49 protein-coding genes, 2 rRNA genes and 1 pseudogene (2 of these 52 running past the window's edge) are annotated in these 57,671 nt (G+C 61.2%); 28 read left to right on the top strand and 24 right to left on the bottom strand.

Going from position 1 to position 57,671, the window contains the following annotated elements:
- Window positions 1–902: the 3' portion of a glycosyl transferase family protein gene (locus REH34_RS24730; protein WP_311969487.1), read on the top strand. Its footprint begins 94 nt before the window's first position; 902 of the gene's 996 nt are visible here — the last part of the coding sequence; its start codon lies beyond the left edge, outside the window; its stop codon occupies window positions 900–902.
- 167 nt (window positions 903–1,069) lie between these two features.
- On the top strand, window positions 1,070–2,077 hold the full coding sequence (locus REH34_RS24725) for a glutathione S-transferase family protein (protein WP_311969486.1): 1,008 nt from the start codon (window positions 1,070–1,072) through the stop codon (window positions 2,075–2,077).
- A 138-nt stretch (window positions 2,078–2,215) separates the two neighbouring features.
- On the opposite strand, the gene cysG is transcribed toward REH34_RS24725, so the two are convergent.
- The 6 genes from cysG to REH34_RS24695 form a co-directional block, all read right to left on the bottom strand.
- Window positions 2,216–3,610, bottom strand: coding sequence for a siroheme synthase CysG (gene cysG, locus REH34_RS24720; protein ID WP_311969485.1), 1,395 nt, complete (start codon window positions 3,608–3,610; stop codon window positions 2,216–2,218).
- A complete protein-coding gene (serS, locus tag REH34_RS24715) occupies window positions 3,611–4,891 on the bottom strand; it encodes a serine--tRNA ligase (RefSeq protein ID WP_311969484.1) in 1,281 nt (426 codons plus the stop codon).
- 27 nt (window positions 4,892–4,918) lie between these two features.
- Window positions 4,919–5,293 carry a fluoride efflux transporter CrcB gene (gene crcB / locus REH34_RS24710; protein ID WP_311969483.1) on the bottom strand — a complete coding sequence of 125 codons (375 nt, stop codon included), beginning with the start codon at window positions 5,291–5,293 and terminating at the stop codon, window positions 4,919–4,921.
- A complete protein-coding gene (locus tag REH34_RS24705; RefSeq protein ID WP_311969482.1) occupies window positions 5,290–6,615 on the bottom strand; it encodes a replication-associated recombination protein A in 1,326 nt (441 codons plus the stop codon). Before REH34_RS24705 ends, crcB begins: the two co-directional genes overlap by 4 nt.
- Before the next feature lie 11 nt (window positions 6,616–6,626).
- Window positions 6,627–7,250, bottom strand: coding sequence for an outer membrane lipoprotein chaperone LolA (lolA, locus tag REH34_RS24700; RefSeq protein WP_226506021.1), 624 nt, complete (start codon window positions 7,248–7,250; stop codon window positions 6,627–6,629).
- A 73-nt stretch (window positions 7,251–7,323) separates the two neighbouring features.
- Entirely contained in the window at window positions 7,324–9,789 is a 2,466-nt protein-coding gene (locus REH34_RS24695; RefSeq protein ID WP_409373173.1) for a DNA translocase FtsK, read from the bottom strand.
- Window positions 9,790–10,225: 436 nt separating this feature from the next.
- On the opposite strand from REH34_RS24695, the gene aat reads away from it, so the two are divergent.
- From aat to infA, 3 genes are all read left to right on the top strand, one after another.
- Window positions 10,226–10,906 (top strand): leucyl/phenylalanyl-tRNA--protein transferase, encoded by a 681-nt coding sequence (aat, locus tag REH34_RS24690; protein ID WP_311969481.1) that lies wholly within the window; start codon window positions 10,226–10,228, stop codon window positions 10,904–10,906.
- 72 nt (window positions 10,907–10,978) lie between these two features.
- Complete coding sequence (locus REH34_RS24685) at window positions 10,979–11,686, top strand: arginyltransferase (RefSeq protein WP_311969480.1); 708 nt, start codon at window positions 10,979–10,981, stop codon at window positions 11,684–11,686.
- A 112-nt stretch (window positions 11,687–11,798) separates the two neighbouring features.
- Window positions 11,799–12,017, top strand: a complete 219-nt coding sequence (gene infA, locus REH34_RS24680) for a translation initiation factor IF-1 (protein ID WP_002553999.1) — start codon at window positions 11,799–11,801, stop codon at window positions 12,015–12,017.
- 147 nt (window positions 12,018–12,164) lie between these two features.
- On the opposite strand, the gene clpA is transcribed toward infA, so the two are convergent.
- Both clpA and clpS read right to left on the bottom strand, forming a co-directional pair.
- Complete coding sequence (gene clpA / locus REH34_RS24675; RefSeq protein ID WP_226506017.1) at window positions 12,165–14,435, bottom strand: ATP-dependent Clp protease ATP-binding subunit ClpA; 2,271 nt, start codon at window positions 14,433–14,435, stop codon at window positions 12,165–12,167.
- A gap of 30 nt (window positions 14,436–14,465) precedes the next feature.
- Complete coding sequence (gene clpS, locus REH34_RS24670; RefSeq protein WP_226506016.1) at window positions 14,466–14,828, bottom strand: ATP-dependent Clp protease adapter ClpS; 363 nt, start codon at window positions 14,826–14,828, stop codon at window positions 14,466–14,468.
- Window positions 14,829–15,054: 226 nt separating this feature from the next.
- Here clpS and cspD point away from each other — a divergent pair, with 226 nt between their 5' ends.
- The 9 genes from cspD (at window position 15,055) to aceA (ending at window position 25,915) form a co-directional block, all read left to right on the top strand.
- On the top strand, window positions 15,055–15,312 hold the full coding sequence (gene cspD / locus REH34_RS24665; protein ID WP_226506015.1) for a cold shock domain-containing protein CspD: 258 nt from the start codon (window positions 15,055–15,057) through the stop codon (window positions 15,310–15,312).
- Window positions 15,313–15,741: 429 nt separating this feature from the next.
- Window positions 15,742–17,973 (top strand): NADP-dependent isocitrate dehydrogenase, encoded by a 2,232-nt coding sequence (locus tag REH34_RS24660; protein ID WP_311969479.1) that lies wholly within the window; start codon window positions 15,742–15,744, stop codon window positions 17,971–17,973.
- Between the two features lie 165 nt (window positions 17,974–18,138).
- Window positions 18,139–19,293, top strand: a complete 1,155-nt coding sequence (gene mnmA, locus REH34_RS24655) for a tRNA 2-thiouridine(34) synthase MnmA (protein WP_311969478.1) — start codon at window positions 18,139–18,141, stop codon at window positions 19,291–19,293.
- Window positions 19,290–19,910 carry a high frequency lysogenization protein HflD gene (gene hflD / locus REH34_RS24650; RefSeq protein ID WP_226506012.1) on the top strand — a complete coding sequence of 207 codons (621 nt, stop codon included), beginning with the start codon at window positions 19,290–19,292 and terminating at the stop codon, window positions 19,908–19,910. Before mnmA ends, hflD begins: the two co-directional genes overlap by 4 nt.
- Window positions 19,911–20,041: 131 nt before the next feature.
- Window positions 20,042–21,412: an adenylosuccinate lyase gene (gene purB / locus REH34_RS24645; protein ID WP_226506011.1), complete on the top strand. Its 1,371-nt coding sequence runs from the start codon at window positions 20,042–20,044 to the stop codon at window positions 21,410–21,412.
- An 84-nt stretch (window positions 21,413–21,496) separates the two neighbouring features.
- Window positions 21,497–22,663, top strand: coding sequence for a cupin domain-containing protein (locus REH34_RS24640; RefSeq protein ID WP_226506010.1), 1,167 nt, complete (start codon window positions 21,497–21,499; stop codon window positions 22,661–22,663).
- Window positions 22,656–23,078: a GNAT family N-acetyltransferase gene (locus REH34_RS24635; RefSeq protein WP_311969477.1), complete on the top strand. Its 423-nt coding sequence runs from the start codon at window positions 22,656–22,658 to the stop codon at window positions 23,076–23,078. The genes REH34_RS24640 and REH34_RS24635 overlap by 8 nt, the downstream gene beginning before the upstream one ends.
- A 467-nt stretch (window positions 23,079–23,545) precedes the next feature.
- Complete coding sequence (locus REH34_RS24630; RefSeq protein ID WP_311969476.1) at window positions 23,546–24,301, top strand: secretin N-terminal domain-containing protein; 756 nt, start codon at window positions 23,546–23,548, stop codon at window positions 24,299–24,301.
- Window positions 24,302–24,589: 288 nt separating this feature from the next.
- Window positions 24,590–25,915 carry an isocitrate lyase gene (aceA, locus tag REH34_RS24625; RefSeq protein ID WP_226506006.1) on the top strand — a complete coding sequence of 442 codons (1,326 nt, stop codon included), beginning with the start codon at window positions 24,590–24,592 and terminating at the stop codon, window positions 25,913–25,915.
- A 35-nt stretch (window positions 25,916–25,950) separates the two neighbouring features.
- Here the strand turns inward: aceA and REH34_RS24620 are convergent, their stop codons facing one another.
- The 3 genes from REH34_RS24620 to REH34_RS24610 form a co-directional block, all read right to left on the bottom strand.
- Window positions 25,951–27,084, bottom strand: a complete 1,134-nt coding sequence (locus REH34_RS24620) for a DUF1120 domain-containing protein (RefSeq protein WP_311969475.1) — start codon at window positions 27,082–27,084, stop codon at window positions 25,951–25,953.
- A 16-nt stretch (window positions 27,085–27,100) separates the two neighbouring features.
- Window positions 27,101–29,461: a fimbria/pilus outer membrane usher protein gene (locus tag REH34_RS24615; protein WP_311969474.1), complete on the bottom strand. Its 2,361-nt coding sequence runs from the start codon at window positions 29,459–29,461 to the stop codon at window positions 27,101–27,103.
- A 107-nt stretch (window positions 29,462–29,568) separates the two neighbouring features.
- The gene (locus tag REH34_RS24610) at window positions 29,569–30,309 is read right to left on the bottom strand and encodes a fimbria/pilus chaperone family protein (protein ID WP_409373172.1); all 741 of its coding nucleotides are present in this window, start codon (window positions 30,307–30,309) and stop codon (window positions 29,569–29,571) included.
- Window positions 30,310–31,436: 1,127 nt separating this feature from the next.
- Between REH34_RS24610 and REH34_RS24605 the strand changes: the two genes are divergently transcribed.
- The 13 genes from REH34_RS24605 (at window position 31,437) to nuoN (ending at window position 46,385) form a co-directional block, all read left to right on the top strand.
- Window positions 31,437–31,850, top strand: a complete 414-nt coding sequence (locus REH34_RS24605; protein ID WP_226506002.1) for an NADH-quinone oxidoreductase subunit A — start codon at window positions 31,437–31,439, stop codon at window positions 31,848–31,850.
- 9 nt (window positions 31,851–31,859) lie between these two features.
- Window positions 31,860–32,534, top strand: a complete 675-nt coding sequence (locus REH34_RS24600; protein WP_226506001.1) for an NADH-quinone oxidoreductase subunit B family protein — start codon at window positions 31,860–31,862, stop codon at window positions 32,532–32,534.
- Between the two features lie 81 nt (window positions 32,535–32,615).
- A complete protein-coding gene (gene nuoC, locus REH34_RS24595) occupies window positions 32,616–34,400 on the top strand; it encodes an NADH-quinone oxidoreductase subunit C/D (RefSeq protein WP_226506000.1) in 1,785 nt (594 codons plus the stop codon).
- A gap of 2 nt (window positions 34,401–34,402) precedes the next feature.
- Window positions 34,403–34,900, top strand: coding sequence for an NADH-quinone oxidoreductase subunit NuoE (nuoE, locus tag REH34_RS24590; RefSeq protein WP_226505999.1), 498 nt, complete (start codon window positions 34,403–34,405; stop codon window positions 34,898–34,900).
- Entirely contained in the window at window positions 34,897–36,255 is a 1,359-nt protein-coding gene (nuoF, locus tag REH34_RS24585; protein ID WP_226505998.1) for an NADH-quinone oxidoreductase subunit NuoF, read from the top strand. The genes nuoE and nuoF overlap by 4 nt, the downstream gene beginning before the upstream one ends.
- Window positions 36,256–36,386: 131 nt before the next feature.
- Window positions 36,387–39,104 (top strand): NADH-quinone oxidoreductase subunit NuoG, encoded by a 2,718-nt coding sequence (nuoG, locus tag REH34_RS24580; protein ID WP_311969472.1) that lies wholly within the window; start codon window positions 36,387–36,389, stop codon window positions 39,102–39,104.
- Window positions 39,101–40,108, top strand: a complete 1,008-nt coding sequence (gene nuoH / locus REH34_RS24575; protein WP_226505996.1) for an NADH-quinone oxidoreductase subunit NuoH — start codon at window positions 39,101–39,103, stop codon at window positions 40,106–40,108. The genes nuoG and nuoH overlap by 4 nt, the downstream gene beginning before the upstream one ends.
- A gap of 11 nt (window positions 40,109–40,119) precedes the next feature.
- Window positions 40,120–40,668: an NADH-quinone oxidoreductase subunit NuoI gene (nuoI, locus tag REH34_RS24570; protein ID WP_003174725.1), complete on the top strand. Its 549-nt coding sequence runs from the start codon at window positions 40,120–40,122 to the stop codon at window positions 40,666–40,668.
- A 9-nt stretch (window positions 40,669–40,677) separates the two neighbouring features.
- Entirely contained in the window at window positions 40,678–41,178 is a 501-nt protein-coding gene (gene nuoJ, locus REH34_RS24565) for an NADH-quinone oxidoreductase subunit J (RefSeq protein ID WP_226505995.1), read from the top strand.
- 4 nt (window positions 41,179–41,182) lie between these two features.
- Complete coding sequence (gene nuoK / locus REH34_RS24560) at window positions 41,183–41,491, top strand: NADH-quinone oxidoreductase subunit NuoK (RefSeq protein WP_226505994.1); 309 nt, start codon at window positions 41,183–41,185, stop codon at window positions 41,489–41,491.
- Window positions 41,488–43,338 (top strand): NADH-quinone oxidoreductase subunit L, encoded by a 1,851-nt coding sequence (nuoL, locus tag REH34_RS24555; RefSeq protein WP_311969471.1) that lies wholly within the window; start codon window positions 41,488–41,490, stop codon window positions 43,336–43,338. The genes nuoK and nuoL overlap by 4 nt, the downstream gene beginning before the upstream one ends.
- Window positions 43,339–43,378: 40 nt before the next feature.
- Window positions 43,379–44,908 (top strand): NADH-quinone oxidoreductase subunit M, encoded by a 1,530-nt coding sequence (gene nuoM, locus REH34_RS24550; RefSeq protein WP_226505992.1) that lies wholly within the window; start codon window positions 43,379–43,381, stop codon window positions 44,906–44,908.
- A 7-nt stretch (window positions 44,909–44,915) separates the two neighbouring features.
- Window positions 44,916–46,385, top strand: a complete 1,470-nt coding sequence (gene nuoN, locus REH34_RS24545; RefSeq protein WP_226505991.1) for an NADH-quinone oxidoreductase subunit NuoN — start codon at window positions 44,916–44,918, stop codon at window positions 46,383–46,385.
- 71 nt (window positions 46,386–46,456) lie between these two features.
- Here nuoN and wrbA read toward each other — a convergent pair whose 3' ends face one another.
- The 11 genes and pseudogenes from wrbA to REH34_RS24495 all read right to left on the bottom strand — a co-directional run bounded on the left by wrbA (window position 46,457) and on the right by REH34_RS24495 (window position 56,232).
- A complete protein-coding gene (gene wrbA, locus REH34_RS24540) occupies window positions 46,457–47,056 on the bottom strand; it encodes an NAD(P)H:quinone oxidoreductase (protein WP_226505990.1) in 600 nt (199 codons plus the stop codon).
- Window positions 47,057–47,213: 157 nt separating this feature from the next.
- Window positions 47,214–47,870 (bottom strand): ChrR family anti-sigma-E factor, encoded by a 657-nt coding sequence (locus tag REH34_RS24535; RefSeq protein WP_226505989.1) that lies wholly within the window; start codon window positions 47,868–47,870, stop codon window positions 47,214–47,216.
- Window positions 47,867–48,352 carry a sigma-70 family RNA polymerase sigma factor gene (locus tag REH34_RS24530; RefSeq protein WP_311972152.1) on the bottom strand — a complete coding sequence of 162 codons (486 nt, stop codon included), beginning with the start codon at window positions 48,350–48,352 and terminating at the stop codon, window positions 47,867–47,869. The genes REH34_RS24535 and REH34_RS24530 overlap by 4 nt, the downstream gene beginning before the upstream one ends.
- Before the next feature lie 252 nt (window positions 48,353–48,604).
- Entirely contained in the window at window positions 48,605–50,497 is a 1,893-nt protein-coding gene (gene mrdA / locus REH34_RS24525) for a penicillin-binding protein 2 (protein ID WP_226505988.1), read from the bottom strand.
- Between the two features lie 103 nt (window positions 50,498–50,600).
- Entirely contained in the window at window positions 50,601–51,674 is a 1,074-nt protein-coding gene (locus tag REH34_RS24520) for an AI-2E family transporter (RefSeq protein ID WP_311969470.1), read from the bottom strand.
- Between the two features lie 128 nt (window positions 51,675–51,802).
- Window positions 51,803–52,558: a methyl-accepting chemotaxis protein gene (locus REH34_RS30360; RefSeq protein WP_409373349.1), complete on the bottom strand. Its 756-nt coding sequence runs from the start codon at window positions 52,556–52,558 to the stop codon at window positions 51,803–51,805.
- A gap of 102 nt (window positions 52,559–52,660) precedes the next feature.
- A pseudogene (locus tag REH34_RS30355) lies at window positions 52,661–53,485 on the bottom strand (cache domain-containing protein); the annotation flags it as partial.
- A gap of 128 nt (window positions 53,486–53,613) precedes the next feature.
- The gene (locus tag REH34_RS24510; RefSeq protein WP_311969468.1) at window positions 53,614–54,945 is read right to left on the bottom strand and encodes a sensor histidine kinase; all 1,332 of its coding nucleotides are present in this window, start codon (window positions 54,943–54,945) and stop codon (window positions 53,614–53,616) included.
- A complete protein-coding gene (locus tag REH34_RS24505; RefSeq protein ID WP_311969467.1) occupies window positions 54,942–55,610 on the bottom strand; it encodes a response regulator transcription factor in 669 nt (222 codons plus the stop codon). Before REH34_RS24505 ends, REH34_RS24510 begins: the two co-directional genes overlap by 4 nt.
- Window positions 55,610–55,924, bottom strand: a complete 315-nt coding sequence (locus REH34_RS24500; RefSeq protein ID WP_311969466.1) for a PepSY domain-containing protein — start codon at window positions 55,922–55,924, stop codon at window positions 55,610–55,612. The genes REH34_RS24505 and REH34_RS24500 overlap by 1 nt, the downstream gene beginning before the upstream one ends.
- Window positions 55,924–56,232, bottom strand: a complete 309-nt coding sequence (locus REH34_RS24495) for a PepSY domain-containing protein (RefSeq protein WP_226505982.1) — start codon at window positions 56,230–56,232, stop codon at window positions 55,924–55,926. Before REH34_RS24495 ends, REH34_RS24500 begins: the two co-directional genes overlap by 1 nt.
- A 190-nt stretch (window positions 56,233–56,422) precedes the next feature.
- Here REH34_RS24495 and queD point away from each other — a divergent pair, with 190 nt between their 5' ends.
- Window positions 56,423–56,779, top strand: coding sequence for a 6-carboxytetrahydropterin synthase QueD (gene queD / locus REH34_RS24490; protein ID WP_226505981.1), 357 nt, complete (start codon window positions 56,423–56,425; stop codon window positions 56,777–56,779).
- Window positions 56,780–56,954: 175 nt separating this feature from the next.
- On the opposite strand, the gene rrf is transcribed toward queD, so the two are convergent.
- Both rrf and REH34_RS24480 read right to left on the bottom strand, forming a co-directional pair.
- Window positions 56,955–57,070 (bottom strand): 5S ribosomal RNA (rrf, locus tag REH34_RS24485).
- Window positions 57,071–57,231: 161 nt separating this feature from the next.
- A 23S ribosomal RNA gene (locus tag REH34_RS24480) occupies window positions 57,232–57,671 on the bottom strand (it continues 2,452 nt past the right edge of the window).

Raw genomic sequence — 57,671 nt, 5'->3', positions numbered from 1 at the left:
GCAGCCTGACCCGCGAGGAAGCCCGGCAAGCCATGGGCATGCTGCTCGATGAAAAGGTCGAAGAAGCGCAGCTCGGCGCCTTCTTGATGCTGTTACGGCACAAGGAAGAGAGCCCGGAGGAGCTCGCGGGCTTCACTGAAGCCCTGCGTGAACGCCTGCACGCGCCGGCGCTGCAAGTGGACATCGACTGGCCCACCTATGCCGGCAAGAAGCGTCATCTGCCCTGGTACCTGCTGGCAGCCAAATGCCTGGCCAATAACGGCATACGGATTTTCATGCACGGCGGCGGCGCCCACACGGCTGGGCGCTTGTACACCGAGCAACTGCTGGGGCTGCTGGACATCCCGCTTTGCCGTGACTGGCAGGCCACCGGTGCCGCGCTGGACGCCAAGGGCTTGGCGTTCATGCCGTTGGTAGACTGGGCACCGCAACTACAGCGCATGATCGACCTGCGCAACACCTTGGGGCTGCGCTCGCCGATTCACTCGCTGGCGCGGATTCTCAACCCGCTGAGTGCAAGCTGCGGGTTGCAGAGCATTTTTCACCCTGGGTATCAGGTGGTGCACCGCGATGCCAGCGGGCTGCTGGGCGACAGGGCCATCGTGATCAAGGGCGATGGTGGCGAGATCGAAGTGAATCCCGATAGCCCAAGCCACTTGTATGGCACTGACGGCGGGCAAAGCTGGGATGAAGAGTGGCCGATGCTGTCGGCGCAACGACATGTCAAGCCCGCGACGCTGGAGCCACAACATTTGCTGGCGTTCTGGCGGGGTGAAAGCCAGGACAGCTATGGCCAGATGGCGTTGATTTCGACCATGGCATTGGCGCTGCGGGGGCTGGGTGAAGACCGTGATAGCGCATTCGCCAAAGCTCAAACCTTCTGGGCTAATCGTTCTCTTTAGCGAGGCGACTGGCCCGATGGCCCATCGATCAATCGGGGGCGAGCCCCTCACTAAAGGATTCGCATCGAAGATACCGATAATGGCAGGTCATCATTTGCGCCTTTCTATCGAACCATTACCTTTAGACTGGTCTCCAACGCGAACATACCAAGTTGAAGGAGACGGTGATGGGCTTGCTGATCGAGGGGCGCTGGCACGACCAGTGGTACGAAAGCAGCAAGGACGGCGCTTTTCAGCGCGAGGCCGCACAGCGGCGCAACTGGGTGACCCGCGACGGGCGTCCGGGTCCCACCGGTGAAGGCGGCTTTGCGGCCGAAGCCGGTCGCTATCACCTATATGTCTCGCTGGCCTGCCCTTGGGCTCACCGAACGCTGATCATGCGGACACTCAAAGGCCTCGATTCGCTGGTCGATGTCTCGGTGGTCAGCTGGTTCATGGGCGAAAACGGCTGGACCTTCGATACCGACAACGGTTCTACAGGCGATGCCCTGGATAGCCTGACGTTCATGTATCAGCGTTACACCTCGGAGACTCCAGGCTACACCGGCCGCGTCACGGTGCCGGTGCTATGGGACAAGCAGCTCAAACGCATCGTCAGTAACGAATCGGCGGAGATCATCCGCATGTTCAATAGCGCATTCGATGACCTGACGGGCAATCGCCTGGATTTTTACCCCGAGCCGCATCGACCAACCATCGATGCCCTTAACGAGCGTATCTACCCCGCCGTGAACAACGGCGTCTATCGTGCCGGCTTCGCGACGTCCCAGGGGGCATATGAAAAGGCTTTCGACGAGCTGTTTGCCGAGCTGGACCAGCTGGAAACGCTGTTGGGCGAAAGGCGCTACCTGGTTGGCGAATACCTGACGGAAGCGGATATCCGCCTGTTCACCACAATGATTCGCTTCGATGCCGTCTACTATGGGCACTTCAAATGCAATTTGCGGCGAATTGCCGATTACCCGAATCTGTCGAATTGGCTGAGGGAGCTGTATCAATGGTCTGGGATTGCGCAGACGGTGGATATCTACCATATCCAGCATCATTACTACGGCAGCCACAAGACCATCAACCCCACCGGGATCGTGCCCAAGGGGCCGCTACAGGATTTCACCGTGGAGCATGATCGCCAGCGATTGACGGGCCGCGGTGTGTGGCACAAGGCCGGGGTTTGAATCTGGAGATTTGGCGGCCTGGGATGGCCGCTTTGCGGGCAGGCCTCGCTCCCACAGATCCACGATTTCAGATCACTGTAGGAGCAAGGCTGCGCGTTCGGCGGCGAAGACAGTAGATCAAACGCCACAGATACTCGCCTAGACGCTAGCCTGCGCGCCCTCAAACCACTTCAGCTTGTCCCGCAACATCACCACCTCACCCACGATCACCAATGTCGGCGCATGAACTTCATGCTCCGCCACCAGGCGCGGCAAGTCCGCCAAGGTCCCGGTGAACACCCGCTGACTGACCGTCGTGCCCTGCTGAATCAACGCCGCCGGGGTATCGGCACTGCGCCCGTGCTTGATCATCTGCTCGCAAATGATAGGCAAGCCGATCAGGCCCATGTAGAACACCACCGTTTGCGCGGGCGCGACCAGATCCGGCCAAGGCAGGTCGCTGGTATTGTTCTTCAAGTGGCCGGTCACGAAGCGCACCGACTGGGCATAATCGCGGTGGGTCAGCGGAATCCCGGCATAGGCCGAGCAACCACTGGCCGCCGTGATACCCGGCACCACCTGAAAGGGAATGCCATGGGCCGCCAGTTCTTCGATCTCCTCACCGCCGCGCCCGAAAATGAAGGGGTCCCCGCCCTTCAAGCGCAGCACGCGCTTACCTTGTTTGGCCAGGTCCACCAACTGTTTGTTGATCTGCTCCTGTGGCAAGGCATGATCGGCGCGGCGCTTGCCGACATAGATCCGCTCGGCGTCGCGGCGACACAGGTCTAGAATCGCCGGAGCGACCAACCGATCGTAAAGCACCACATCAGCCTGTTGCATCAAGCGCAGTGCCTTGAAGGTCAGCAGGTCCGGATCACCCGGGCCTGCACCCACCAGATACACTTCCCCCGGCGCATGGGGCGGTGCACCGTTGACCTTGGCCTCCAACAGGCGTTCGGCCTCGGCGCCTTGCCCAGCCAGCTGGCGATCGGCAATCGGGCCCTGGAAGACCTCCTCCCAGAACGCCCGACGCTGGGTCACATCCGGATAGAGCTGCTTGACCCGGCTGCGAAAGCGCGCGGCCAGGCCGGCCAGTTCACCGTAGGTGGAAGGAATCCAGGTCTCCAGCTTGGCGCGGATCAGCCGCGCCAGGACCGGCGCATCGCCGCCACTGGACACCGCGACCACCAAGGGCGAACGATCGACGATGGCCGGGAAGATCACACTGCAAAGCGCTGGCGCGTCGACCACATTGACCGGCACGCAGCGGCGCTTGGCATCGGCTGACACTTGAGCGTTAAGCGCCTGATCGTCAGTCGCGGCGATAACCAGCTGGCAACCGTCAAGATCCGCCTCGGCATAACCACGGCGCCGTACCTCGCCACCGCTACCGTCGACCATTGCCTGCAATTGATGTTCGACCTCTGGCGCGACCACACGGATCAGCGCCCCCGCATCCACCAGCAACCGCGATTTGCGCAAGGCGATCTCGCCGCCGCCGACCACCAGTACATGGCTGCCTTGCAGCTTGTGAAACAGCGGCAGAAACTCCATTTAGCCGATGACCTCAAGGCCTGCCATATAAGGCTTGAGCACTTGCGGAATGCGGATGGTGCCGTCGGCCTGCTGATAGTTTTCCAGCACCGCGACCAACGTGCGCCCTACTGCCAGCCCCGAACCGTTGAGAGTGTGCACCAGTTCCGGCTTGCCCGTTTCGGGATTGCGCCAGCGCGCCTGCATGCGCCGCGCCTGGAAGTCACCGGTGTTGGAGCACGAGGAAATCTCGCGGTACTTGTCCTGGCTCGGTACCCAGACTTCGAGGTCATAGGTTTTCACCGCACTGAAGCCCATGTCGCCGGTGCACAGCGCCAGTACGCGATACGGCAGTTCCAGCGCCTGCAGGATACGCTCGGCGTTGGCGGTCAGGCTTTCGAGGGCTTCCATGGATTTCGACGGTTCGACCACCTGGACCATCTCGACCTTGTCGAACTGGTGCTGGCGGATCAGGCCGCGCGTGTCACGCCCCGAAGCACCCGCTTCGCTGCGAAAACACGGCGTGTGCGCGACGAGCTTGAGCGGTAGCTGGCTGGCATCGAGAATCTCGCCGGCCACAATGTTGGTCAGCGACACTTCAGCCGTCGGGATCAGGTACAGATCGGCTTCGCCTTCGCGGCTGATCTTGAACAGGTCCTCTTCGAACTTCGGCAGTTGGCCCGTGCCCTGCAACGCAGGCGCCTGCACCAGATACGGGGTATAAGCCTCTTCGTAGCCGTGTTCGGCGACGTGCAGGTTGATCATGAACTGCGCCAGCGCGCGATGCAGACGCGCGATCGGCCCGCGCAACAGGGCGAAACGGGCACCGGACAGCTTGGCGGCGGTTTCGAAATCCAGCCAGCCGAATTTCTCGCCCAGAGCGACGTGATCCTGAATCGGGAAGTCGAACACGGTCGGCGAACCCCAGCGACGCACTTCGACGTTGCCATCTTCGTCGGCACCCACAGGTACGGACTCGTGCGGCAAGTTGGGCAGACCCAGCAAGATATCGTCCAGCTCGACCTGCAGGCCATCGAGTTCAAGCTTGGCGCTGGTCAGCTCGCTGCCCATGCGCTCGACATCGGCCATCAGCGGCGCGATGTCTTCACCGCGGGCCTTGGCCTGGCCGATGGACTTGGAACGGGCATTACGCTCGGCCTGCAATTGTTCGGTGCGGGTCTGCACCACCTTGCGCTGGTTTTCCAGGGCTTCGAGGCGGGCCACATCCAGGGTGTAGCCACGGGAAGCCAGGCGGTCCGCTACGTCCTGAAGTTGGCTACGTAACAGTTTGGAATCGAGCATGTCGTTCTCTCGTTTATCAGTATTGGTTCAGATTTTGGTCAGGGCCAGGCCAGCCCAGGTCGCAAACAGGCCGCCGAATACGCTGATGGCGCAGTAGCCGATGGCGGTCAGGGCCTGGCCGCCCTCGAGCAGGCGTACGGTGTCCAGGGAAAATGACGAAAACGTGGTCAGCCCGCCGATGAAGCCGACGATCAAGCCCGAGCGCACTTCCACCGGGATCTCCGGGCGAATCAGGAACAGGCCATACAGGTAGCCGATCAACAGGCACCCGACGATATTGACCGCCAGCGTACCGGCATAGAAGTAACGCGGCCAGTGTGCACTGACAATCGTGCCGGTGGCGAAGCGCAACAGTGTGCCAACGATACCGCCAAAAGTAACCGCTATGATCGTTGGAATCACTCTTTTCTTCGCCTCCGAGGGCTGTTCTGGTCGAGTTGGGCCAGATGCCGTAGTTTTTCCCCGATCTTGAGCTCAAGACCGCGGGGCACTGGCTGGTAATAGGGACGCGGCTGCAAGGCGTCGGGGAAGTAGTCTTCGCCGGCCGCATAGGCGTCAGGTTCATCATGCGCGTAACGATATTCCTCGCCATAGCCGAGTTGTTTCATCAGCTTGGTCGGTGCGTTGCGCAGGTGCAGTGGCACTTCCAGCGAACCGAATTCGGCCGCCTCGCGCATGGCGGTCTTGAAGCCCATGTACACCGCGTTGCTCTTCGGCGCGCTGGCCAGGTAGATGATCGCCTGAGCCACGGCCAACTCGCCTTCCGGGCTGCCGAGGCGCTCCTGCACATCCCACGCCGCCAAGCACAGCGGCAAGGCACGCGGGTCGGCGTTGCCGATGTCTTCGCTGGCCATGCGCACCACGCGCCGAGCGATGTACAACGGGTCGCAGCCGCCGTCGATCATGCGTGCGAACCAGTACAGCGCGCCGTCCGGATTGGAGCCGCGCACAGATTTGTGCAGCGCCGAGATCTGGTCGTAAAACGCCTCGCCACCCTTGTCGAAGCGTCGCCGTGTGTCGCCCAGCAGACTTTGCAACAGCTCGACGCCGATTTCGCTGTCGTCATCGGCAAGGTCCGAGGCGTTTTCGAGCAGATTGAGCAGGCGCCGGCCATCACCGTCGGCCGCCGCCATGAGGATACGAAAGGCCTCGTCGCCCAGGGTGAAATGATGCTTGCCCAGGCCGCGCTCCTCGGTGAGCGCGCGGTCGACCAGCTTGCGCATGGCGGCTTCGTCGAGACTTTTGAGCACATACACCCGCGCCCGCGAGAGCAAGGCGTTATTGAGCTCGAACGAGGGGTTTTCGGTGGTGGCGCCGATAAAGATGAGCGTGCCGTCCTCGACATAAGGCAGGAAGGCGTCTTGTTGCGACTTGTTGAAACGGTGTACTTCGTCGACGAACAGGATAGTGCGCTTGCCGTATTGACCGGCCTGCTGCTTGGCCACCTCGACGGCCTGGCGGATTTCCTTGACCCCGGCCAGCACTGCCGAGACGGTTTCGAAATGTGCATCCGAAACCTTGGCCAGTAGCCGCGCCAAGGTGGTTTTACCGACCCCCGGCGGGCCCCAGAAGATCATCGAATGCAGAGCGCCCTGCTCCAGCGCCTCGCGCAGGGGCTTGCCGCGCGCCAACACGTGTTCCTGCCCGACGTACTCGTCGAGGTTGCTGGCGCGCAGGCGTGCGGCCAGTGGCTGGGCGATGGGATCGCTGCGAAACAGGTCCATGGGCGAACCACTTACTCCTGAATGACGTCGGTACCCTTGGGCGGGACAAAGGTGAACTTGCTTGCATCCACCTTCTCGTTGGCCTTGACCCCGGTGAAGAGGATGTTGGTGCGCTGACCGACGCTGTCGATCAGCTGCATGTCGTTGATCAAGCCGCTACGAAAGGACAGCCGCAGGGAGTCGAACAGGGTGTCCTTGGTCTTCGGCTTGAGGGTGAAATCAATAATGTTGCCGGACTCCTTGGAGGTGATATCGAAGCTCTGGTTGATCTTGGAGATATCGCCGGAGAGCAGCAAGGCCGGGGTCTGGGTCAGGCGCTGATCGAGGGTCTTGATGGTGACCTGCTGCAGGTCAGGGTCATACAGAGAGACCTTCTTGCCATCGGAGACCATCGTTTGCTCGTTAGGAGCATTGGTGTGCCAATAGAACAGGCCCGGACGCTGCAGCACCATCTGCCCGGCAGTCTCTTGCAACTGCGTGCCGCCGCCGTCCAGCGTCAACTGCGAGAAGTTTGCTTGCAGGGTCTGGGACGTTTCGAGCAACTTCGTCAAGCTTGCCACGTCCTTGTCACCGGCATGGGCCGGCAAGGTGGACAGGGCCAGTGCAGAAACCAACAGCATGCGAATCAGGCGCATGGGAATCCTCGTTAGACATGACACTAAAAAAATCAAAGCCGACGCGCCGCCTGGCACATCGGCGACTACCTAATCAATCGCGCATCGGCCCTGGGGCAATGACTTCGCGCGAGCCGTTGGTGTTCATCGGCGTGACCACCCCGGCGTTTTCCATGGTTTCAATCATGCGCGCGGCGCGGTTGTAACCGATCTTGAGCTTGCGCTGCACGGCGGAGATAGAAGCGCGACGGCTCTCAAGCACGAAGTTCACGGCCTCGTCATAGAGCGCGTCATTCTCTTCGTCGCCATCGCCCCCGCCACTGCTGCCACCGTCGAAACCGCTGCCGGGCTCTTCGACGCCAGCGAGGATGTCCTCGTTGTAGTCCGGGACGCCGCGCAGTTTCCAGGCCTCGACGACACGGTGTACCTCTTCGTCGGAGACAAACGCGCCGTGGACGCGGATCGGCAGGCTGGTGCCGGGCGGCATGTAGAGCATGTCACCGTGGCCCAGCAGTTGTTCGGCGCCGCCTTGGTCGATGATGGTCCGCGAGTCGATCTTGCTCGACACCTGGAACGCCATGCGCGTCGGAATGTTGGCCTTGATCAAACCGGTGATCACGTCCACCGACGGCCGCTGAGTGGCGAGGATCAGGTGGATACCGGCGGCCCGGGCCTTTTGCGCGATACGGGCGATGAGTTCTTCGACCTTTTTGCCGACGATCATCATCATGTCGGCGAATTCGTCGACCACCACCACGATGGTCGGGAGGGTTTTCAGCAGCGGTGCCACATCTTCCATGCTTTCGCGCTTGTACAACGGATCGGACAGCGGTGTGCCTTCTTCCTCGGCATCCTTGACCTTGCGGTTGAAGCCCGCGAGGTTGCGCACGCCCATGGCCGCCATCAGCTTGTAGCGGCGTTCCATCTCGGCAACGCTCCAGCGCAATGCGTTGGCCGCGTCCTTCATGTCCGTGACCACTGGACACAGCAGGTGCGGAATGCCCTCGTAGATCGACAGTTCGAGCATTTTCGGGTCGATCATGATCAGCTTGGCGTCTTCCGGGCCGGATTTGAACAGGATCGACAGGATCATGGCGTTGACCCCCACCGACTTACCGGAACCGGTGGTACCCGCCACCAACAGGTGCGGCATCTTGGCCAGGTCGACGATCACCGGCTTGCCGCCGATATCGTGACCCAGGGCCATGGTGACAGGGGATTTGGCTTCGTCGTATTCCGGCGAAGACAATACTTCCGAAAACCGCACGATCTGCCGGTCTTCATTGGGGATCTCGATACCGACGGTAGTCTTGCCGGGGATCACCTCGACCACACGCACGCTCATCACTGCCAGCGAGCGCGCCAGGTCCTTGGCCAGGTTGGCGATACGGCTGACCTTGACGCCAGCAGCCGGCTGGATTTCGTAACGGGTGATGACCGGACCCGGATGGATCGAATCAACCGTGACCTCGACCCCGAATTCCTTGAGCTTGAGCTCCAGCAGCTGGCCGACGCCTGCGAGCGACTCGGCGGAATAGTTGACCTTCTTCTTCTCGGCCGGGTCGAGGATCGAAATCGGCGGCAAGGTACCGGCGACAGCGCTGTCGACGAACAGCGGCACCTGCTTTTCCTTCTGCACGCGCTTGCTTTGCTCCGCGGGCCGGGCCATCGCCTCGGATGGCATGATCACCGGCGCGTTGTGGTTGTTCTCGCTGAGCGGGCGAATCGGCACGGCCGGGCGCACCACGCGTTCGGCAACGATCGGCTCTTGCACTTCGACCGGCGCGGACTTGAAGCGCGGGGCCTTGGGCACGGCGACAGGGCGCGATTCCATGCGTGGTTCAGCATTGCGCGGTGCGACGCTGGGAGCGGGAGCGTCGACTTCGCGCAGCTTGGCCACCAGTTGCTTGCGCTCGCTGCGTGCCGCCCACCAGCGGCTGGCGGCGCCGCTGAACAGTTCGAACAGGTCCAGGGTGATCTTGCCGGTGACGTCCATCACCTTGAACCACGACAGGTCGGTGAACACCGTCAGGCCGAACAGGAACAGCGCGATGAACAACAGCGTGCTGCCCTGGATATTCAGGGCGTTGCGGGCCAGGTCACCGAGGCTTTCACCCAACGCGCCGCCGGCTGACCCCGCCAGGCTTGGCGCCATATGGAAATGGATATGCGCCAGCGCCGCGCCGGACAGCACCAGGAACACCAGGCCGATCAACCGCCAGGAAAACAGCCAGCCGCTCCACTGCCACGGCTGGTGGCGCTCGCGGAATATCTGCCAGGTCTTGACCGCCAGCAGCAGGGGGAAAATGTAGGCAAAGTAGCCCAGCACCATGAACAGGATGTCGGCGGCGTAGGCGCCAGCGCGGCCGGCGGCATTGGCCACCTGCGAGACATTGCTGGTGTGGGTCCAGCCTGGATCGTCCTTGTCGTAGGTAAGCAAGGCCATCCACAGGTACAGGCACAACGCGCCCATGGCGATCAATGCACCCTCCTTGAGCCGGTAGTGGATCTGCTGGCGCCAGAGGGGAACGGGATTGGGAGTAGCGGTGGATTTCTTCAAAACGCGTCTTTTCCTGCGCGATGGGCGCGCCCAACGATAGATGACTTGACGAAACCGGCTGAGCCAGCCGGTCGAAAAAAGGTGACGCCTGCTCAGTGTACTGCCTGCAAAGGCCATATTGTACGGGTTTGGCGTCCCGTTGCCACGCCAATGGAGGGCGGGCGACGGTCGTCGGCGATGACTGTGCCGACGAATTCAATTTGAGCATGCATTCCCTTACATGACAAAGGCTTATGCAAGGGTTTCATGAAAGGGCATCAGACCAGACCTTTCCTACAAATTCCCGGGCAAATGCCCCACACCATAAACGGCGCAGCCGTAGGACCCTGTCACCCCCATGGAAGTTCTCGACGCCCACCAACCTTGCTAGGATACTGGTCGCCACTCATCGGTGCAGACACCGGCACCGCCCTCCCCTCTTCACGTTGTAGACGGCATGCTGACCTGGCTCAAACGCGACGAACTGATCTTCCCACCCCTGGACAAAGCCCTGCGCGAACCCAACGGCCTGCTCGCGGCCGGCGGCGACCTGAGCGCCGACAGGCTGATCCAGGCCTACCGGCATGGCTGTTTTCCCTGGTATCAGGATGGCCAGCCCATTCTCTGGTGGTCGCCCGATCCGCGCACGGTGCTCTTCCCTGCCGAACTCCACGTATCACGCAGCCTGCGCAAGCTGATGCGCCAAGGCCGCTACCAGGTCACCTTCGATCGGGATTTCGCCGCCGTCATTCACGCCTGCGCCGGCCCCCGCGCCTATGCCGACGGCACCTGGATCACCGACAACATGCAGGCGGCCTATCTGGAGCTGCACCGTCGCGGCTTCGCCCATTCCGTGGAGGTCTGGGACCAGGGCAGCCTGGTAGGCGGCCTGTACGGCCTCGCCATGGGCCAGCTGTTTTTTGGCGAGTCGATGTTCAGCCGGGCCGACAACGCCTCCAAGATAGGCTTTGCCAGCCTCGTAGAGCGCCTGCAGGCCGGAGGCGTGGTACTGATCGACTGCCAGATGCCGACCGATCACCTGATGAGCCTGGGCGCCCGCTCCATAGCGCGCCAGGAATTCGCGGCGTTTCTGAGCCGACATCTTGACCAGCCTGATACCACCGATTGGCAGTCTTGAGGCCAGCTTTGCTAGGCGAGTTGTTCGACGCTGGCTTACACTTGTGAAAAGGTTTTACTCCGAGGGTTGATCATGACCGAGCTGGCGCGCTTGAAGTTCTATGCCACTCAGCCCCACTCCTGCAGCTACCTGCCCGATGAACAGGCCACCACGCTGTTCCTCGACCCCAGCCAGCCGATGGACGTCAACGTGTACGCCGACCTCTCGGAGATGGGTTTCCGGCGCAGCGGCGATCACCTGTACCGCCCTCATTGCCAACGCTGCAACGCCTGCGTGCCGGCACGCATCCCGGCGGTGGGCTTTGTGCCCAATCGTCAGCAAAAACGCATTCTCAAACGCAATGCCGATATCGAGGTGTTCAGCACCACGCCGCGCTATACCGAGGAATATTTCGACCTCTACCAACGCTACATCGAACAACGCCACGCCGATGGCGACATGTACCCGCCCAGCCGCGATCAGTTCTCCACCTTCCTGGTGCGCGATCTGCCCTTCTTGCGCTTTTACGAATTCCGCCTTGAGGGTCGCCTGCTGGCGATTGCGGTGACCGACTTGCTACCTAACGGCCTGTCGGCGGTGTACACCTTCTACGATCCCGACGAAGAGCGCCGCAGCCTAGGTCGATACGCCATCCTCTGGCAGATCGGCGAAGCATTGCGTCAGGAACTGGACGCCGTGTACTTGGGTTACTGGATCAAGAACTGCAAAAAGATGAACTACAAGACCCAGTATCGCCCTATCGAATTGCTGATCAATCAGCGCTGGGTTGCGCTCAACTAGCCATTTAAAATAAGCCCCTTTGCTTGCCGACCCTTTTTCGGGCACAATGCACGCCGCTTTTGCCTGGCGCAGTTGCACCGGGCCATTAACTGGACACCGAGGGCTTTACTGCATGTCGAAAGAAGACAGCTTCGAAATGGAAGGCACTGTCGTCGACACCCTGCCCAACACCATGTTTCGCGTGGAGTTGGAAAATGGGCACGTCGTAACTGCGCACATCTCCGGAAAGATGCGCAAGAACTACATCCGAATCCTCACTGGCGACAAGGTTCGCGTCGAACTGACGCCTTATGACCTGAGCAAGGGGCGTATCACTTACCGCGCTCGCTAAGTGACCCCAACGAAAACGCCCGGCTGATGCCGGGCGTTTTTGTGTGGGCGCTGTTTGGAATTTACGACTATTCCCTGTGGAAGCAGGCTCTACCCGCGAAGCTTTTCAGGGCTTCGCGGGCAGGGCCCGCGACCTTGGGGATGCCGGTCAGGCCAGTTCGGCAGTGGTCTCGTAGTCGAACGTGATTTCGCCGTCCTTCACGTCGATATGCACCACCCCGCCGTGATCGGCCAATTCGCCAAACAGGATTTCCTCGGCCAGCGGACGCTTGATCTTGTCCTGGATCAAACGCGCCATCGGCCGCGCACCCATCTGTACGTCGTAGCCTCCGGACGCCAACCAGCCACGGGCGGCTTCCGTCACCTCCAGCAGTACACGCTTGTCTTCCAGTTGCGCCTGCAGCTCCGTAAGGAACTTGTCCACCACGCTCTTGATGACTTCGTGGCTGAGGCGACCGAACTGGATGATCGTGTCCAGGCGGTTGCGGAACTCCGGCGTGAAGCTCTTCTTGATCACTTCCATGGCATCGCTGGAGTGGTCCTGATGGGTAAACCCGATCGAGGCCCGAGCTGCGGTTTCAGCACCGGCGTTGGTGGTCATGATCAGAATCACGTTGCGGAAATCCGCCTTGCGGCCGTTGTTGTCGGTCAGGGTCCCGTGATCCATCACCTGCAACAGCAGGTTGAAGACTTCCGGATGGGCCTTCTCGATCTCATCGAGCAGCAATACGCAGTGAGGTTGCTTGGTGATGGCTTCGGTGAGCAGACCGCCCTGATCGAAACCGACATAGCCCGGCGGCGCACCGATCAGACGCGACACGGTGTGACGCTCCATGTACTCGGACATGTCGAACCGCACCAGCTCGATACCCATGGCCTTGGCCAACTGACGAGCAGCTTCGGTCTTGCCGACACCGGTGGGGCCTGCGAACAGGAACGAACCCACTGGCTTGTCGGGCGACTTGAGGCCGGCACGGGACAACTTGATGGCCGTCGACAGCGAATCGATCGCCGCGTCCTGACCAAACACCGTGAGCTTGAGATCGCGTTCCAGATTGCGCAGCAGCTCCTTGTCGGAACTGGTGACGTGCTTTGGCGGAATCCGCGCAATTTTCGCGACGATGTCTTCCACTTGCGGCACTTCGATGCGCTTGACCCGATTTTCGACAGGCTGCAGACGCTGATAGGCGCCCGCTTCATCGATTACATCGATGGCCTTGTCTGGCATGTGCCGATCGTTGATATAGCGAGACGCCAGTTCAGCGGCGGCGCGCAACGCTTCGTCGCTGTACTCGATACTGTGGTGAGCCTCGAAACGCCCTTTGAGGCCGCGCAGAATGCCGATGGTGTCTTCCACCGAAGGCTCGCTGACATCGACTTTCTGGAAACGCCGCGCCAAGGCGCGGTCTTTTTCGAAAATCCCGCGAAATTCCTGGAAGGTGGTCGAGCCGATGCAACGAATATCACCGGACGACAGCAACGGCTTGAGCAGGTTGGACGCATCCATGACCCCACCCGACGCTGCGCCCGCACCGATGATGGTGTGGATTTCGTCGATGAACAGGATCGCCTGGGGACGTTTTTTCAGCTCGCCAAGCAGCGCCTTGAAGCGCTTCTCGAAATCGCCGCGGTACTTGGTGCCGGCCAGCAGTGCCCCGAGGTCCAGGGAATAGACCACGCTGTTGGCAAGCAGATCAGGGACCTGATTGTCGACGATGCGCTTGGCCAGTCCCTCGGCGATGGCGGTCTTGCCGACACCGGCCTCACCGACCAGCAGCGGGTTGTTCTTGCGCCGACGAGCGAGAATCTGCGCAACGCGCTCGACTTCATTCTCGCGTCCGACCAACGGATCGATACGACCCTGGCGAGCAAGTTCGTTGAGGTTGCTGGCGTAGGCATCCAGCGGATTGCTGGATGCGGAAGACTCACCACCCTCTTCGTCTTGCATCTCTTGCTCCGAATCACTGTTGTCGCCGTGGCCCGGAACCTTGGAGATACCATGGGCAATGTAGTTGACCACATCGATACGGGCCACGCTTTGCTGCTTGAGCAGAAAGACGGCCTGGCTTTCCTGTTCGCTGAAAATCGCCACCAGCACGTTGGCGCCGGTGACTTCACGCTTGCCCGAGCTCTGCACGTGGAATACCGCGCGCTGCAATACGCGCTGGAATCCCAGGGTCGGCTGCGTTTCGCGGTCTTCGTCGTGAACGGGAATCAGAGGAGTAGTGGAATCGATGAACTCCTGCAGATCATGCTTGAGTTTGTCGAGGTTCGCGCCACAGGCGCGCAATACAGTGGAGGCTGCCTCGTTATCCAACAACGCCAGCAGGAGATGCTCGACGGTCATGAACTCATGACGCTTCGAGCGCGCCTCCTTGAAGGCTAGATTGAGGGTGACTTCGAGCTCGCGGTTTAACATAGCTTCACCTCATACCCAAGTGGTCGGCGATTAACCGTCCTTCTCGATTTCACAGAGTAGCGGATGCTGGCTTTCCCTGGCGTACTGATTCACCTGCGTTGCCTTGGTTTCGGCGATGTCGCGGGTGAAAAGACCACAGACGGCACGTCCCTCTGTATGGACCGCCAGCATGACCTTGGTTGCCAACTCACGATTCAGGTTGAAAAACACCTCTAGCACTTCGACCACGAAATCCATCGGAGTGTAATCATCATTGAACAAAACCACCTTGTACATCGGTGGGGCCTGCAGTGCAGGCTTGGAATCCTGTACAGCCACGCCCGAAGCGTCGTCCTCCTGCGTGGACGGGCGGTCCTGATTGAAGGTTAGTCGAATCTGGTTGACTGAATGCATGGAATGAAGGTTCATCATCGTTGTGCGAATAGGGTTGTGGGGTTGACGTTGTGTCCGATCGGATACTCGGCTGTCGCATGACCTTGACTATCGGCAAAACGGTGTTACAACCAATAGAACCCACATTGGGGAATAAAGGTCCGCACAGTCAATTAAAATTTTTTCGACGGTGCGGTGAACGGGGATGATACTCCAGACCTGGGGTCCTTTGCAGAGGGATATGAGCATGGCAAGTGGTAAAGTCAAGTGGTTCAACAATGCCAAGGGCTACGGCTTCATCAATGAAGACGGCAAGACGGAAGACCTCTTCGCCCATTATTCGGCCATCACGATGGATGGCTACAAGACACTCAAGGCAGGGCAGCCGGTAAAATTTGAGATCATTCAGGGGCCTAAAGGCTTGCACGCGGTGGCAATCGCCAGTGTGACGCAAGACGTGGCTGCTCCAGTGACTGCTTTGGCTCAACCTGCCGTTTCCGCTTGATCCGCTAGCTTTCCGGACCAACGGTCGACCGCTCGTCGGCAGCTCAATTGTGATGATTGAGCTGCCGACGAGCTTTCGTTCGCCCCTCGATAAGTGCTCGGGCAGTGACAATAGCGGCGGTAAAAGTTTAGACGAAAGGACTGCAAGCAAGCTTCGCATTTCTGCCACTGACCAGTGGTATAATGCCGCAGTGACCAGCGAGTCACCAAGGTCGTGGGCCATCGAAGCTGCCTTCACAAGCAAGCCTCCAGGCCCCACCAGGCCGGGCTGTCAAACTCAGCTCGACCGCTTGACGCTCAACTGATGCAAAAAACATCAACGCGATGAATCCTCGACTTTCGGCTCATTGTTGCCCGTGGACCGAAAGCGCCTACCCTGCGCATCTCGAGGTTCTGTGCATGCTCAGCAAAGAAGAGAGTTAATCCGAATATGCCCACCCGTTCGAAGATCATCTACACCTTCACCGACGAAGCTCCCGCACTCGCCACCTATTCCCTGCTGCCGATCATCGAGGCCTACACTGCGTTCGCTGACATCGCCGTCGAGACCCGGGATATTTCCCTTGCCGGCCGCATCCTCTCCAACTTCCCGGAAAAACTGACCGCCGAACAGCGCGTTGGTGACCATCTCGCCGAACTGGGCGAACTGGCCAACACCCCGGAAGCCAACATCATCAAGCTGCCGAACATCAGCGCTTCGGTCCCCCAACTCAAGGGCGCGATCAAAGAGCTGCAGGATCAGGGCTTCGACATCCCCGACTATCCCGAGGTGCCGGCCACCGACGCCGACAAGGAAGCCAAGCTGCGCTACGACAAGATCAAGGGCAGCGCCGTGAACCCGGTACTGCGCGAAGGCAACTCCGATCGTCGTGCGCCGCTGTCGGTCAAGAACTACGCGCGCAAGCACCCGCACAAGATGGGCGCCTGGAGCAGCGATTCGAAGTCCCATGTCGCACACATGAGCGAAGGTGACTTCTACGGCAGCGAAAAATCGGTCCTGATCAAGGAAGCCGGTAGCGTCAAGATCGAACTGGTCGCTCAGGACGGCACGACCACCGTGCTGAAGGAAAAGACCGCGGTCAAGGCCGGCGAAATCATCGACAGCTCGACGATCAGCAAAAAGGCATTGCGTGCATTCGTCGCCGCCGAGATCGAAGACGCCAAGAAGCTTGGCGTGCTGCTGTCGATCCATCTGAAGGCGACCATGATGAAGGTCTCCGACCCGATTCTGTTCGGTCAGATCGTCGCGGAATACTACAAGGACGCCCTCGCCAAGCACGAAGCCGTGCTCAAGCAGATCGGCTTCAACCTGAATAACGGCATCGGTGACCTGTACTCGCGCATCAAGGCGCTGCCGCAAGCCCAGCAGGACGAGATCGAAGCCGACATCAAGGCCGTCTACGCTACACGCCCTGCCCTGGCCATGGTCAACTCAGACAAAGGCATCACCAACCTGCACGTGCCGAGCGACGTTATCGTCGACGCCTCGATGCCGGCCATGATTCGTGATTCCGGCAAGATGTGGAACACCGAAGGCCAGCTGCAGGACACCAAGGCACTGATCCCGGATCGTTGCTACGCGACTATCTATCAAGCCGTCCTCGAAGACTGCAAAAAGCACGGCGCCTTCGACCCCACCACCATGGGCACCGTACCGAACGTCGGCCTGATGGCGCAAAAAGCTGAAGAGTACGGCTCTCACGACAAGACCTTCCAGGTCGAATCCACCGGCACCGTTCGCGTGACCGACACCTCCGGCACCGTGCTGATGGAACAAAAGGTCGAAGCGGGCGACATCTGGCGCATGTGCCAGGTCAAGGACGCGCCGATCCAGGACTGGGTCAAGCTGGCCGTCAACCGCGCTCGCGCCTCCAACACCCCGGCGGTGTTCTGGCTCGACCCGGCTCGCGCTCACGATGCGCAGGTCATCAAGAAAGTCGAAACCTACCTCAAGGACCACGACACTTCCGGCCTGGACATCCGCATCCTCGCGCCGGTCGATGCCATGGCCCTGTCGCTGGAGCGCATCCGTGCCGGCAAGGACACCATTTCGGTGACCGGCAACGTGCTGCGCGACTACCTGACCGACCTGTTCCCGATCATGGAACTGGGCACTTCGGCCAAAATGCTGTCGATCGTACCGCTGATGAACGGCGGTGGTCTGTTCGAAACCGGCGCGGGCGGCTCGGCACCCAAGCACGTACAGCAACTGGTCGAAGAAAACTTCCTGCGCTGGGATTCGCTGGGTGAGTTCCTCGCCCTGGCAGCCTCCCTGGAACACTTGGGCACGACCTACAACAACAGCAAGGCGCTGGTATTGGCCAAGACTCTGGACCAGGCGACTGGCCAGTTCCTCGACAACAACAAGTCGCCATCGCGCAAGGTCGGCAACATCGACAATCGCGGCAGCCACTTCTACCTGGCGCTGTACTGGGCACAAGCCCTGGCAGCCCAGACCGACGACGCCGAACTGCAAAAGCAATTCAGCGTCGTGGCCAAGACCCTGTCCGACAACGAGGCGAAAATCGTCACCGAATTGAACAGCGTGCAAGGCAAACCAGTGGACATTCAAGGCTACTACCGCACCAACCCCGAGCTGACTCGCCAGGCCATGCGCCCGAGCGCTACGCTCAACGCCGCGATCGATTCGCTGGCGTCGTAATGCTTTAAAGCAATATCCAGAACCCCGGCCAGCGTGCCGGGGTTTTGTGTTCTGGCTGTCCCTCTTCTCGGCCAGTAGCAACAGCACAAATCCCCCACATTTTTGGCCATGCGGCCCTCACCCTGCTAGAATCGCCCCCTTTTCGCAGACACACAGCTCATACCTATGCGCGACTCAGCCCCAGCAACCCAGCGCGTGATCGTCGGCATGTCCGGCGGCGTCGACTCTTCCGTTTCTGCCGTTCTGCTCATGGAGCAGGGCTATCAGGTCGAGGGCCTGTTCATGAAGAACTGGGAAGAAGACGACGGCACCGAATACTGCACCGCCCGCGAAGACCTCGCCGACGCGCAGGCCGTGTGCGATCGTATCGGCATCAAGCTGCACACGGCCAACTTCGCTGCCGAGTATTGGGACCACGTCTTCGAACACTTCCTGGAAGAGTACAAGGCCGGCCGCACCCCCAATCCGGACATCCTCTGCAACCGCGAAATCAAGTTCAAGGCGTTTCTCGACTACGCCCTGACCTTGGGTGCCGACCTGATCGCCACCGGCCATTACGTGCGCCGCCGCGACCTCGACGGCCGCACCGAGCTGCTCAAGGGCCTGGACCCGAACAAGGACCAGAGCTATTTCCTGCATGCCGTCGGCGGCGAGCAGATTGCCCGCACCCTATTCCCGGTCGGCGAGCTGGAAAAGCCTGAAGTACGGGCCATTGCCGAGAAGCACGGGCTGGCCACCGCGAAGAAAAAGGACTCCACCGGCATCTGCTTTATCGGCGAGCGCCGCTTTACCGACTTCCTCAAGCAGTACCTGCCCGCGCAACCGGGTGAAATAAAGACCACCCGCGGCGAAGTGATCGGCCGCCATGCAGGCCTGATGTACCACACCATCGGCCAGCGTCAGGGCCTGGGCATCGGCGGCCTTAAAGATGCCGGCGACGATCCGTGGTACGTGCTGGTCAAGGACCTGGAGCACAACGAACTGATCGTCGGTCAGGGCAATGAACACCCGTGGCTGTTCTCGCGTGCCCTGCTGGCGTCGGAAATCTTCTGGGTCAACCCGATCGACCTGGCCCAGCCGCGGCGCCTGACCGCCAAGGTCCGCTATCGCCAGGGTGACCAGGCCTGCACGCTGGAACAGACCAGCCAAGGCTATCGCGCGGTGTTCGACGAACCGCAACGCGCCGTCACCCCAGGTCAGTCCGTGGTGTTCTACGACGGTGAAGTGTGCCTGGGCGGGGGCGTGATCGAAGTGGCAGAACCTTGGTATGCCCGCGACAGCCATGTCCGAGAAAATCAGACCGGGGAAGCCCGTTCATGACCCAGGCCCAGGAACAACTCACTGCCTTGGGCGCCGTGTTCCAGGCCGCCGTGCTGGTCGATCGTATCGCCAAGACCGGTCAGATCGGCGAAGGCGACCTGCGCTGCATGCTCGGTAGCCTGATGGTGATCGACCCCAAGGACACCCTGGATGTGTTCGGCGGCAACGACCTGTACCTGCGCGACGGCTATCGCGCGCTGGCCAGCGCTCTGGAGCGCGACCCCAACAGCCTGCAGCGCGAACCGCTGCGCTATGCCCTGTCGATGCTCGGCCTGGAACGCCAACTGGGCAAACGCGACGACATGCTGGCCGTCATCGGCAAACGCCTGCCACAGATTCAGAATCAGGTAGAGCATTTCGGCCTGGTCCACGAGAATGTCATCGCTGCCAGTGGCGCGCTGTATCAGGACACGCTCAGCACCCTGCGCCAGCGCATTCAGGTGCAGGGCGATATGCGCCACTTGCAGCAGCCGAGTAACGCCTCGAAAATCCGCGCCTTGCTGCTGGCCGGCATCCGCTGTGCACGCCTGTGGCGACAGCTCGGCGGCCACCGCTGGCAACTGGTGATCAGCCGGCGCAAGCTGTTGCGCGAGCTGTACCCGATGTTGCGTGGTTGAAGGCTCGCCGCTCCGGCAGAGACTCCACTAGTCAGCAAACACGCGCAGGCGGCATAGCACAGCCGACCTCCTATGCTTTTTTCATGTATAATTCGCGCCCCATTTCGTGCCCGACTGTCCGAGAACGCCCCATGCTGCTTTCATCGCTCACTGCGGTTTCCCCTGTAGACGGCCGCTACGCTGGCAAGACTCAAGCACTGCGCCCAATTTTCAGCGAATACGGCCTTATCCGTTTTCGCGCCCTGGTCGAAGTCCGCTGGCTCCAGCGCCTCGCCGCTCACCCGCAAATCGCTGAAGTGCCGGCGTTCTCCGCCGAAGCCAACGCCTTGCTCGACGCCCTGGCCAGCGACTTCGCCCTCGAACACGCCGAGCGCGTCAAGGAGATCGAACGCACCACCAACCACGACGTCAAGGCCATCGAGTACCTGCTGAAGGAACAAGCGGCCAAGCTGCCGGAACTGGCCAAGGTCAGCGAATTCATCCACTTCGCCTGCACCAGCGAGGACATCAACAACCTGTCCCACGCCCTGATGCTGCGCGAAGGCCGCGACACCGTGCTGCTGCCGCTGATGCGTCAGATCGCCGAATCGATCCGCGAGCTCGCCCATCGCTTCGCCGACGTGCCGATGCTGTCGCGCACTCACGGCCAGCCTGCTTCGCCGACCACCTTGGGTAAAGAGCTGGCCAACGTCGTCTACCGCCTCGAGCGGCAGATCGCGCAAGTCGCCGCCGTGCCGCTGCTGGGCAAGATCAACGGCGCCGTGGGCAATTACAATGCCCACCTCTCGGCTTATCCTGCCATCGACTGGGAAGCCAACGCCCGCGCCTTCATCGAAGACGAGCTGGGTCTGGGCTTCAACCCGTACACCACGCAGATCGAACCGCACGACTATATCGCCGAGCTGTTCGATGCCATTGCTCGCTACAACACCATCCTGATCGATTTCGATCGTGATATCTGGGGCTACATCTCCCTGGGCTATTTCAAGCAGCGCACCATCGCGGGCGAAATCGGCTCGTCGACCATGCCGCACAAGGTCAACCCGATCGACTTCGAAAACTCCGAAGGCAACCTTGGCATCGCCAACGCGCTGTTCCAGCACCTGGCCAGCAAACTGCCGGTTTCCCGCTGGCAGCGCGACCTGACCGACTCCACCGTGCTGCGCAACCTCGGTGTCGGCTTCGCCCACAGCGTGATTGCCTACGAAGCCAGCCTCAAGGGCATCAGCAAGCTGGAAATCAACGAAGTCAAGATCGCCGCCGACCTGGACGCCTGCTGGGAAGTCCTGGCCGAGCCGATCCAGACGGTCATGCGCCGCTTCGACATCGAAAACCCGTACGAGAAGCTCAAAGAGCTGACCCGCGGCAAGGGCATCGGTCCCGAGGCGCTGCAAACTTTCATCGACGGGCTCGACATGCCCGCCGACGCCAAGGCCGAGCTAAAAAAACTCACCCCGGCCAATTACATCGGTAACGCTGCAGCCCAGGCCAAGCGCGTCTGACACCCGAGCCCCTGGTCGACACGCCCGGCAGTGCCGGGCGTTTTTATTGGCGCCATAAAAAAGCTTATTTTCAATAGGTTACACATGAAATCCGATATTCCACTGCAACTCCTGGGCGGCCTCACGGCACAAGAATTCCTGCGTGACTACTGGCAGAAAAAACCGCTGCTGATCCGTCAGGCCTTCACCGACTTCGAAAACCCGATCAGCCCTGACGAACTGGCAGGCTTGAGCCTGGAAGAAGAAGTCGAATCGCGTATCGTCATCGAAAACGGCGAGCGCCCCTGGGAAATGCGTCGCGGGCCCTTTGCCGAAGATACCTATGGCGACCTGCCGGAAACGGAATGGACGCTGCTGGTGCAAGCAGTCGATCAATTCGTGCCGGAAGTCGCGGCATTGCTCGAGCCATTCCGCTTCCTGCCGAGCTGGCGCATCGATGACGTGATGATCAGCTATGCCACCCCAGGCGGCGGCGTCGGCCCGCACTTCGACAACTATGACGTGTTCCTGCTGCAGGGCCACGGCAAGCGCAACTGGAAAATCGGCCAGATGTGCAACGCCGACAGCCCGCTGATCGAGCACAGCGACCTGCGCATCCTCGCCGACTTCGAACAAGCCGAAGAGTGGGTACTGGAGCCGGGCGACATGCTTTACCTGCCGCCGCGCGTCGCCCACTGCGGTGTGGCCGTGGACGAGTGCATGACCTACTCGGTCGGCTTCCGGGCGCCAAGCGCGGCCGAAGTCCTGACTCACTTCACCGACTTCCTCAGCCAGTTCCTGCCCGACGAAGACCGCTACAGCGACGCCGATGCCACACCGGTCAGCGACCCGCATCAGATCCAGCACGACGCCCTCGACCGCCTCAAAGGCCTGCTGGCCGAACACATGAGCGACGAGCGCCTGCTGCTGACGTGGTTCGGCCAGTTCATGACCGAGCCGCGCTACCCTGAACTGGTCGCTGGCAGTGAAGTCGAAGAAGAAGACCTGCTGGGCGGCCTTGAAGATGGCGCCGTGCTGATACGCAATCCAAGTGCGCGCCTGGCCTGGTCGGAAGTCGACGACGACCTGCTATTGTTCGCCAGCGGCCAGAGCCGTCTGCTGCCAGGCCATCTGCGCGATCTGCTGAAGCTGATCTGCGCGGCCGATGCCTTGCACATCGACAATCTTGGGCCATGGTTGCAGGATGAAAACGGCCGCATGCTGGTCTGCGAGCTGATCAAACAAGGAAGTCTGGGATTTGCCGATGAATAAAATCGAAGTCAGAGTCGCCGATTGGCACAGAGACAACGCCGATCTGCGGCGAATTCGCGAAGCGGTGTTTATCGCTGAACAAGCCGTTACCCCTGAGCTTGAATGGGACAACGACGACGCCGACGCCGTGCATTTTCTGGCCGAGGAAGGTGATTTCGCGATCGGCACCGCACGCCTGCTGCCCGATGGCCATATCGGCCGGGTAGCGGTGCTCAAGGACTGGCGCGGCATGAAGGTCGGCGACGCCCTGATGCACGCCGCCATCGCCGAAGCCGAGCGCCGCGGCATCATGCAGCAGGCGCTGAGCGCCCAGGTGCATGCAACGGCGTTCTATGAGCGGCTGGGTTTCAAGGTGGTCAGCGAGGAGTTTCTGGAAGCCGGCATTCCCCATGTCGATATGGTGCGCGAGGGGTGACTCCAGTACCGAGGAGCCTCGCCCCACCTATCAGTTTTGCTAGCTATTCATGATTGAGGGGTACAGCCCCAGGATGAAGCCTCACACACCACAGAGGCTTCATCATGCCAAGCGAACCCGGCTTCAATCTTTCCCCAGAGCGTGTCAAAGCAGGCGATGAAATCAAGGTCACCGGAAACATCGGTGCCGTGAGCACCATTATGATCGGAACCTTCCAATTGCCTACGGCTCAGGTACCGGCGCCGCCGCCAAGGTAACCGCCGATGTCAAACAGGGCGGCTGGCCGGTGTATGTGGCGCCCCCTGGCGCCCAGCAAACAGACTGGATCAAGGTTGGTGCTGTTATCGTCGATTAACGCGACCGGGGCGTCAGGATCTGCGCGACGCGAACAGCCAGCCAGATGGCGGCCGCCCCACCCTACCCCAGAATGCGCCATAATCAATATCCCCTTTGCGGAGATATCGGACATGTCGCTTCGTCCCTTGCTGTCCTGCCTGCTGCTCACCCTCAGCGCCTCGGCCGTCGCCGACACTCAGGTGCTGCAACTCAACAACCGCACCAGCAATGAGCTGCTGCCCGTGGCGCGTAATTTTCTTGGCCAGGATGGCAAGGTGAGTGCCTATGGCAATCAACTGATCGTCAATGCCGCCCCCGACAAGATCGACGCCCTGCGTGACCTGCTCGGGCAGCTGGATGTTGCCGCCAAACGCCTGCTGATCAGCGTTGATACCTCTGACAGCAACAACGCTGACAGCAACGGCTATAGCGTCAACGGCCAGGGTCAAGGCCGGGTAATCAATTACGGCACAGCCAACCGCACCGGCGGCGTGCAGCAGGTACAGGCCAGCGAAGGCGTGCCGGCGCTGATCCAGACTGGCGAAAGCGTGCCGCTGACCACCACCCAGCCGGACGCCTATGGGCGCCCGCAAATGCAAACTCAATACCGCAACGTCACCCAGGGTTTCTATGTGACCGCCAGTGTGACCGGGGACATCGTGCACCTGAGCATCAGCACCAACAACGATCGCATGAGCGAGCGCAGCCCTGATGTAGTGAAAATTCAGAGCACCGACACACAGGTCAGTGGCCGGCTTGGAGAATGGATCACCTTAGGTGGCATCAACGAGCAAAGCCAGCTCAATAGGCAGGGATATACCCGTAATTACGCCACACAAGGCAGAAATGACATGACATTACGCGTCAAGGTGGACTCCCTCGACTGACCATACAGTCATTTCGCGCCCTAAAGGTCGCCACCCGGGCGCCTTTTAATGACCGACAAGTCGCAAAAAGACATTATGTAGTGCTACTAAAGAATCACTACATTTTTCTTGACGGGCAAAAAATCCGAGGACATGATGGCCTCGCTCCCGCCGTTCCGGCCCCTGCAAGGGCTTCGTCTTTGCGTCGCAGGCCACCCATTGCGGGTACGACCATACGTGCCCAGGCGGCCAAGGCACGGCATCGAGCACGGATTTTTTCACCCAGACCTATGCGACGAGGTTTCCCCCATGGCACAGACACGCGAACAACAAATAGCGGCTATCGAGAAAGACTGGGCGCAAAACCCACGCTGGAAAGGCGTGACCCGCACCTACAGCGCTGCTGACGTCGTCCGCCTGCGCGGCTCAATCCAGCCAGAGCACACCTTGGCCCGTCTGGGCGCCGACAAACTGTGGAATCTGGTGACCCAGGGCGCCAAGCCGTCCTTCCGCCCTGACAAGGACTTCGTCAACTGCATGGGTGCGCTCACCGGTGGCCAGGCGGTACAGCAAGTCAAGGCTGGCATCCAGGCCATCTACCTCTCCGGCTGGCAGGTCGCGGCGGACAACAACTCGGCGGAGTCCATGTACCCCGACCAGTCGCTGTACCCGGTCGACTCGGTACCGACCGTGGTAAAACGCATCAACAACTCGTTCCGCCGCGCCGACCAGATCCAGTGGAAAGCCGGCAAGAACCCTGGCGATGATGGCTATATCGATTACTTCGCGCCCATCGTCGCCGACGCAGAAGCCGGCTTCGGTGGCGTCCTCAATGCCTACGAACTGATGAAGAGCATGATCGAAGCCGGCGCCGCTGGTGTGCACTTCGAAGACCAACTGGCCTCGGTGAAAAAATGCGGCCATATGGGCGGCAAGGTGCTGGTACCGACCCAGGAAGCCGTGCAAAAACTTACTGCCGCGCGCTTGGCCGCTGACGTCGCCGGCGTACCGACCATCATCCTCGCCCGCACCGACGCCAACGCCGCCGACTTGCTGACCTCGGACTGCGATCCGTACGACCAGCCGTTCGTGACCGGGCAACGTACGCCCGAAGGCTTCTATAAAGTGCGCGCCGGCCTCGATCAGGCCATCGCACGCGGCCTGGCCTATGCACCCTATGCCGACCTGATCTGGTGCGAGACGGCCAAGCCGGACCTGGCAGAAGCCCGTCGTTTTGCCGAAGCGATCAAGAAGGAATACCCCGATCAGCTCCTGTCGTACAACTGTTCGCCGTCGTTCAACTGGAAGAAGAACCTGGATGACGCCACCATCGCCAAGTTCCAGCGCGAGCTGTCTGCCATGGGCTACAAGCATCAATTCATTACCCTGGCGGGCATCCACAACATGTGGCACAGCATGTTCAACCTGGCCCACGACTATGCCCGCAACGACATGACGGCCTATGTGAAGCTGCAGGAGCAGGAGTTCGCTGACGCCGCCAAGGGCTACACCTTCGTGGCACACCAGCAGGAAGTGGGCACGGGCTATTTCGATGACATGACCACGGTGATTCAGGGCGGCGCGTCTTCGGTGACGGCGCTGACCGGTTCGACCGAGGAAGAGCAGTTCCACTAAGACCAGGCGGTTTTCCAGCACCGCTGCCACATGGCTTAGAGGTACACGATCTCGATCGTCGCGGACCCGTCCAACAGGACGGGTTCACTCACATCCAGCTCGATAATCGGCGCAATCACCGGCGCTACGGACAGCGTAGCGCTCATGTGCTGCAAATCATCTGGGCCGCTCGTGGCTCCCCGGCGGGCGCTGAAGCCTGACCAGACGCCAGTGGACAATTCGACGCCATCGGCCTGTGCCGCGCTCCAACTCGCCCCCATCGACCCGGTCTGCGTCGCGTAAGTCGCAGACCAACCATCGACTCGCACATCCTCGAGCCGCAGGGTATAGCGTCCCACTCGCCTGCCGCGATCAAGCCCAAGACCAAAACTGTTCTCGGCACCCAAGGTGGCAGAACCGGCGCGATTATCGACCATGCGCAGGGCGATCAGCGCCGGCCCGTCGCAGGCAACCGTTAGCGCCACCGTCTGGGCGGGTAACCGGGTTTCCTGATAACGACTAAATTCGCCAACCGACCGCTGGCCAAAATCTACCCGCCCGTTAGCGCCGAGGAGCGGCTCGCAAGATACAGGCAAAACGGTCGAGCTCAGAGTCATTGCCTCGCTGACGTGGGCTTGCGGTACATCGATCGAAGCCAAGGCCTGCCAGAGGGTCTCGTCGCGTACCCGCAACGCCTGCCGTGGTGCGACGGCGACGACGTCCAATCGCGCCTGCAATACCTTGCCTTGCACAGGCCGCCCGTCACGCATCGTCACCAGCCCTCGTTCGGGGCGCCAGTGCATACTGTTTTGCGCACGAACGGGCAATTCCCCCAGACGCCCCAGCTCCCCCAATGCGACGGACGCGCCATCGAGCACAGCATCGCGTAGCCGGACTCGGTAGTGCCCAAGGGTGGACAGCCTGAAAGTGTCGTCATCCGCCGCGTGGGCGCGAAGGTACAAGGTCAGCTCCGTAGGCACGGTGCAGGTGAGGTTCAAGCTCAAGCTGCGCTCGCCCAACAGGACTCTGCCGGCATGCCAGGCCAGGTTGTCGCGCTTCAAGACCCCGAAATCGATAGTGGGATTACTGAGCATCAGCGCACAGTCCGCCAGCGCCTGCGGTGACCAAAAGGCGACCGCAGCCCATGATCCCAATGCAGTCGAAAAAATTGCGCGCAGCGAAGATGTCATGGATGCAGTCTCGTATTCAGGACGCTCGGCAGGTAGCCGGCACGGTTTCGTAATAGGCCTGGGCATCTGCCTGTGGCGCCAGTTCGAAGTGCAACTCGCAACGTGGCACGTCGGGCCCACTGACCCACAGGCGCCCCAGGTTGATCACATTGGGCACGAACACCGTGCCGTCCTGGTCGACCATCCCGATCGGGATATCCTGGTCATTCACCACTGAGGCGCCAGGTGCAAGCTTGGCGCCCGACGCGGTATGCACCTGCAGCAGGACGCGGCGGGTGACTATCACACTGAAATCGATGCGTTCTACAGCACCGCGGGCCGCCATGACCTGACGGGCGCCATCACCGATATCGACGTTGCGTGGCAATGATCCAGGCGCCACTTCGACATTGCTGCGGCCATAGGCATTGAGGCGTGGCACCACTGCCGCACCTGAGCCGTTGGTCCAGACCGGGCCGCTGGAAGTATCGACCTTGACCCCGGCCACCTCACCAACCTTGATCAGGGCAAAGGTATCGCTCAACGGATATACCGAGGTCATGACCCCGCCGTCATACGCGACCAAGCCACCGCGCAGCGCCGTGCTGATGCTGTGCTCGCGGTCGCCGTCACCGGTGTAGCCGAGGTCGACCTGGGCATGGCGTGGCTGCATCGAGACCCCGGTCGAAAAGCCATCCCGACCGCTGGTGAGATTGCGTTCGGCGCCGAGTCGATAGCTGACGGTATCGTTCAGCGTACTGGCAAAGCTGGTAGAGATGCGTTGGCGGTCATGACTGTCGCTGTAGGCCGTGCGAAACCTTGCGCCGCCTCCCAATGGCACGCTGAGCGTGGCATACAGGGCGGTGCCCATGGTGGCGAGGTTGTTATCCTGCGGGCCGCCTCGGTGTCCCAGATCGCGCTCAGCCGTCAACGAAAAGGTAACGCCTCGATGGTTTTTGGCCCACGACGCGTTGGCTCGGCTACTGGTGGTGCCATTGAACAATGTCGACTGCGCGTAGCCGGCATTCAAGCTGCCGAGCCACTGGTGAGACCAGCCCACGCTGCCACTGTACTGGGTGCGAGGATAGGCCGCGGTCTGCTGGCCGTTCGTTCGGTCGCCGCTGTCGAGCAGTTCACGATAGCCTGCAGTCTGGCGAGTCACCGCTGCACTCACCGACCACTGGGCCCCCAGCCTCTGAGTGATCGAAATTCGTGACTGTATGCCTTTGACCCCTTCGCTGGCCGCACGGGTCGAAACCAGGTCGGCGCGTATCTGGGCACCGTCGCCAACGCGCTGGCCTACACTGGTCCCAGCGGAGAAGTACTCAGGGGAGGCCATGGTGCCGACACTGACGCTCGCCCTACGGCCGATGCGCCCCGTCCAACCGGCATTGGCTATCGTCGACGCCTGCTCTGCAGGAGCGTTACGCAGTTGGCCCACGCCCAGCGTATAACCGCTGCCCGGATCTTCGACGCCGGCCTGCGCTGCCGAAACGCTGAACTGGCGATGGGAGCCGTCCGCCTCGATGACCATGACCTGTAACTCGGCGCGCTGGTTGACCCGCGGCACATCGCGCAGCACAAAGACGCCCCCCGGCACGATGGTCGTATAGATCAGGTTGTTCATCTGCCGGACCTCGACACGCGCTGGGCCCTGAGCGATACCTTCGACCACCGCGCGGCCACCCTGCTGCCCCAAGCCCTGTTCATTCATCAACTGCACACCGGTCACCTGGGCGGCGCCCAATACCGGATTGCTCAGCTGAATCTGCCCCAATTGCGCTACCGCACCGATACCGGCAAAGGTGCGCTGTGCATAGGCGTCGATATGCTGAAAGCGCGAAACGCCATTCGTGGCGCTGTATAACTGATGGCTACGGACTATCCAGTTACCGGCATTGAAACCGACCTCGGTGTTGGCCGAGGTATTACGGCTGCTGCCGCCCCCAAAGCGGTTGGCCATGCCCAACAGTTCATAATTGAGTACCCCGGCGACGCCACCGGTGCTGAAGCCACTCAAATCACGGGGTACTGCGACGAGCGCCTCGACGGGCACTACCAGTTCGATCTCACCGATGTCCGAGCGTAACTGTACCTGGGTCAACGCGAAGCGCTGGATGAACGCCGAACAATCGGCTGGCCCGGCGCTTGTGCCCGCTGGGCGCAGGCCGGCCGCTGCCAGGAACGACGCGTCGTAGCAAAGTTCGCCATCACTGCCAAAACGGGCAATCACGGCGCCGCGGGCCTGTCTGTTAACCTTCAGCTGGACCTTATGCTCCCCCGGTGTGAAGCGTGGCGCTGCACTGAAGTACTCGGCCAGGCGCGGATCGATGCCACGCTGACGCAGCAGTTCCATATCGAAGCCGCTGTGGTTTTCCTCGGCCCTGATGGCACCCATGCCAACGCTCAGAGCCAGTGCAAAGCCAGCCTTGATGTCGGCTCGCCCACCGAGTCCAACCGATGGCGCGGCGCAGTGATAACGACAGCGGGTCTTCGCTATGACCATTACTTCAAGGGGGAATCGTAGGCGTCTACTGCAAAGCCATAGACCGTGGCGGGGTACAAGCGCACGCTATGGGCGCCGGCGGCGGCGGGCGGGACGTCGACACTCAGTTGCTCGCCGGCCAGCAGATAGGTGCGGGGTAACTGGGCGGTGGCTTGCATCGGCAGCAGCGTGAGTTGTTGCGACAGACGTACCACATAGCGGGTGTCGTTGCTCACGGTGAGTTTGCCGTTGCTGTGGCGCCAGGTCAGCCCCTTCCAAGGCTCGCGCTCGGGAGGCAGTCCTTTGGGATGGACGATGACAGGCAAATTCTGGCGTATGCCAACGCCAATCCGGGCGGTGTCCTTTTGCGCCGGGTCGACTTGCGCGACGCCCTCGAAGGTCACGCGCTTGAGGCGTTGAGTCTTGAGGGGCCCGCCTTCGCTGCGCAGGATGAATCGCACCCATTGCGATTTGCCCGCTTCGACACGGGAAACCGCTGGGGTGACCAGCAGCAACGGCTGGTTGTCCTCGGGTATGTTTTCCAGATTGACGAGCAATAAGACGGCGGTGTTATCAGTGTTGGTTACCTTGATGGTGGCCTCGCCGTCGGCTTCATTGACGATCACCACGGAGGTTTGCGGAACCATACCGGCAGCATTGGCGAATTCGGGGCTGATCCCGCTCGTGGCAAGCAGCGCGGGTACAACGAGGGAGGCCAGGCGAAGCCGCTGAAACACCTGCTTAGGGTTAGCCAGTTGCATACTGATGATCTCGGCCCATCAGAGGCGTCGAGGCGTCACCCTTGACGCAGTAGGCCAGCAGGGCGAACGACGCATGTGAGCCACGCGCGTGGACAGGCATGGATTGTTTATTGAATAAATGAATCGTGCCGAAGTTCGGCGCAAAATAGCGGCGGGCGATTGGGGCCAACCATCAACAGCGGAAGATATTAGTGATGGCAGCCACTCATTAATATAAGACAAACACTGAAACTGTCGTCCTGTCACTCGCAAGAGTGCACTCGCGCCCGCCGTCGCTTCCGGAAAAGCCTGGCGGCGAATGGCACACAGGCGAGAGGCTGATACCGAGCCAGCTCGTCTTCGCTCGGGCAGTGAAGCCAGATCGACGTTCATTACAGAGAGTGCAGCTCGATCGTTGCCGGACCGGCAAGACTCACATCACCGCTCGGCGTCGGATTTCAGCAGCGGTATTACCCGCAAATACAGAAGTTGCCCCCAACCCCAGACCCAGCCCCATGCCCAGCGCAATAGCGACAGTCAGTCTTTTCAACAATATTTATACCTCATCCCAAATAAGGGCGCGTGCAATACGATGCAAGTAACCCTCCGTAAAAGCGATTCGACACTAGTTACTAGATGCCGGTACACAGGGTCGTAAAGTTTAGAACAACAGAGTGCACCACTATATAAGAACAGTCTTAAACACAGTCCGGCAGCCACTGCCCTGCGGCACGCCGGTCTGGCCACCGATTGCCGGAGGGCCGGTCTGGACTATTTGCCCGGCAACGTAGCGAGACAATGATCTGAAGCAATACCCGACTCCTGTGGTTGGGTTAAAAAGCTCGCGAATGGCACGGAGCAGCAAAAATCGCGAAGCGGAAACGATATTAATTATCATTGCCATCTGAAGCTTATTGCGGCGAATGAAAAACACACTTAACAAAACCTTCTACAATCCCCTGTACCCAACGGTTTCAGCGCGATTGAGGCTGCCTATGTGCGTAATGCTACGAATTAATTTGCCATACTAAATTTACTTGCTGGCGGTTTACCCATAAAATCAGCGCGATAGCAGAAGTGCGACATATCGTCACTGCGACACCACATTCAAGCACAGGGGTCTGCCGCCCCTGTTAAGGATCCAGAGCATGCCCGATTCGACAGGACTCATCGCCCACAACTGGGGCTTTGCCATCTTCCTTCTGGGCGTCGTCGGCCTGTGTGCTTTCATGCTCGGCCTGTCGAGCCTGCTGGGCGGTAAAGCCTGGGGCCGCAGCAAGAACGAACCGTTCGAATCCGGCATGCTCCCCACCGGCAGCGCGCGCCTGCGCCTGTCGGCAAAATTCTATCTGGTCGCGATGCTGTTCGTGATCTTCGATATCGAAGCCCTCTTCCTGTTTGCCTGGTCTGTGTCCGTCCGCGAAAGCGGCTGGACCGGATTCGCCGAAGCTTTCATTTTCATAGCAATTCTGTTGGCAGGTCTTGTCTACCTCTTTCGAGTGGGGGCCCTTGACTGGGCGCCGGAAGCTCGTCTCAAGCGGCAAGCGAAGCTGAAACAATGAGGCTTTGGCATGCAATACAATCTCACCAGGATCGACCCGGATGCACCTAACCAGGAGTATCCGATTGGCGAACGGGAAACCGTAGCCGACCCCCTTGAAGATCAAGTTCACAAGAACATCTACATGGGCAAACTCGAAGACGTGCTGAACGGTGCGGTGAACTGGGGGCGCAAGAACTCCCTGTGGCCGTACAACTTCGGCCTGTCGTGCTGCTACGTGGAAATGACCACGGCGTTCACGGCACCCCACGACATCGCGCGCTTTGGCGCCGAGGTCATTCGGGCGTCACCTCGCCAGGCCGACTTCATGGTCATCGCAGGCACCTGCTTCATCAAGATGGCGCCGATCATTCAGCGTCTCTATGAGCAGATGCTCGAACCCAAATGGGTGATTTCCATGGGCTCGTGCGCCAACTCCGGCGGCATGTATGACATCTACTCGGTCGTTCAGGGTGTGGACAAGTTCCTCCCCGTCGACGTCTACGTGCCCGGCTGCCCTCCTCGTCCAGAGGCATTTCTGCAAGGCTTGATGCTGCTGCAGGAATCCATTGGCCAGGAGCGCCGCCCGTTGTCCTGGGTGGTCGGTGATCAAGGCGTGTATCGCGCCGAGATGCCGTCGCAAAAGGAACAACGTCGCGAACAGCGAATTGCCGTGACCAACCTGCGCAGCCCCGACGAAGTCTGATCCAGCGGCGTTCTGATCGTGTGACCAAGCACACCAGGATTCCTGGCTTCATTCTGCAGTTGACCGAAAGCGACCGAGACCATGACAACAGCGGACACCGCTCTGTATATCCCGCCTTACAAGGCTGACGACCAAGATGTGGTCGTCGAACTGACCAACCGCTTTGGCCCCGAGGCGTTCACCGCCCAGGAAACCCGCACCGGCATGCCGGTGCTGTGGGTCGATCGCGCCAAGCTGATCGAGATCCTCACCTTCCTGCGCAACGTGCCCAAGCCCTACTCGATGCTGTATGACCTGCACGGTGTCGACGAGCGCCTGCGCACCCACCGTCGCGGCCTGCCGGGCGCCGACTTCACGGTGTTCTACCACCTGCTGTCGGTCGAACGTAACAGCGACGTGATGCTCAAGGTGGCGCTCAGCGAGAGCGACCTCAACGTCCCGACCGCCACGCGCATCTGGCCGAACGCCAGCTGGTACGAGCGTGAAGTCTGGGACATGTTCGGCATCACCTTCAACGGCCACCCGCACCTGTCGCGCATCTTGATGCCGCCGACCTGGGAAGGTCACCCGCTGCGCAAGGACTTCCCGGCGCGCGCCACTGAATTCGATCCGTTCAGCCTGACCCTCGCCAAGCAGCAGCTCGAGGAAGAAGCCGCGCGCTTTCGCCCCGAAGACTGGGGCATGAAGCGCTCGGGCAGCAACGAGGACTACATGTTCCTCAACCTGGGCCCGAACCACCCTTCGGCCCACGGTGCCTTCCGCATCATCCTGCAACTGGACGGCGAAGAGATCGTCGACTGCGTCCCTGACATCGGCTACCACCACCGTGGTGCCGAGAAAATGGCCGAGCGCCAGTCGTGGCACAGTTTCATCCCCTACACCGACCGCATCGACTACCTGGGCGGGGTGATGAACAACCTGCCCTACGTGCTCGCCGTGGAGAAGCTGGCCGGCATCAAGGTGCCGCAAAAAGTCGACACCATCCGCATCATGATGGCCGAGTTCTTCCGCATCACCAGCCACTTGCTGTTCCTGGGCACCTATATCCAGGACGTCGGCGCCATGACTCCGGTGTTCTTCACCTTCACCGATCGCCAGAAGGCCTATACGGTGATCGAAGCCATCACCGGCTTCCGGCTGCACCCGGCCTGGTACCGCATCGGCGGCGTCGCCCACGACCTGCCGCGCGGCTGGGAGAAACTGGTCAAGGACTTCGTCGAATGGCTGCCCAAGCGCCTCGACGAATACACCAAGGCAGCCCTGCAGAACAGCATCCTCAAGGGTCGTACCATCGGCGTGGCCGCCTACAACACCAAGGAAGCCCTGGAATGGGGTGTCACCGGTGCCGGGCTGCGTTCCACCGGTTGCGACTTCGACCTGCGCAAGGCGCGCCCTTACTCGGGCTACGAGAACTTCGAGTTCGAAGTGCCGCTGGCCCACAACGGCGACGCCTATGACCGCTGCATGGTCCGCGTCGAGGAAATGCGCCAGAGCATCAAGATCATCGACCAGTGCATGCGCAACATGCCAGAAGGCCCGTACAAGGCGGATCACCCGCTGACCACGCCGCCGCCCAAAGAGCGCACGCTGCAACACATCGAAACCTTGATCACGCACTTCCTGCAAGTCTCGTGGGGGCCGGTGATGCCGGCCAATGAGTCCTTCCAGATGATCGAAGCGACCAAGGGCATCAACAGTTACTACCTGACGAGCGATGGCGGCACCATGAGCTACCGCACCCGGATTCGTACCCCAAGCTTCCCGCACTTGCAGCAGATCCCTTCGGTGATCAAAGGCGAGATGGTCGCGGACTTGATCGCGTACCTGGGTAGCATCGATTTCGTTATGGCCGACGTGGACCGTTAAGCATGAACAGCACGCTTATTCAGACTGACCGTTTCGCCCTCAGCGAAACCGAGCGTTCGGCCATCGAGCACGAACTCCATCACTACGAGGACCCGCGCGCGGCGTCCATCGAAGCCCTCAAGATCGTCCAGAAGGAACGCGGCTGGGTGCCCGACGGCGCTCTTTATGCCATCGGCGAGATTCTCGGTATTCCGGCCAGCGACGTCGAAGGCGTAGCCACCTTCTATAGCCAGATCTTCCGCCAGCCGGTCGGCCGTCACATCATTCGCGTGTGCGACAGCATGGTCTGCTTCATCGGTGGCCACGAATCGGTGGTCAGCAAGATCCAGAGCGAACTCGGCATCGGCCTCGGCCAGACTACCGCAGACGGGCGCTTCACCCTGCTGCCGGTGTGCTGCCTGGGCAACTGCGACAAGGCGCCGGCGTTGATGATCGACGACGACACATTCGGTGACGTGCAGCCTGCTGGCGTGACCCAACTGCTGGAGGGCTACGTATGACCCTTACCTCCTTCGGGCCTGCCAACCGCATCGCCCGCAGTGCCGAAACTCACCCGTTGACCTGGCGCCTGCGCGATGACGGCGAGCCCATCTGGTACGACGAATACGTCAGCAAGAACGGCTACACCGCCGCGCGCAAGGCCTTCGCCGACATGGCCGCCGACGACATCGTTCAGGCGGTCAAGGACTCCGGCCTCAAGGGCCGCGGCGGTGCGGGCTTCCCGACGGGCGTCAAATGGGGCCTGATGCCCAAAGACGAATCCATGAACATCCGCTACCTGCTGTGCAACGCGGATGAAATGGAGCCCAACACCTGGAAAGACCGCATGCTGATGGAGCAACAGCCCCATCTGCTGATCGAAGGCATGCTGATCAGCGCCCGCGCGCTCAAAGCCTACCGCGGCTACATCTTCCTTCGCGGCGAATACGTCACCGCCGCCAAGCACCTCAACCGCGCAGTGCAGGAAGCCAAGGCCGCCGGCCTGCTGGGCAAGAACATCCTCGGCACCGGTTTCGACTTCGAGCTGTTCGTGCACACCGGCGCCGGGCGCTACATCTGCGGTGAAGAAACCGCCCTGATCAACTCCCTCGAAGGCCGCCGCGCCAACCCGCGCTCCAAGCCGCCCTTCCCTGCTGCCGTCGGCGTGTGGGGCAAGCCGACCTGCGTCAACAACGTCGAGACCCTGTGCAACGTGCCGGCCATCGTCGGCAACGGCAACGACTGGTACAAGTCGCTGGCCAAAGAAGGCAGTGAAGACCACGGCACCAAGCTCATGGGCTTCTCCGGCAAGGTCAAGAACCCGGGCCTGTGGGAGCTGCCGTTCGGCGTGACCGCCCGCGAGCTGTTCGAAGACTACGCTGGCGGCATGCGCGACGGCTTCAAGCTCAAGGCCTGGCAGCCAGGCGGCGCCGGTACCGGTTTCCTGCTGCCCGAACACCTCGACGCGCAAATGTACGCCGGTGGCATCGCCAAGGTCGGCACGCGGATGGGCACCGGCCTGGCCATGGCGGTGGACGACAGCGTCAACATGGTCTCGCTGCTGCGCAACATGGAAGAATTCTTCTCCCGCGAGTCATGTGGTTTCTGCACCCCTTGCCGTGACGGCCTGCCGTGGAGCGTCAAGCTGCTGCGCGCCATCGAGACCGGCAACGGCCAGCCGGGGGATATCGAAACCCTGCTGGGACTGGTCGGTTTCCTCGGCCCGGGCAAGACCTTCTGTGCCCACGCTCCAGGTGCCGTCGAGCCGTTGGGCAGCGCGATCAAGTATTTCCGTCCGGAGTTCGAAGCAGGCATCAAGGCCAGCACGCCCGGCAGCCTGACCCAGGTGGTTACCCCCACCATGGCAGGCGCGTAACACACCGTGACCCCGACGGCCCTGGCCGTCGGCTGACTGCCCGTTGACGCGCCTCTGGGGCTGCGCCGGGCAGATAACAAGATTTCCATTAGCCACGCCCGCTGACAACGGGCCAACGAAGAACTTGAACCATGGCCACTATCCACGTAGACGGCAAAGACCTTGAGGTCGATGGTGCAGACAACCTGCTACAGGCTTGTCTGTCCCTCGGGCTCGATATCCCTTATTTCTGCTGGCACCCGGCGCTGGGAAGCGTCGGCGCCTGCCGCCAGTGTGCGGTCAAGCAGTTCACCGACGAGAACGACACGCGCGGTCGGCTGGTCATGTCGTGCATGACCCCCGCCACCGATAACACCTGGATTTCCATCGAAGACGAAGAAGCGAAAGTGTTTCGCGCCAGCGTCGTCGAATGGCTGATGACCAACCACCCGCATGACTGCCCGGTGTGCGAGGAAGGCGGCCACTGCCATCTCCAGGACATGACGGTAATGACCGGCCACAACGAGCGCCGGTATCGCTTCACCAAGCGCACCCACCAGAACCAGGAGCTCGGCCCGTTCATCGCCCACGAGATGAACCGCTGCATCGCTTGCTACCGTTGCGTGCGCTTTTATAAAGACTACGCCGGCGGTACCGATCTGGGTGTATTCGGCGCCCACGACAACGTCTACTTCGGCCGCGTCGAAGACGGCACCCTGGAGAGCGAGTTCTCCGGCAACCTCACCGAGGTCTGCCCGACCGGTGTGTTCACCGACAAGACCCACTCCGAGCGCTACAACCGCAAGTGGGACATGCAATTTGCGCCGAGCATCTGCCATGGCTGCTCGAGCGGTTGCAACATCAGCCCCGGCGAGCGCTACGGTGAACTGCGCCGTATCGAAAACCGCTACAACGGTTCGGTCAACCAGTACTTCCTGTGCGACCGTGGCCGCTTCGGCTATGGCTACGTCAACGCCAAGGACCGTCCGCGCCAGCCGCTGCTGGTCGAGACCCAGGCCAAGCTGAGCCTGGACGGCGCCCTGGACAAGGCTGCCGACCTGCTGCGCGGTCGCAACATCGTCGGCATCGGCTCGCCTCGCGCCAGCCTCGAAAGCAACTACGCGCTACGCGAACTGGTCGGTGCCGAGCACTTCTACAGTGGCATCGAAGCGGGTGAGCTGGAGCGTATCCGCCTGGTGCTGAAGGTGCTGAACGACAGCCCGCTGCCGATTCCCAACCTGCGTGAAGTGGAAGACCACGACGCGGTGTTCGTCCTCGGCGAAGACCTGACCCAGACCGCCGCGCGCCTGGCGCTGAGCCTGCGTCAGTCGGTCAAGGGCAAGGCTGAAGCCATGGCCGGTGCGATGCGCGTCCAGCCATGGCTCGACGCCGCCGTGAAGAACATCGGCCAGCACGAGATGTATCCGCTGTTCATTGCCAGCCTGACCGCCACCAAGCTTGATGATGTGGCCGAAGAGTGCGCGCACGCCGCTCCCGACGACCTCGCGCGTCTGGGCTTCGCGGTGGCCCATGCCATCGACGCCAGCGCGCCAGCCGTAATCGGCCTGGAGCCGGAAGCACTGGAACTGGCGACACGTATTGCCGAGGCACTGGTCAACGCCAAGCGCCCGCTGATCGTGTCCGGTACTTCGCTGGGCAGCAACGCCCTGATCGAAGCTGCCGCCAACATCGCCAAGGCTCTGCACGCCCGCGATAAAGCCGGATCGTTGAGCCTGATCGTGCCCGAGGCCAACAGCCTGGGCCTGGCCATGCTCGGTGGGGAATCCCTGGATGCCGCGCTTGCCGCCGTCACCAGCGGCGCCGCCGATGCTCTGGTGGTGCTGGAAAACGATCTGTACACCCGTGTCGATGCCGCCAAGGTCAACGCCGCGCTGGACGCCGTCAAGGTGTTGATCGTCGCCGACCACCAGCGCACCGCCACCAGCGAACGCGCGCACCTGCTGCTGCCAGCCGCCACCTTCGCTGAAGGCGACGGCACGCTGGTCAGCCAGGAAGGTCGCGCCCAGCGCTTCTTCCAGGTCTTCGACCCGGCCTATCTGGACGCCAGCAACCTGGTCCACGAAGGCTGGCGCTGGCTGCACGCCCTGCGCGCCACCCTGCTCGACCGTCCGGTCGACTGGACCCAGCTCGATCACGTCACGGCGGCCGTGGCCAACGTCGCGCCGCAACTGCACGGCATCCTTGATGCCGCGCCGTCGGCGTCGTTCCGCATCAAGGGCCTGAAACTGGCCCGCGAACCGCTGCGCTACAGCGGCCGCACGGCCATGCGCGCCAACATCAGCGTGCACGAGCCGCGGACCTCGCAAGACATCGACACTGCGTTCTCTTTCTCGATGGAAGGCTACTCCGGCTCGGCCGAACCGCGCCAGCAAGTGCCGTTCGCCTGGTCGCCGGGCTGGAACTCGCCGCAAGCCTGGAACAAGTTCCAGGACGAAGTCGGCGGCAGCATCCGTGCCGGTGACCCGGGCAAGCGCCTGATCGAACCGCAAGGTGACAAACTGGGTTGGTTCAGCGCCATACCGGCTGCCTTCTCGCCACCCCGTGGTACCTGGCAGGCAGTACCGCTGTATCACTTGTTCGGCAGTGAAGAAAACTCGTCGCGTGCCATTCCCGTGCAAGAGCGCATTCCCGCTGCCTACGTGGCCCTGGCCAAATCGGAAGCCGACCGCCTGGGTGTCAACGACGGTGCGCTGCTGAGCCTTAGCGTCAATGGTCAGGCCCTGCGCCTGCCGCTGCGCATCGATGAAGAACTGGGTGCCGGCCTGATCGGCTTGCCGTCCGGCCTGGCCGGAATTCCGCCGGCGTTCGCCGGGTTCAGCGTCGAAGGCCTGCAGGAGGCAGCACAATGACCTGGTTTACCCCTGAGGTGATCGATTCGATCATTGCAGTCGTCAAGGCCTTGGTGATCATGCTCGCGGTCGTGGTATGCGGCGCCTTGCTCAGCTTCGTCGAACGACGGTTGCTGGGCTGGTGGCAAGACCGTTACGGCCCGAACCGGGTCGGCCCGTTCGGCATGTTCCAGATCGCCGCCGACATGCTGAAGATGTTCTTCAAGGAAGACTGGAACCCGCCCTTCGTCGACAAGGTGATCTTCACCCTGGCGCCGGTGGTGGCCATGAGCGCCTTGTTGATCGCTTTCGCGATCATCCCCATCACCCCGACCTGGGGCGTGGCGGACCTGAACATCGGCCTGCTGTTCTTCTTCGCCATGGCCGGCCTGTCGGTCTACGCGGTGCTGTTCGCCGGTTGGTCGTCGAACAACAAGTTCGCCTTGCTCGGCAGCTTGCGGGCCTCGGCACAAACCGTGTCATACGAAGTGTTCATGGGCCTGTCGCTGATGGGCATCGTGATCCAGGCGGGCTCGTTCAACATTCGCGACATCGTCGAATACCAGTCCCAGCACCTGTGGTTCATCATTCCGCAGTTCTTCGGCTTCTGTACCTTCTTCATCGCTGGCGTGGCCGTGACTCACCGTCACCCCTTCGACCAACCGGAAGCGGAACAGGAACTGGCCGACGGGTATCACATCGAATACGCCGGCATGAAGTGGGGGATGTTTTTTGTCGGTGAATACATCGGCATCATCCTGATCTCGGCCTTGCTGGTGACCTTGTTCTTCGGTGGCTACCACGGCCCGTTCAACATCCTGCCGCAGATACCGTTCGTGTGGTTCGCGCTCAAGACCTGCTTCTTCATCATGCTGTTCGTGCTGCTGCGTGCTTCGATTCCGCGCCCGCGCTACGACCAGGTGATGGATTTCAGCTGGAAATTCTGCCTGCCGCTGACCCTGATCAATTTGCTGGTGACCGCTGCGCTCGTGTTGCTCAACACGCCAGCTGTTGCGGCCCAGTGAGGATTTGACCCATGTTCAAATATATTGGCGACATCGTTAAGGGCACCGGAACCCAGCTACGCAGCCTGGTGATGGTGTTCGGTCACGGGTTCCGCAAACGTGACACCCTGCAATACCCGGAAGAAGCCGTGTACCTGCCGCCGCGCTACCGCGGCCGCATCGTCCTCACCCGCGACCCCGACGGCGAAGAACGCTGCGTGGCCTGCAACCTGTGCGCCGTGGCGTGCCCGGTAGGGTGCATCTCGCTACAAAAAGCCGAGACCGAAGACGGCCGCTGGTACCCGGATTTCTTCCGCATCAACTTCTCACGCTGCATTTTCTGCGGCCTGTGCGAGGAAGCATGCCCGACGACGGCGATTCAGCTGACGCCGGACTTCGAAATGGCCGAGTTCAAACGTCAGGACCTGGTGTACGAGAAAGAAGATCTGCTGATCTCCGGCCCCGGCAAGAACCCTGACTACAACTTCTACCGCGTTGCGGGCATGGCCGTCGCCGGCAAGCCGAAAGGTGCCGCGCAGAATGAAGCCGAGCCGATCAACGTCAAGAGCCTGCTCCCTTAAGGAAGAAAGATGGAATTCGCTTTCTATTTCGCATCCGGCGTTGCAGTGGTGTCCACCCTCAGGGTGATCACCAACACCAACCCCGTGCACGCCCTGCTCTACCTGATCATCTCGCTCATCAGCGTCGCCATGACCTTCTTCGCCCTCGGCGCGCCGTTTGCCGGCGTGCTGGAAGTGATCGCCTACGCTGGCGCCATCATGGTGCTGTTCGTCTTCGTGGTGATGATGCTCAACCTCGGACCCGCCTCGGTGCAGCAAGAGCGTGACTGGCTCAAGCCCGGCATCTGGGCAGGTCCGGTGTTCCTCGCCGTGCTGCTGCTGCTCGAACTGGGCTACACCCTGTTCGCCAACACCAGCACCGTCGGCATCGGCCAGACCACGGTCGACGCCAAAGCGGTCGGCATCAGCCTGTTCGGCCCTTATCTGCTGGTGGTCGAGCTGGCCTCGATGCTGTTGCTCGCCGCCGCGGTCACGGCTTTCCATCTTGGCCGCAACGAGGCGAAGGAGTAACCCTATGGCAGCTATCCCTCTGGAACATGGCCTGGCGGTCGCCGGCCTCTTGTTCACCCTCGGACTGGTAGGCCTGATGGTCCGCCGTAACATCCTCTTCGTATTGATGAGCCTGGAAATCATGATGAACGCCTCTGCCCTGGCGTTCGTCGTGGCGGGCGCGCGTTGGGCGCAGCCGGATGGACAGATCATGTTCATCCTGGTCATCAGCCTGGCAGCCGCAGAGGCCAGTATCGGCCTGGCGATCCTGCTGCAGCTGTATCGCCGCTTCCATACGCTTGATATCGACGCTGCCAGTGAGATGCGCGGATGAACCTGATCTTTCTGACCTTCGTTTTCCCGCTGATCGGCTTTTTGTTGTTGTCGTTCTCGCGCGGGCGTTTTTCCGAGAACCTGTCAGCGCTGATCGGCGTCGGCTCCATCGGCCTGTCGGCGATTGTCGCCGCCTACGTCATCTGGCAATTCAATGTGGCACCGCCAGAAGGCGGCGTGTACACGCAACTGCTGTGGCGCTGGATGTCGGTGGACGGGTTCGAACCGAACTTCACCCTGTATCTGGACGGTCTGTCCATCACCATGCTCGGCGTGGTGGTCGGCGTGGGCTTCCTGATTCACCTGTTCGCGTCCTGGTACATGCGCGGTGAAGAGGGCTATTCGCGCTTCTTCGCGTACACCAACCTGTTCATCGCCAGCATGCTGTTCCTGGTCCTGGCCGATAACCTGCTGTTCATCTACTTCGGTTGGGAAGGCGTGGGCCTGTGCTCGTACCTGCTGATCGGCTTCTACTACAGCAACCGCGACAACGGCAATGCCGCCCTCAAGGCGTTCATCGTCACCCGTATCGGCGACGTGTTCATGGCCATCGGCCTGTTCATCCTGTTCCAGCAGCTCGGTACCCTGAACATTCAGGAACTGCTGGTGCGGGCGCCGCAGCATTTCAAGGCCGGCGATTTCTGGATCGTGCTGGCGACCTTGATGTTGCTGGGCGGTGCGGTGGGTAAATCGGCGCAGCTGCCATTGCAGACCTGGCTTGCCGATGCGATGGCCGGCCCTACCCCAGTGTCGGCACTGATCCACGCCGCCACCATGGTCACAGCCGGTGTCTACCTGATCGCGCGTACCCACGGTTTGTTCGCCCTGGCGCCGGATATCCTGCACCTGGTCGGCATCGTTGGTGGCGTGACGTTGGTACTGGCCGGTTTCGCTGCGCTGGTGCAGACCGACATCAAGCGTATTCTCGCCTACTCGACCATGAGCCAGATCGGCTATATGTTCCTGGCCCTGGGCGTCGGTGCCTGGGACGCGGCGATCTTCCACTTGATGATCCACGCGTTCTTCAAGGCGTTGCTGTTCCTCGCGTCAGGTTCGGTGATCCTCGCCTGCCACCACGAGCAGAACATCTTCAAGATGGGCGGTCTGTGGAAAAAGATCCCCTTGGCCTACGCCAGCTTCATCGTCGGCGGCGCGGCCCTGGCGGCCTTGCCGATCATCACTGCGGGCTTCTACTCCAAGGACGAGATCCTCTGGGAAGCCTTCGCCAGCGGTCATACCGGTTTGTTGTATGCCGGGCTGCTGGGTGCGTTCATGACCTCGCTGTACACCTTCCGCCTGATCTTCATCACCTTCCACGGCGAGCCGCAAACTGACGCTCACGCCGGTCACGGTGTGGCGCATTGGCTGCCGCTGAGCATCCTGATCGTGCTGTCGACCTTCATCGGTGCGTGGATTCATCCGCCGCTGGGTGGCGTACTTCCAGAAAGCGTCGGCCATGCCGGTGGCGAAGCCAAGCACAGCCTGGAGATCGCCTCGGGCGCCATCGCCATCGCCGGTATCTTGCTGGCGGCGCTGTTGTTCCTCGGCAAGCGCACCTTGGCTACCTCCATCGCCAACAGCGGCCTGGGTCGGGTGTTGTCGGCCTGGTGGTACGCGGCCTGGGGCTTCGACTGGCTGTACGACAAGCTGTTCGTCAAACCTTACCTGGCAATCAGCCACCTGCTGCGCAAGGACCCGATCGACCAGACCATCGGTCTGATCCCGCAGCTGGTCAAAGGCGGCAACGGCGGCATGAGCCGCACCGAAACCGGCCTGCTGCGCTGGTACGCGCTGTCCATGGCCGCGGGTGCGGTGCTGGTGCTCGGCGCTGTGTTGGTGGCGGTATGACTTTGAATCTTGCGACTTTGCGAAAGGAATTGAGCCCGTCATGATTTTGCCCTGGCTGATCCTGATCCCCTTTATCGGTGGCCTGCTGTGCTGGCTGGCGGAGCGCTCGAGCGCGACGCTGCCACGCTGGATTGCGCTGCTGACCATGTCCCTGGAACTCGCCCTCGGCCTCTGGCTGTGGGCCCACGGTGACTTCACCCTGGCCCCTGCCCCCGGCGAACCCGCCTGGGCGGTGGAATTCAAGCTGAACTGGATTCAGCGCTTCGGCATCAGCGTGCACCTGGCGCTCGATGGCCTGTCGCTGCTGATGATCCTGCTGACCGGCCTGCTCGGCATGCTGTCGGTGCTGTGCTCGTGGAAAGAGATCCAGGCGCACGTGGGCTTCTTCCACCTCAACCTGATGTGGATCCTGGGCGGCGTGGTCGGGGTGTTCCTGGCCCTTGACCTGTTCCTGTTCTTCTTCTTCTGGGAAATGATGCTGGTGCCGATGTTCTTCCTCATCGCGCTCTGGGGTCACAGCTCGGCAGACGGCAAGAAGACGCGGATCTACGCAGCGACCAAGTTCTTCATCTTCACTCAGGCCAGCGGCCTGATCATGCTGGTGTCGATCCTCGGCCTGGTGCTGGTCAACTACAGCAACACCGGGGTGATTACCTTCGACTACAGCACGCTGCTGAAGACCAAGCTGTCGCTGCACACCGAATACATCCTGATGCTGGGCTTCTTCATCGCCTTCGCGGTCAAGCTGCCGGTGGTGCCGTTCCACTCCTGGCTGCCGGACGCCCACGCCCAGGCGCCGACCGCAGGCTCCGTGGACCTGGCCGGTATCCTGTTGAAGACGGCAGCCTATGGCCTGCTGCGCTTCGCCCTGCCGTTGTTCCCGAATGCCTCGGCCGAGTTCGCGCCGATCGCCATGACCCTCGGCCTGATCGGGATCTTCTACGGCGCCTTCCTGGCGTTCGCGCAGACCGACATCAAGCGCCTGATCGCGTTTTCCAGCGTCTCGCACATGGGCTTCGTGCTGATCGGCATCTACTCCGGCAACCAGCAAGCGCTGCAAGGCGTGGTGATCCAGATGCTGGCTCACGGCCTGTCGGCAGCGGCACTGTTCATCCTCAGCGGCCAACTGTACGAGCGTCTGCACACCCGTGACATGCGCGAGATGGGCGGTATCTGGCCACGGATCGCCTACCTGCCGGCCATCAGCCTGTTCTTCGCTGCGGCGTCGCTGGGCCTGCCGGGCACAGGTAACTTCGTCGGCGAGTTCCTGATCCTGCTGGGCAGCTTCACCATTGCCCCGTGGGTCACGGCGATCGCCACTTCCGGGCTGGTGTTCGGTTCGGTCTATTCGCTGATCATGATTCACCGTGCCTACTTCGGCCCGTCCAAATCCGACGCTGTACTGGCCGGCATGGACAACCGCGAACTGATCATGGTGCTGGGCCTCGCGGCCCTGCTGGTGCTGCTGGGTGTTTATCCGCAGCCCTTCCTCGACACCTCTGCTGCCACCATGACCGGTGTGCACCATTGGCTCGGCACCGCCTTCACTCAACTCGCTTCGGCCCGGTAAGAGCGCTATGGACCTGACGATTCAACACTTTATCGCGCTTGCACCGCTGCTGATCACCAGCCTCACCGTTGTCGTGGTGATGCTGGCGATCGCCTGGCGGCGCAATCACGCGCAAACCTTCCTGATCACCTGTGCGGGCCTGAACCTGGCACTGTTGTCGATTCTGCCAGTACTCAAGCTCACACCGCTGGCGGTCACTCCCCTGCTGCAGGTGGACAACTTCGCCGCGCTGTACATGGCGCTGATCCTGATCGCCACCCTGGCGTGCGTGACGCTGGCCCATGCCTACCTGGGTGACGCCGGTGCGGGCTATCCGGGCAACCGCGAAGAACTTTACCTGCTGATCCTGATGTCGGCGCTGGGCGGCCTGGTGCTGGTCTGCGCACAGCATCTGGCCGGGCTGTTCATCGGCCTGGAGTTGCTGTCGGTGCCGGTGTACGGCCTGGTCGCCTACGCGTTCTTCAACAAGCGTTCGCTGGAAGCCGGTATCAAGTACATGGTGCTGTCGGCTGCGGGTTCCGCCTTCCTGCTGTTCGGCATGGCGCTGTTGTATGCCGATGCCGGCAGCCTGAGCTTCAGCGGTATCGGCGCCGCCCTGGCAGCCACCGGCATGCCGAGCAGCCTGGCGCAGTTGGGCCTGGCGATGATGCTGGTGGGCCTGGGCTTCAAGCTGTCGCTGGTGCCTTTCCACCTGTGGACGCCAGACGTCTACGAGGGTGCTCCGGCTCCGGTGGCGGCCTTCCTGGCTACGGCCAGCAAGGTGGCGGTCTTTGCGGTGGTGGTGCGCCTGTTCCAGATTTCGCCAGTGGCGCACTCCGGGGTGCTCAACGATGTCCTTTCGATCATCGCGGTGCTGTCGATCCTGATCGGTAACCTGCTGGCGGTCACCCAGAGCAACCTCAAGCGTCTGCTGGGTTATTCGTCCATCGCCCACTTCGGCTACATGCTGATCGCGCTGATTGCGAGCAAGGGCCTGGCGGTCGAGGCCATCGGCGTTTATCTGGTGACCTATGTGCTCACCAGCCTGGGGGCCTTCGGCGTGATCACGCTGATGTCGTCGCCCTACCATGGCCGTGACGCCGATGCGCTGTACGAGTACCGCGGCCTGTTCTGGCGTCGTCCGTACCTGACCGCAGTGCTCACCGTGATGATGCTGTCGCTGGCGGGTATCCCGCTCACCGCCGGCTTTATCGGCAAGTTCTACATGATCGCTACCGGCGTCGAGTCGCGTCAGTGGTGGTTGGTCGGTGCGTTGGTGGTGGGCAGTGCGATCGGCGTGTTCTATTACCTGCGGGTGATGGTGACGCTGTACCTGATGGAGAAATCCATCCGTCGTACCGATGCGCCGATGAAGTGGGAACAGCGCGCCGGTGGTGTGATGCTGCTGGCCATCGCCATCCTGGTGTTCGTGCTGGGTGTGTATCCACAGCCGCTGCTGGAATTGGTGCAGCATGCTGGGTTGCGTCTGGTGGGATGAAGCCCTGCTCTGCCCGTGCATAAAAAATCCCGCCTCGATGGCGGGATTTTTTTTGGTGCCTGTGTCGCGTATCAGCCAAACAACTTGATCGCGGTCTTGGCCACCAGTTCGCCCTGGAAGCGCGCGCCGGCGAGGTCTACTTCGCCCGGTTGGCGAGAGCCATCACCGCCGGCCACGGTGCTGGCACCGTAGGGTGCACCGCCGACGATCTGAGTGGCGTCGGTCTGGCCCTGGAAGCTGTAAGGCAGGCCGACGATGGTCATGCCGAAGTGGAACAGGTTGGTGATGATCGAGAACAGCGTGGTCTCCTGGCCGCCATGCTGCGAGCCAGTCGAGGTGAACGCCGCACCGACTTTGCCATTCAGGGCGCCGCGCGCCCACAGGCCACCGGCCTGGTCGAGGAACACGGCGACCTGACTGGCGATGCGGCCGAAACGGGTCGGCGAGCCGAGGATGATTGCATCGTAATGCTCCAGATCGGCCACGGTAGCCACCGGGGCTGCCTGATCCAACTTGAAGTGGGCGTTGCGGGCGATTTCTTCGGGCACGGTTTCGGGGATGCGTTTGATGTCGACTTCAGCACCGCCGGCGCGGGCGCCTTCGGCCACGGCCTGGGCCATGGCTTCGATGTGACCGTAGGTCGAATAATAGAGAACCAGCACTTTAGCCATGTGTATTGCTCCTGTGCAGTCTCGCCCGAAGATGGACGAGAGGGGTACGTACCGTTGCACAGGTTGTGACGGGTTAAAAACGGATTAATTCGATCGATAGGATCGAAATGCCACGCTTGGCTGTAACAGCGCTTGCTCGCGAAGGGACCAGCAAAGATCACAGCCCGATAAAGGGCTGCATCAAGCGCGGAATCAAACCACTGAAGCGCAGTGGCGCATCGGTAGCGGCCACGCAGATGCAGTGATCGTCCCCCCAGGCCACAGGCTGGTGCTCGATGGTTTCATCCAGGTCAGCTATATCCCCAGGGCCAAAGTGCCCCAACGCATCGCGATAGGCACCTTTGAGCACCAAGGTCATTTCGCTGCGGCCGTGGCTGTGCACCGGCATGGATGTACCGGGCGCGATATTGAACATCACCAGGCTGCCATCGCCCTCGGCCTTGGCCCGCACCATGCGCACCCCGGGAATCAGCCGACGCCATGGCAGCTGGCTGTAACGCTGGCCGAAATGAGGGTGCAGGCTGACCGGCAGCAGGTCGGCATCGTCGCAGGCGCCAAGGTCGACCACCACCGCAGCGGGCGCAGGCTCGTCAAGTCGCGCCAGCATGGCCAGGCGGCCGCTGGCCATGGGCTCAGGTGTCGGCACTTGCGCGTGCATCAGCAACCCGCCGATACGCTCGGCCTGCCGCAATTTGCTGCGACAGGTTGCGCACAACTGAAGATGCGCGCCAGCGACCACTGCCAGCCCTTGAGGCAAGGAGCCCGCGCAGTAGCTGACCAGCGTCGCTTCGTCCAAATGGTGTTGGTCTTTCATTGTGGTGCCTCGACGCCGGCGCGCAGTTTCCGGAACGCCAAGCGCAAGCTCGACTTCACGGTACCCAACGGTAAATGCAATTGATCGGCGATCTGCCGGTGACTCATGGCTTCGAAATACGCCATGCGAATGACCCGCGCCTGATCTGGCGGCAGGGCCTGCAGCGCCGCCGCGAGCTTCTGCTCCTGGCGGGGACTGAAATCCAGGCTGCCATCGGCTGGTGCTTCGAGCCGCTCCAGCGCCGCCAGCGAGCCTTGGGCCGGCAGCCAGCCGCGGTCCTGGCGTACGTGATCGATGTACAGGTTGCGAGCGATGCGGTACAGCCAGGTGGCCAGGCTGGCCTTGGCTGGATCAAACTGTTCGGCTTTGTGCCACAGCTTCAGCAAGGCTTCTTGGGTGAGCTCTTCGGCGCGCCCTTCGCAACCGCTCAGCCCTGCCAGATACCGCTGCAGCCGCGGCGCGAAGTGATCGTAGATGCGCATAAAAGCATCGCGATCACGCAACCGCGCGACGGCCTCGACGTCGTCGCTCCAGGGTGGGGTACTGCTCGAATCGCTATCCAGGCTGCTCACGGGACGGGCGTTGCTCCGAGGGGCTGATGCTTGCCTGAATACTAACCGCAGACTCATGCTGGTGGTTCCCATGATTGCCAAAGACCGCCCAGTGGCGGTTGCATCATGGGGTATACGCGCAAAGGGCTCGGCTGGATCACTGCGCCGGGTTGAATCTTCGACCTAGACATGGGGGTCACCCGGCGCCTTTGCCGGTGCAGCGTATTCAGGTTTCACGTGGCCATCCTGGTCAAGCAGCCAGGCGTCCATGATTTCCCGTACCACGGGCCCGGCCACTCGACCACCGGCCTCGCCGTTCTCGATCATCACGGCAATCACGATACGCGGATGTTCGGCTGGAGCGAAGCCGACGAACAGCGCGTTGTCGCGGTTGCGCTCCAGCGTTTTCAGACGGTTGTAACGCTCGCCCTGCTTGATTGCCACCACCTGGGCGGTACCACTCTTGCCAGCAATGCGATATTGCACCCCCACCGCCGCAGCGCGAGCGATACCCCGGGGGGCGTGCATCACCGCCTGCATGCCTTGGTTGACCTCTTCCCAGGCACGCGGGTCCTTGAGCAGGATATTGGGCATCGGGTTTTCGTCCACCGGCTTCACGCCACCCACGGTTTCCGCCAGCCGTGGGCGGTTCCACACCCCCTTGTTGGCGATCAGCGTGGTGGCCTGAGCCAGTTGCAATGGCGTCACCTGCATGTAGCCCTGGCCGATCCCGAGGATCAGCGTCTCGCCCGGGAACCAGGCCTGGCGCCGGGTCGCGCGTTTCCATTGCTGGGATGGCATCAGCCCCGGCGCTTCTTCGAACATGTCCAGCGAGACCTTCTGGCCCAGACCGAACTCGGTCATGTAGTCGTGCAGTCGGTCGATGCCCAGGCGGTGCGCCGTGTCGTAGAAGTAGGTGTCGTTGGAACGCATGATCGCGTCGTTGAGGTCGACCCAGCCATCACCGGTGCGGTTCCAGTTACGGTATTTGTGATCGTAGTTGGGCAGCTCGTAATAGCCTGGGTCGAATACCCGCGAGGAGGGGGTGATCACGCCGCTGTCGAGGCCGGCGATGGCCACTTCCGGCTTGATGGTCGAGCCCGGCGCATACAGGCCGCGCAACACCCGGTTGAACAGCGGCCGGTCGATGGAATCGCGCAGGGCCGCGTACTGCTTGAAGCTGATGCCGGTCACGAACAGGTTGGGATCGAAACTCGGCTTGCTGACCATGGCCAGCACTTCGCCGGTCTGCGGATCGATGGCCACAACTGCGCCACGCCGATCACCCAGGGCTTTTTCAGCCGCCGCTTGCAGCTTGATGTCCAGAGTCAGGGTGATGTTCTTGCCAGGCACCGGGTCGGTGTGATTGAGCACGCGCATCACGCGGCCTTGAGCGTTGGTCTCGACCTCCTCAAAGCCGACATGGCCGTGCAGCTGCGGCTCGTAGAAGCGCTCGACGCCGGTCTTGCCTACCGATTGGGTACCGCGGTACTCGACCTGGTCGAGTTCCTTGGACTCCTTCTCGTTGATCCGCCCGACATAGCCCACCGAATGGGCGAAGTGCTCGGCATAGGGGTATTCGCGCACGAACTGCGCTTCGACGTCGAGCCCCGGCAGCTGGAACTGGTTGACCGCGACCAAGGCGATCTGCTCCTCGGTCAGCTCGTACATCAAGGTGACCGGCTCGAACGGGTGGCGCACGCGCTTGAGGTCACGGTCGAACTGGGCCCGGTCTTCGTCGCTCAAGTGCAGCACCGTGGTCAGTTCGTCGAGCACCTTGGTGGTGTCGCCCGCGCGTTCACGGGTCAGGGTCAGGTTGAAACTGGGCCGGTTGTCGGCAACCACCACACCGTTGCGGTCATAGATGACCCCTCGTTCGGGTGGGATCGGCAACAGGTGCACGCGGTTGTTTTCAGAAATGGTCGAGTGATAGGCGAACTGGATCACTTGCAGAAAATACAGACGACCAACCAGCGCGAGACTCAGGCCCAGCACCAGCACGGCACAGAACAGCAGGCGACGATTGACCAGGCCTTTTTCGGTTTCGTGGTCTTTCAGGGGAATCGGTTGTGGCATTGGAACCGCTCTTGGACAAGCGCAACCTCCGGCGGGTGGCGTCCTGCCGCCAGAGGGTCACTGTGTTACTAATGATTTCAAGAATGGCGGCGATGATACCACTTCACGGCAAATCGGCTGGCAATTGTACGCGCTTGCGATTTCCGGCAAAGATGCTCCAGGTCGACATGAACAGCGCGGCGATCAAGGGCCCGATGACGAAACCGTTAAGACCGAACACCGCCATCCCGCCCAAGGTCGAGACCAGGATCAGGTAATCCGGCATGCGCGTGTCCTTGCCCACCAGGATGGGGCGCAGCACGTTGTCGACCATGCCGATCACCAGGATGCCGAACAACGCCAGCACCACCCCCTGCCAGACCGCGCCACTGAGCAGGAAGTAAATCGCTACCGGCGCCCAGACGATGCCCGCGCCTACCGCAGGCAGCAACGACAGAAACGCCATCAGCACCGCCCAGAGCAAGGCGCTGGGGATGTCCAGCACCCAGAAGATGAACCCGCCCAACGCACCTTGGGTCACTGCCACCAGCAGGTTGCCTTTGACGGTAGCGCGCACCACGCGGTTGAACTTGAGCTGCAGCCGGCGCTTCTGCTGTTCGGCCATGGGCACGGCTTCCCGAACCCGGCGCACCAGGTCGCCGCCGTCACGCAGAAAGAAGAACAACAAATAGAGCATGATCCCGAAGCTGACGATGAAATCCAGGGTGCCCTGGCCGAAGCTGAACGCCTGGCTGGCGAAGTACTGGCTGCCGACCATGGCGCCCTTGGAGAGTTTGTCTTGCAGGCCCTCGAAGTTGCTTACGCCCAGGCGTTCGAGAAAGTGCTGCGCGAACATGGGCAGCGCTTCCTTGAAGTGGGTGACGTAAGCCGGGATATCCAGCGTGCCGCTCTCGATGTTCTTGTAAAGCGTGGCACCCTCTTGCACCAGCAGTGCACTGATGACGATTACCGGCAAGATGGCAATCAGCATGGCGGTGCCGAGGGTGATCAGCGAGGTGACGTTGCGCCGCCACTTGAAACGCTGGTTGAGGCGCCGCTGCAGGGGGGCGAAGACGATACCGAGGATGATGGCCCAGAACACCGCGCCGTAGTACGGCAGCAGGATCCAGATGAAGGCGATACTGACCAGAATCAGCAGCCCCAGTAGGGTTTTGTTGTGCAGGTGAGTGTGGTTCATGCGCGTTCCGTGTCAAAGGTCTCAAGGCGCCTGACGGGCGCCATGAGGGTTAGTCCCTTGAGCGGGGTGGAACGTTCGATGGTGCGATGTCGCGAGGGGCAAGCCCCCTCGCTACAAGTCTGCCACTGTCAGATCTTGAACTGGCGCACCATCTGCCCGAGGCGCTCGCCCAGGGCGGCGAGTTGACGAGTGGTTTGCGCGCCCTGCTGGGTTTCGTCGGCAACCGTGTCCACTGCTGTCGCGATCTGATGCACGCTGCGGTTGATCTCTTCAGCCACGGCAGTCTGCTCTTCGGCGGCGGCCGCAATCTGGGCGTTCATGGCGTTGATCGTGGCGATCAGTGCGGCGATGGCATCCAGCGACTGGCCGGCTTCATTGGCTTTCACCGAACTGCCCTCGCCCGCTTCGCTTGAACGACGCATGGCATCCACGGCCGATGTCGTGCCCTTTTGCAGGCGGTCGATCATCCCCTGGATTTCCTGGGTACTCTGCTGCGTACGACTGGCCAGCGCGCGGACCTCGTCGGCCACCACCGCAAAGCCGCGACCGGCCTCACCGGCTCGCGCCGCTTCGATGGCCGCATTGAGCGCCAACAAGTTGGTCTGCTCGGCAATCGAACGAATCACCCCAAGCACGCTGACGATCGACTGCACATCCTGCTGGAGGCTGTCCAGCGAAGTGCCGCTGGTACGGATGTCGCCGACCAGTGCATGAATCTGCGCAATACTGCCGTCGACCACACGCTTGGCCTGCTGACCTTCTTCGTCGGTCTTCTGCGCGGCCACGGCGGCGCCCTGAGCACTCTTGGCGACTTCCTGCGCAGCCGAGGACATCTCGTTGATGGCAGTGGCCACCTGATCGGTCTCATGGCGCTGACGCTCCATGGCCTGTTCCGAGCGCTGTGCCTGGGACGCCACTTCACCGACCAGGCCGGTGAGCTGGGTGGTCATTTCGGCGATCTGCCGCACCAGCCCGTGGATCTTGTCGACGAAGCGGTTGAAGGAGCCCGCCAGGTCGCCGATTTCGTCGTGGCTGGTAATGGCCAGGCGACGCGTCAGATCGCCTTCACCGGCGGCAATGTCATCGAGATTGGCCTTCATCAACTTGATCGGACGCACCAGCGCACCGGACATCACCAGGCCGATAAGAACGATCACCACCAGTACCACCACGGCGATACCGACGATGCTCAGGAGCATGTCCTCGACGCGCTCGTCGACACCGGCCTTGACCACTGCCACCTGGGCTTCGATACCGTCAAGATTGACCGCCGTGCCGATCACCATGTCCCACTTGGACAGATACTCGGTGTAGGACAGTTTGGGGACCAGTACCTTGGGGTCATTGGGCAGCGACGAGCTGTATTGGGTGTAATGGCTGCCGTCCTTGCCCGCCTCTACCAGCCCCTTGTTCACATACACGCCGTTGGGGTCGCGGGCATCGATGAAGCTCTTGCCGATGCCATCCGGGCTGCTGCCCTTGAACAGCCGCACGGCCTGGGAATCATAACCAAAGAAGTAGCCATCCTTGCCGTAGCTGATAGCCGACAGCATCTTGATGACCTGCTGACGTGCGGCCTGATCGTCGGGGCCGGCAGCATCGTAGATCGGCTTGACGATGCCCAGCGCCACGGCGACGTAGTTCTGCAGGGTCGACTTGGCGTCGTTGAGCAGGCGCTGGCGGGTCTGATCGACTTCTTTTACCGCCTGATCGCGCAGGATCCACACGGTACTCAGGCTGATGACCAGCGCGAACAGCAGGACTGGCAGCACTGCCAGTGATAGAACTTTGCCCTTCAGGCTCAGGCGCATGGTTTGGGTCTCACGTCGTACGGGGAATTCAACGTGTATCGGCGTGGCAGGACAAAAGTTGAGGCATAACCGCCAAGTTATGCCCTTGGGTGGTGCAATTTATTGCTTACAAGGCTGATACAGAGCGTTTACGCGATTTCCGCGCGTCCCCGCCGAGGTAGCGTGACGCTGACACGCAACCCGCCCAAGGGACTGTCGCGCAACTGCAGCTCGCCACCCCACGCGTCGACAATATCTCGCACAATGCCCAGGCCCAGGCCGTGTCCGGCGATCTGTTCGTCCAGACGCGCGCCGCGCTGCAGCACGTCATCGCGCACGGCCTTGACGATGCCCGGGCCGTCGTCGTCGACCAGCAGTTCATAGCAGTCGCGGTTGGCGTCGATGCTCAGGCACACCTCGCTGTCGGCAAACTTGCAGGCGTTGTCCAGCAGGTTGCCAAGCAGTTCGAGGAGGTCCTCCCGATCCCAGGGCAACATCAACCCGGCGGGCACCTCATAGCGAAGTTGCAGGTAGCCACCATGGATGGCGTTCAGCGTGTCGAGCAGGCCGGGCAGCTGCGCATCGCAGTCGAAGGCCATACCCGGCAAGGCATCACCGGACAGCCGCGCCCGAGTGAGTTCACGGTCCAGGCGACGTTTGATCTGCTCGACCTGCGCGCGCAGCTCTTCTCGCAGTTGTGGATGACCCTGCAGGCGCTCACTGGACGCCAGGGTCAGCAATACGGCCAGCGGCGTCTTCAGCGCGTGACCGAGGTTACCCAAGGCATTGCGCGAGCGCTTGAGGCTGTCCTCGGTGTGGGCCAGCAGTTGGTTGATCTGTTCCACCAACGGTTCGAGCTCGATCGGTACCTCGCGGTCGAGTTGCGAGCGCTGGCCTTGCTGCAATTGGTGGATCTGCTGGCGGGCCCGCTCCAAGGGGCCGAGCGCGCGCTTGACTGTCAGGCGTTGCAGCCAGAGGATCAACAGTAGCGCGCCGAAGCCCATGCCCAGGCCGATATGGCGCATGCGTCGGAAGCTTTCCCACACAGGGGTGTAATCCTGTGCCACGGTGATAGTGAACACTTGGCCAAAGCGGCGGTATTGCGAGCGCAACTGCAGCAGGCGCTGACCCTCGGGCCCGAGCTTGACGTTGGCGCGTACCCCGGGACCGTCGGGAATGGGCATCTCCAGGTCCCAGAGCGAGCGGGATCGCCAATGTTCTTCCGAAAAATCGATACGAAAATAGTGCCCCGACAACGGCCGTCCATAAGCCGGCGAGATGCGTGACTCATCGAGTTGCAAGGCATTGCTGCCACGCACCAGCGCGGTCAGGAGGATTTCACTTTCGTTGCGCAGGCCGGATTCGAGGTACCGCTGCAAGCCGACTTCGAACAGCCAGAGGCTGAACTGGGCCACGACCAGGCCGACGACCACCAGCACGCTGATGAGCCCCAGGCTGAGGCGGCCCTGTATGGATTTCACTGGGCAACGCCGGTGAACAGATAGCCTTGGCCGCGGCGGGTTTCGATCACCTCGCGGCCGAGTTTGCGGCGCAGGTGATTGACGTGCACCTCGAGGACATTGGAGTCGCGCTCGGTTTCGCCGTCATAGAGATGCTCGGACAGGTGGCTTTTGGAAAGCACTTGGCCTGGATGCAGCATGAAGTAGCGCAGCAGACGAAATTCGGCGGCAGTCAGCTGGATCGGCAATTCACCGCTGCAGACGCATTGTCTGCTTTCGTCCAGTTGCAGCCCTGCGGCCTCCAGGGTTGGCTGATTGGCCAGGCCCCGTGAGCGGCGCAGCAAAGACTGGATCCGCAGTTGCAGTTCTTCGGGGTGGAAGGGTTTGGTCAGGTAGTCGTCGGCCCCTGCCTTGAGGCCCTCGATGCGCTCGGCCCATGAACCGCGGGCCGTCAGCACCAATACGGGGACGCTCAGACCGCCGGCGCGCCATTGCTGCAGCACATCCAGCCCTGGGAGACCGGGCAGGCCGAGGTCGAGAATGATCAGATCGTAAGGCTCGCTGCTGCCCTGGTAGACCGCGTCGCGGCCATCCGCCAACCAGTCTACGGCGTAACCGTGGCGGCTGAGACCGGCAATCAGTTCGTCTGCCAGGGATACCGTGTCTTCAACCAGCAGCAGGCGCATCAGTCGTCTTCCTTGTCTTTGAGCAGTTTGCCGGTGGCGGCATCCAGCTTGATTTCACGCACGACGCCTTCGATGGTCAGCAATTCGACTTCATAGATGTACTCGTCATCATGCTTTTCGAGCTCGGCCTCGAGCAATCGTGCGTTGGGATAGCGATCCAGCGCTTGATGCATGAGCTGTTCGAGAGGCAGGATGGCGCCCTTTTGCCGCAGCCTCAAGGCCTCGTCCTGATCCAGATCACGGGCCATCGCCAGCGAGCACAGCGTTGCCAGAGAGAGAATGATGACCTGGGGCAGGCGAGCCTTGAATCTCATCAGCTGTCTACACGATCTTTCAGGATGGCGCCGGTGCTGGCATCCAGGTCAAGTTCCCATTCGCCGCCTTTGTTGTCGCGTAACTCGACTTGATAGACGTACTTACCGTATTCCTGCTCAAGTTCGGTTTGATGAACCTGGGTGCCTGGGTGTTTGGCCAACGCGATGGCGTTGAGCTTCTCGAACGACATTACGGTGCCGGCATCACGCAGGCGCAGAGCTTCGTCTGGACCTAAATCGCGTGCTTGGGCAATGCCGGTTACGCAGACGAAGGTGATAATGCTGGATAGGGTGGCAATGGTTTTCATGATGAATCTCCGTTTATTAGTATGAGCCTTGGCTACGGAATCCATGGTATCGAACGCAACTTAATTGAAACTGAAAGTCGATCGGGTATTGATTGCCCGATGTGCGACAGGCTGTGTGCCTTGATTATGCCGCAGGCGGAGGCCCAGCTGATAAACTGAAGGCTGTTTTGACTTCAGAGCCTCCCCTATCGTGGAAATATTCAAAGAGTTCACCTTCGAGTCCGCTCACCGTTTGCCCCATGTGCCAGAAGGTCACAAGTGCGGTCGGTTGCACGGGCACTCCTTCAAGGTCGCCATTCACTTGAGCGGTCCGGTCGATCCTCATACCGGGTGGATTCGCGACTTCTCCGAGATCAAGGCGATCTTCAAGCCGCTATATGAGCGCTTGGATCACAACTATCTCAACGACATTCCAGGCCTGGAGAATCCGACCAGCGAAGTGCTGGCCAAATGGATTTGGGATGAGCTCAAGCCTTTATTGCCAGAGCTGTCGAAAATCCGTATTCACGAAACCTGCACCAGTGGTTGTGAGTATTACGGCGATTGAGATGTTTGGCAGGGTCGGCCCCTTCGCGGGCGAGCCTTGCTCCCACGGTATGCACGGCATACAACTGTGGGAGCAAGGCTTGCCCGCGAAGCTGTTGATCTTGACTTTGACTTTGCCAGGCACCACAAAGACAAAACCCCCACCTGCCTTCGCAGATGGGGGTTTCGGAATTTAATCTTGACGATGACCTACTCTCACATGGGGAAACCCCACACTACCATCGGCGATGCATCGTTTCACTGCTGAGTTCGGGATGGGATCAGGTGGTTCCAATGCTCTATGGTCGTCAAGAAATTCTGTTTGCCAGCAGACCGTTTGGGCGGTCTTCCAGCGAATCGGGTATGTGATAATTTGTGGGTGTCGCTTCAGAGTCGACGAACTTTCGGTTCGTGTCATCTTCACAGTCACCGCAATCTGATGCTCTTTCGAGTCGCAAATTGCTTGGGTGTTATATGGTCAAGCCTCACGGGCAATTAGTATTGGTTAGCTCAACGCCTCACAGCGCTTACACACCCAACCTATCAACGTCGTAGTCTTCGACGGCCCTTTAGGGAACTCAAGGTTCCAGTGAGATCTCATCTTGAGGCAAGTTTCCCGCTTAGATGCTTTCAGCGGTTATCTTTCCCGAACATAGCTACCCGGCAATGCCACTGGCGTGACAACCGGAACACCAGAGGTTCGTCCACTCCGGTCCTCTCGTACTAGGAGCAGCCCCTCTCAAATCTCAAACGTCCACGGCAGATAGGGACCGAACTGTCTCACGACGTTCTAAACCCAGCTCGCGTACCACTTTAAATGGCGAACAGCCATACCCTTGGGACCGGCTTCAGCCCCAGGATGTGATGAGCCGACATCGAGGTGCCAAACACCGCCGTCGATATGAACTCTTGGG

This window comes from Pseudomonas baltica (assembly GCF_031880315.1).
In the GTDB taxonomy this organism is placed as follows: Bacteria; Pseudomonadota; Gammaproteobacteria; order Pseudomonadales; family Pseudomonadaceae; genus Aquipseudomonas.
Note: the sequence above shows the minus strand (reverse complement) of the source record. Positions and strands in the feature narration are given on the sequence as shown.

Coding starts and splice junctions, on each gene's coding strand:
- REH34_RS24725 (WP_311969486.1), top strand. CDS start 1,070: ATGGGCTTGCTGATCGAGGGGCGCTGGCACGACCAGTGGTACGAAAGC.
- cysG (WP_311969485.1), bottom strand. CDS start 3,610: ATGGAGTTTCTGCCGCTGTTTCACAAGCTGCAAGGCAGCCATGTACTG.
- serS (WP_311969484.1), bottom strand. CDS start 4,891: ATGCTCGATTCCAAACTGTTACGTAGCCAACTTCAGGACGTAGCGGAC.
- REH34_RS24705 (WP_311969482.1), bottom strand. CDS start 6,615: ATGGACCTGTTTCGCAGCGATCCCATCGCCCAGCCACTGGCCGCACGC.
- lolA (WP_226506021.1), bottom strand. CDS start 7,250: ATGCGCCTGATTCGCATGCTGTTGGTTTCTGCACTGGCCCTGTCCACC.
- aat (WP_311969481.1), top strand. CDS start 10,226: ATGCTGACCTGGCTCAAACGCGACGAACTGATCTTCCCACCCCTGGAC.
- REH34_RS24685 (WP_311969480.1), top strand. CDS start 10,979: ATGACCGAGCTGGCGCGCTTGAAGTTCTATGCCACTCAGCCCCACTCC.
- infA (WP_002553999.1), top strand. CDS start 11,799: ATGTCGAAAGAAGACAGCTTCGAAATGGAAGGCACTGTCGTCGACACC.
- clpA (WP_226506017.1), bottom strand. CDS start 14,435: ATGTTAAACCGCGAGCTCGAAGTCACCCTCAATCTAGCCTTCAAGGAG.
- clpS (WP_226506016.1), bottom strand. CDS start 14,828: ATGCATTCAGTCAACCAGATTCGACTAACCTTCAATCAGGACCGCCCG.
- cspD (WP_226506015.1), top strand. CDS start 15,055: ATGGCAAGTGGTAAAGTCAAGTGGTTCAACAATGCCAAGGGCTACGGC.
- REH34_RS24660 (WP_311969479.1), top strand. CDS start 15,742: ATGCCCACCCGTTCGAAGATCATCTACACCTTCACCGACGAAGCTCCC.
- mnmA (WP_311969478.1), top strand. CDS start 18,139: ATGCGCGACTCAGCCCCAGCAACCCAGCGCGTGATCGTCGGCATGTCC.
- hflD (WP_226506012.1), top strand. CDS start 19,290: ATGACCCAGGCCCAGGAACAACTCACTGCCTTGGGCGCCGTGTTCCAG.
- purB (WP_226506011.1), top strand. CDS start 20,042: ATGCTGCTTTCATCGCTCACTGCGGTTTCCCCTGTAGACGGCCGCTAC.
- REH34_RS24640 (WP_226506010.1), top strand. CDS start 21,497: ATGAAATCCGATATTCCACTGCAACTCCTGGGCGGCCTCACGGCACAA.
- REH34_RS24635 (WP_311969477.1), top strand. CDS start 22,656: ATGAATAAAATCGAAGTCAGAGTCGCCGATTGGCACAGAGACAACGCC.
- REH34_RS24630 (WP_311969476.1), top strand. CDS start 23,546: ATGTCGCTTCGTCCCTTGCTGTCCTGCCTGCTGCTCACCCTCAGCGCC.
- aceA (WP_226506006.1), top strand. CDS start 24,590: ATGGCACAGACACGCGAACAACAAATAGCGGCTATCGAGAAAGACTGG.
- REH34_RS24620 (WP_311969475.1), bottom strand. CDS start 27,084: ATGACATCTTCGCTGCGCGCAATTTTTTCGACTGCATTGGGATCATGG.
- REH34_RS24615 (WP_311969474.1), bottom strand. CDS start 29,461: ATGGGTGCCATCAGGGCCGAGGAAAACCACAGCGGCTTCGATATGGAA.
- REH34_RS24610 (WP_409373172.1), bottom strand. CDS start 30,309: ATGCAACTGGCTAACCCTAAGCAGGTGTTTCAGCGGCTTCGCCTGGCC.
- REH34_RS24605 (WP_226506002.1), top strand. CDS start 31,437: ATGCCCGATTCGACAGGACTCATCGCCCACAACTGGGGCTTTGCCATC.
- REH34_RS24600 (WP_226506001.1), top strand. CDS start 31,860: ATGCAATACAATCTCACCAGGATCGACCCGGATGCACCTAACCAGGAG.
- nuoC (WP_226506000.1), top strand. CDS start 32,616: ATGACAACAGCGGACACCGCTCTGTATATCCCGCCTTACAAGGCTGAC.
- nuoE (WP_226505999.1), top strand. CDS start 34,403: ATGAACAGCACGCTTATTCAGACTGACCGTTTCGCCCTCAGCGAAACC.
- nuoF (WP_226505998.1), top strand. CDS start 34,897: ATGACCCTTACCTCCTTCGGGCCTGCCAACCGCATCGCCCGCAGTGCC.
- nuoG (WP_311969472.1), top strand. CDS start 36,387: ATGGCCACTATCCACGTAGACGGCAAAGACCTTGAGGTCGATGGTGCA.
- nuoH (WP_226505996.1), top strand. CDS start 39,101: ATGACCTGGTTTACCCCTGAGGTGATCGATTCGATCATTGCAGTCGTC.
- nuoI (WP_003174725.1), top strand. CDS start 40,120: ATGTTCAAATATATTGGCGACATCGTTAAGGGCACCGGAACCCAGCTA.
- nuoJ (WP_226505995.1), top strand. CDS start 40,678: ATGGAATTCGCTTTCTATTTCGCATCCGGCGTTGCAGTGGTGTCCACC.
- nuoK (WP_226505994.1), top strand. CDS start 41,183: ATGGCAGCTATCCCTCTGGAACATGGCCTGGCGGTCGCCGGCCTCTTG.
- nuoL (WP_311969471.1), top strand. CDS start 41,488: ATGAACCTGATCTTTCTGACCTTCGTTTTCCCGCTGATCGGCTTTTTG.
- nuoM (WP_226505992.1), top strand. CDS start 43,379: ATGATTTTGCCCTGGCTGATCCTGATCCCCTTTATCGGTGGCCTGCTG.
- nuoN (WP_226505991.1), top strand. CDS start 44,916: ATGGACCTGACGATTCAACACTTTATCGCGCTTGCACCGCTGCTGATC.
- wrbA (WP_226505990.1), bottom strand. CDS start 47,056: ATGGCTAAAGTGCTGGTTCTCTATTATTCGACCTACGGTCACATCGAA.
- REH34_RS24535 (WP_226505989.1), bottom strand. CDS start 47,870: ATGAAAGACCAACACCATTTGGACGAAGCGACGCTGGTCAGCTACTGC.
- REH34_RS24530 (WP_311972152.1), bottom strand. CDS start 48,352: ATGCGCATCTACGATCACTTCGCGCCGCGGCTGCAGCGGTATCTGGCA.
- mrdA (WP_226505988.1), bottom strand. CDS start 50,497: ATGCCACAACCGATTCCCCTGAAAGACCACGAAACCGAAAAAGGCCTG.
- REH34_RS24520 (WP_311969470.1), bottom strand. CDS start 51,674: ATGAACCACACTCACCTGCACAACAAAACCCTACTGGGGCTGCTGATT.
- REH34_RS30360 (WP_409373349.1), bottom strand. CDS start 52,558: ATGGAGCGTCAGCGCCATGAGACCGATCAGGTGGCCACTGCCATCAAC.
- REH34_RS24505 (WP_311969467.1), bottom strand. CDS start 55,610: ATGCGCCTGCTGCTGGTTGAAGACACGGTATCCCTGGCAGACGAACTG.
- REH34_RS24500 (WP_311969466.1), bottom strand. CDS start 55,924: ATGAGATTCAAGGCTCGCCTGCCCCAGGTCATCATTCTCTCTCTGGCA.
- REH34_RS24495 (WP_226505982.1), bottom strand. CDS start 56,232: ATGAAAACCATTGCCACCCTATCCAGCATTATCACCTTCGTCTGCGTA.